General features: G+C 39.8%; 58 protein-coding genes (1 of these 58 running past the window's edge). 32 read left to right on the forward strand and 26 right to left on the reverse strand.

From position 1 onward, the window contains the following. Positions 1-221: 221 nt before the first annotated feature. Complete coding sequence (locus K3T81_RS13935; RefSeq protein ID WP_238020584.1) at positions 222-671, reverse strand: Lrp/AsnC family transcriptional regulator; 450 nt, start codon at positions 669-671, stop codon at positions 222-224. A gap of 156 nt (positions 672-827) precedes the next feature. On the opposite strand from K3T81_RS13935, the gene ggt reads away from it, so the two are divergent. The 3 genes from ggt (at position 828) to K3T81_RS13950 (ending at position 3626) form a co-directional block, all read left to right on the forward strand. Then, on the forward strand, positions 828-2441 hold the full coding sequence (gene ggt, locus K3T81_RS13940; RefSeq protein WP_238020585.1) for a gamma-glutamyltransferase: 1614 nt from the start codon (positions 828-830) through the stop codon (positions 2439-2441). A gap of 85 nt (positions 2442-2526) precedes the next feature. Beyond that, positions 2527-3102, forward strand: coding sequence for a chromate transporter (locus tag K3T81_RS13945; RefSeq protein ID WP_238020586.1), 576 nt, complete (start codon positions 2527-2529; stop codon positions 3100-3102). Continuing rightward, positions 3099-3626, forward strand: a complete 528-nt coding sequence (locus K3T81_RS13950) for a chromate transporter (protein ID WP_036575376.1) — start codon at positions 3099-3101, stop codon at positions 3624-3626. Before K3T81_RS13945 ends, K3T81_RS13950 begins: the two co-directional genes overlap by 4 nt. 46 nt (positions 3627-3672) lie before the next feature. Here the strand turns inward: K3T81_RS13950 and K3T81_RS13955 are convergent, their stop codons facing one another. Then, complete coding sequence (locus tag K3T81_RS13955) at positions 3673-4458, reverse strand: HAD family hydrolase (RefSeq protein WP_238020587.1); 786 nt, start codon at positions 4456-4458, stop codon at positions 3673-3675. Positions 4459-4841: 383 nt separating this feature from the next. Here K3T81_RS13955 and K3T81_RS13960 point away from each other — a divergent pair, with 383 nt between their 5' ends. Next, positions 4842-5300 carry a hypothetical protein gene (locus K3T81_RS13960; protein ID WP_238020588.1) on the forward strand — a complete coding sequence of 153 codons (459 nt, stop codon included), beginning with the start codon at positions 4842-4844 and terminating at the stop codon, positions 5298-5300. 304 nt (positions 5301-5604) lie between these two features. Here the strand turns inward: K3T81_RS13960 and K3T81_RS13965 are convergent, their stop codons facing one another. Next, positions 5605-6372, reverse strand: coding sequence for an HAD-IIB family hydrolase (locus K3T81_RS13965; RefSeq protein ID WP_238020589.1), 768 nt, complete (start codon positions 6370-6372; stop codon positions 5605-5607). 89 nt (positions 6373-6461) lie between these two features. Between K3T81_RS13965 and K3T81_RS13970 the strand changes: the two genes are divergently transcribed. Next, a complete protein-coding gene (locus tag K3T81_RS13970; RefSeq protein WP_238020590.1) occupies positions 6462-7160 on the forward strand; it encodes a Crp/Fnr family transcriptional regulator in 699 nt (232 codons plus the stop codon). A gap of 159 nt (positions 7161-7319) precedes the next feature. After that, positions 7320-7817 (forward strand): DUF2798 domain-containing protein, encoded by a 498-nt coding sequence (locus K3T81_RS13975; protein ID WP_238020591.1) that lies wholly within the window; start codon positions 7320-7322, stop codon positions 7815-7817. A 127-nt stretch (positions 7818-7944) separates the two neighbouring features. Here the strand turns inward: K3T81_RS13975 and K3T81_RS13980 are convergent, their stop codons facing one another. Next, positions 7945-9642 (reverse strand): M3 family oligoendopeptidase, encoded by a 1698-nt coding sequence (locus K3T81_RS13980; RefSeq protein WP_238020592.1) that lies wholly within the window; start codon positions 9640-9642, stop codon positions 7945-7947. Between the two features lie 108 nt (positions 9643-9750). Between K3T81_RS13980 and K3T81_RS13985 the strand changes: the two genes are divergently transcribed. Beyond that, entirely contained in the window at positions 9751-9945 is a 195-nt protein-coding gene (locus tag K3T81_RS13985; RefSeq protein WP_182858811.1) for a YwbE family protein, read from the forward strand. A 100-nt stretch (positions 9946-10045) separates the two neighbouring features. Then, positions 10046-10330, forward strand: coding sequence for a hypothetical protein (locus tag K3T81_RS13990; RefSeq protein WP_106897455.1), 285 nt, complete (start codon positions 10046-10048; stop codon positions 10328-10330). 346 nt (positions 10331-10676) lie between these two features. On the opposite strand, the gene K3T81_RS13995 is transcribed toward K3T81_RS13990, so the two are convergent. Continuing rightward, entirely contained in the window at positions 10677-11531 is an 855-nt protein-coding gene (locus K3T81_RS13995) for a CvfB family protein (protein WP_119577441.1), read from the reverse strand. A gap of 579 nt (positions 11532-12110) precedes the next feature. On the opposite strand from K3T81_RS13995, the gene K3T81_RS14000 reads away from it, so the two are divergent. Then, complete coding sequence (locus K3T81_RS14000) at positions 12111-13553, forward strand: serine hydrolase domain-containing protein (protein ID WP_238020593.1); 1443 nt, start codon at positions 12111-12113, stop codon at positions 13551-13553. Between the two features lie 114 nt (positions 13554-13667). Here the strand turns inward: K3T81_RS14000 and K3T81_RS14005 are convergent, their stop codons facing one another. Genes K3T81_RS14005 through K3T81_RS14020 form a run of 4 tightly spaced genes read right to left on the reverse strand, consistent with a single transcriptional unit; the run spans position 13668 to position 16218 of the window. Further along, complete coding sequence (locus K3T81_RS14005; protein WP_238020594.1) at positions 13668-14333, reverse strand: ABC-2 transporter permease; 666 nt, start codon at positions 14331-14333, stop codon at positions 13668-13670. Positions 14334-14346: 13 nt separating this feature from the next. Next, a complete protein-coding gene (locus K3T81_RS14010; protein WP_238020595.1) occupies positions 14347-14988 on the reverse strand; it encodes an ABC-2 transporter permease in 642 nt (213 codons plus the stop codon). Beyond that, entirely contained in the window at positions 14985-15839 is an 855-nt protein-coding gene (locus tag K3T81_RS14015; RefSeq protein ID WP_238020596.1) for an ABC transporter ATP-binding protein, read from the reverse strand. The genes K3T81_RS14010 and K3T81_RS14015 overlap by 4 nt, the downstream gene beginning before the upstream one ends. A 4-nt stretch (positions 15840-15843) precedes the next feature. Continuing rightward, on the reverse strand, positions 15844-16218 hold the full coding sequence (locus K3T81_RS14020) for a GntR family transcriptional regulator (RefSeq protein ID WP_238020597.1): 375 nt from the start codon (positions 16216-16218) through the stop codon (positions 15844-15846). 404 nt (positions 16219-16622) lie between these two features. Between K3T81_RS14020 and K3T81_RS14025 the strand changes: the two genes are divergently transcribed. Further along, a complete protein-coding gene (locus K3T81_RS14025; protein ID WP_238020598.1) occupies positions 16623-17519 on the forward strand; it encodes an AEC family transporter in 897 nt (298 codons plus the stop codon). A gap of 240 nt (positions 17520-17759) precedes the next feature. Here the strand turns inward: K3T81_RS14025 and ytaF are convergent, their stop codons facing one another. Further along, the gene (ytaF, locus tag K3T81_RS14030) at positions 17760-18362 is read right to left on the reverse strand and encodes a sporulation membrane protein YtaF (RefSeq protein ID WP_238020599.1); all 603 of its coding nucleotides are present in this window, start codon (positions 18360-18362) and stop codon (positions 17760-17762) included. Between the two features lie 149 nt (positions 18363-18511). Between ytaF and K3T81_RS14035 the strand changes: the two genes are divergently transcribed. Further along, positions 18512-20683, forward strand: a complete 2172-nt coding sequence (locus tag K3T81_RS14035; RefSeq protein ID WP_238020600.1) for a DNA topoisomerase III — start codon at positions 18512-18514, stop codon at positions 20681-20683. A gap of 148 nt (positions 20684-20831) precedes the next feature. Here the strand turns inward: K3T81_RS14035 and K3T81_RS14040 are convergent, their stop codons facing one another. Both K3T81_RS14040 and K3T81_RS14045 read right to left on the reverse strand, forming a co-directional pair. Next, the gene (locus K3T81_RS14040; protein ID WP_238020601.1) at positions 20832-21341 is read right to left on the reverse strand and encodes a hypothetical protein; all 510 of its coding nucleotides are present in this window, start codon (positions 21339-21341) and stop codon (positions 20832-20834) included. 64 nt (positions 21342-21405) lie between these two features. Further along, entirely contained in the window at positions 21406-21603 is a 198-nt protein-coding gene (locus tag K3T81_RS14045) for a DUF2188 domain-containing protein (protein ID WP_036575325.1), read from the reverse strand. Positions 21604-21684: 81 nt separating this feature from the next. Between K3T81_RS14045 and K3T81_RS14050 the strand changes: the two genes are divergently transcribed. After that, positions 21685-22011 carry a CHY zinc finger protein gene (locus K3T81_RS14050; RefSeq protein WP_106897445.1) on the forward strand — a complete coding sequence of 109 codons (327 nt, stop codon included), beginning with the start codon at positions 21685-21687 and terminating at the stop codon, positions 22009-22011. 99 nt (positions 22012-22110) lie between these two features. After that, positions 22111-22350 (forward strand): indolepyruvate ferredoxin oxidoreductase subunit alpha, encoded by a 240-nt coding sequence (locus K3T81_RS14055; RefSeq protein WP_036575320.1) that lies wholly within the window; start codon positions 22111-22113, stop codon positions 22348-22350. Positions 22351-22623: 273 nt separating this feature from the next. Here K3T81_RS14055 and K3T81_RS14060 read toward each other — a convergent pair whose 3' ends face one another. Beyond that, entirely contained in the window at positions 22624-24684 is a 2061-nt protein-coding gene (locus tag K3T81_RS14060; protein WP_238020602.1) for a thioredoxin domain-containing protein, read from the reverse strand. A 155-nt stretch (positions 24685-24839) separates the two neighbouring features. Here K3T81_RS14060 and K3T81_RS14065 point away from each other — a divergent pair, with 155 nt between their 5' ends. The 3 genes from K3T81_RS14065 to K3T81_RS14075 are packed head-to-tail and all read left to right on the forward strand — an operon-like array spanning position 24840 to position 28431. Next, complete coding sequence (locus tag K3T81_RS14065; RefSeq protein ID WP_238020603.1) at positions 24840-25247, forward strand: MerR family transcriptional regulator; 408 nt, start codon at positions 24840-24842, stop codon at positions 25245-25247. Then, positions 25234-26748: a class I adenylate-forming enzyme family protein gene (locus tag K3T81_RS14070; protein WP_238020604.1), complete on the forward strand. Its 1515-nt coding sequence runs from the start codon at positions 25234-25236 to the stop codon at positions 26746-26748. The genes K3T81_RS14065 and K3T81_RS14070 overlap by 14 nt, the downstream gene beginning before the upstream one ends. Before the next feature lie 18 nt (positions 26749-26766). Beyond that, positions 26767-28431: an acyl-CoA dehydrogenase family protein gene (locus tag K3T81_RS14075; protein WP_238020605.1), complete on the forward strand. Its 1665-nt coding sequence runs from the start codon at positions 26767-26769 to the stop codon at positions 28429-28431. A gap of 79 nt (positions 28432-28510) precedes the next feature. On the opposite strand, the gene K3T81_RS14080 is transcribed toward K3T81_RS14075, so the two are convergent. From K3T81_RS14080 to K3T81_RS14090, 5 genes are all read right to left on the reverse strand, one after another. After that, positions 28511-28864 (reverse strand): hypothetical protein, encoded by a 354-nt coding sequence (locus K3T81_RS14080; RefSeq protein ID WP_058949059.1) that lies wholly within the window; start codon positions 28862-28864, stop codon positions 28511-28513. A gap of 109 nt (positions 28865-28973) precedes the next feature. Next, complete coding sequence (locus K3T81_RS19520) at positions 28974-29105, reverse strand: hypothetical protein (protein WP_274520957.1); 132 nt, start codon at positions 29103-29105, stop codon at positions 28974-28976. Positions 29106-29224: 119 nt separating this feature from the next. Further along, the gene (locus K3T81_RS19525) at positions 29225-29608 is read right to left on the reverse strand and encodes an EAL domain-containing protein (RefSeq protein ID WP_275949840.1); all 384 of its coding nucleotides are present in this window, start codon (positions 29606-29608) and stop codon (positions 29225-29227) included. Between the two features lie 4 nt (positions 29609-29612). Further along, positions 29613-30170, reverse strand: coding sequence for an EAL domain-containing protein (locus K3T81_RS19530; protein WP_275949841.1), 558 nt, complete (start codon positions 30168-30170; stop codon positions 29613-29615). Then, a complete protein-coding gene (locus K3T81_RS14090; RefSeq protein WP_238020606.1) occupies positions 30134-30307 on the reverse strand; it encodes a hypothetical protein in 174 nt (57 codons plus the stop codon). The genes K3T81_RS19530 and K3T81_RS14090 overlap by 37 nt, the downstream gene beginning before the upstream one ends. Positions 30308-30590: 283 nt before the next feature. Between K3T81_RS14090 and K3T81_RS14095 the strand changes: the two genes are divergently transcribed. Further along, on the forward strand, positions 30591-30944 hold the full coding sequence (locus K3T81_RS14095; RefSeq protein ID WP_238020609.1) for a VOC family protein: 354 nt from the start codon (positions 30591-30593) through the stop codon (positions 30942-30944). Positions 30945-31311: 367 nt separating this feature from the next. Here the strand turns inward: K3T81_RS14095 and K3T81_RS14100 are convergent, their stop codons facing one another. Together K3T81_RS14100 and K3T81_RS14105 are read right to left on the reverse strand one after the other, a co-directional pair. Further along, positions 31312-31752, reverse strand: a complete 441-nt coding sequence (locus K3T81_RS14100; RefSeq protein WP_238020612.1) for a cell wall hydrolase — start codon at positions 31750-31752, stop codon at positions 31312-31314. 108 nt (positions 31753-31860) lie between these two features. After that, entirely contained in the window at positions 31861-33474 is a 1614-nt protein-coding gene (locus K3T81_RS14105) for an amidohydrolase (RefSeq protein WP_238020614.1), read from the reverse strand. Positions 33475-33609: 135 nt separating this feature from the next. Between K3T81_RS14105 and K3T81_RS14110 the strand changes: the two genes are divergently transcribed. Further along, positions 33610-34110 (forward strand): DinB family protein, encoded by a 501-nt coding sequence (locus K3T81_RS14110; protein ID WP_238020622.1) that lies wholly within the window; start codon positions 33610-33612, stop codon positions 34108-34110. 195 nt (positions 34111-34305) lie between these two features. Here K3T81_RS14110 and K3T81_RS14115 read toward each other — a convergent pair whose 3' ends face one another. The 5 genes from K3T81_RS14115 to K3T81_RS14135 all read right to left on the reverse strand — a co-directional run bounded on the left by K3T81_RS14115 (position 34306) and on the right by K3T81_RS14135 (position 40511). Next, complete coding sequence (locus K3T81_RS14115) at positions 34306-35040, reverse strand: glucose 1-dehydrogenase (RefSeq protein ID WP_238020624.1); 735 nt, start codon at positions 35038-35040, stop codon at positions 34306-34308. Between the two features lie 59 nt (positions 35041-35099). Then, complete coding sequence (locus tag K3T81_RS14120; RefSeq protein ID WP_238020626.1) at positions 35100-35531, reverse strand: MarR family winged helix-turn-helix transcriptional regulator; 432 nt, start codon at positions 35529-35531, stop codon at positions 35100-35102. A gap of 15 nt (positions 35532-35546) precedes the next feature. Next, positions 35547-36299 carry an SDR family NAD(P)-dependent oxidoreductase gene (locus tag K3T81_RS14125; protein WP_249226164.1) on the reverse strand — a complete coding sequence of 251 codons (753 nt, stop codon included), beginning with the start codon at positions 36297-36299 and terminating at the stop codon, positions 35547-35549. Between the two features lie 287 nt (positions 36300-36586). Next, the gene (locus tag K3T81_RS14130) at positions 36587-38350 is read right to left on the reverse strand and encodes a glycoside hydrolase family 13 protein (RefSeq protein ID WP_106897432.1); all 1764 of its coding nucleotides are present in this window, start codon (positions 38348-38350) and stop codon (positions 36587-36589) included. A gap of 49 nt (positions 38351-38399) precedes the next feature. Beyond that, the gene (locus K3T81_RS14135) at positions 38400-40511 is read right to left on the reverse strand and encodes an alpha-amylase family glycosyl hydrolase (protein ID WP_058949069.1); all 2112 of its coding nucleotides are present in this window, start codon (positions 40509-40511) and stop codon (positions 38400-38402) included. A 345-nt stretch (positions 40512-40856) separates the two neighbouring features. Here K3T81_RS14135 and K3T81_RS14140 point away from each other — a divergent pair, with 345 nt between their 5' ends. The 13 genes from K3T81_RS14140 to K3T81_RS14200 all read left to right on the forward strand — a co-directional run bounded on the left by K3T81_RS14140 (position 40857) and on the right by K3T81_RS14200 (position 56458). Further along, positions 40857-42134 (forward strand): sugar ABC transporter substrate-binding protein, encoded by a 1278-nt coding sequence (locus K3T81_RS14140; RefSeq protein WP_058949070.1) that lies wholly within the window; start codon positions 40857-40859, stop codon positions 42132-42134. Positions 42135-42223: 89 nt separating this feature from the next. Next, positions 42224-43552, forward strand: coding sequence for a carbohydrate ABC transporter permease (locus tag K3T81_RS14145; protein WP_275949842.1), 1329 nt, complete (start codon positions 42224-42226; stop codon positions 43550-43552). After that, the gene (locus tag K3T81_RS14150; protein WP_238020627.1) at positions 43552-44391 is read left to right on the forward strand and encodes a sugar ABC transporter permease; all 840 of its coding nucleotides are present in this window, start codon (positions 43552-43554) and stop codon (positions 44389-44391) included. The genes K3T81_RS14145 and K3T81_RS14150 overlap by 1 nt, the downstream gene beginning before the upstream one ends. A gap of 41 nt (positions 44392-44432) precedes the next feature. Next, complete coding sequence (locus K3T81_RS14155) at positions 44433-46787, forward strand: glycoside hydrolase family 31 protein (protein ID WP_238020628.1); 2355 nt, start codon at positions 44433-44435, stop codon at positions 46785-46787. 310 nt (positions 46788-47097) lie between these two features. Beyond that, complete coding sequence (locus K3T81_RS14160; RefSeq protein ID WP_106897429.1) at positions 47098-48120, forward strand: LacI family DNA-binding transcriptional regulator; 1023 nt, start codon at positions 47098-47100, stop codon at positions 48118-48120. Between the two features lie 209 nt (positions 48121-48329). Continuing rightward, on the forward strand, positions 48330-49289 hold the full coding sequence (locus tag K3T81_RS14165; protein WP_238020630.1) for an N-acetylglucosamine kinase: 960 nt from the start codon (positions 48330-48332) through the stop codon (positions 49287-49289). A 12-nt stretch (positions 49290-49301) separates the two neighbouring features. Continuing rightward, a complete protein-coding gene (locus K3T81_RS14170; RefSeq protein ID WP_238020631.1) occupies positions 49302-50156 on the forward strand; it encodes a MurR/RpiR family transcriptional regulator in 855 nt (284 codons plus the stop codon). Between the two features lie 354 nt (positions 50157-50510). Further along, the gene (gene murQ, locus K3T81_RS14175; RefSeq protein WP_238020635.1) at positions 50511-51425 is read left to right on the forward strand and encodes an N-acetylmuramic acid 6-phosphate etherase; all 915 of its coding nucleotides are present in this window, start codon (positions 50511-50513) and stop codon (positions 51423-51425) included. Positions 51426-51490: 65 nt separating this feature from the next. Then, positions 51491-52846, forward strand: coding sequence for an ABC transporter substrate-binding protein (locus K3T81_RS14180; protein ID WP_238020639.1), 1356 nt, complete (start codon positions 51491-51493; stop codon positions 52844-52846). Between the two features lie 81 nt (positions 52847-52927). Then, entirely contained in the window at positions 52928-53821 is an 894-nt protein-coding gene (locus K3T81_RS14185; protein ID WP_036575266.1) for a carbohydrate ABC transporter permease, read from the forward strand. Between the two features lie 36 nt (positions 53822-53857). Continuing rightward, positions 53858-54700, forward strand: coding sequence for a carbohydrate ABC transporter permease (locus K3T81_RS14190; protein WP_036575263.1), 843 nt, complete (start codon positions 53858-53860; stop codon positions 54698-54700). A 401-nt stretch (positions 54701-55101) separates the two neighbouring features. After that, a complete protein-coding gene (locus K3T81_RS14195) occupies positions 55102-55464 on the forward strand; it encodes a PadR family transcriptional regulator (protein WP_238020640.1) in 363 nt (120 codons plus the stop codon). Continuing rightward, positions 55451-56458 carry an HAAS signaling domain-containing protein gene (locus K3T81_RS14200; protein ID WP_238020642.1) on the forward strand — a complete coding sequence of 336 codons (1008 nt, stop codon included), beginning with the start codon at positions 55451-55453 and terminating at the stop codon, positions 56456-56458. Before K3T81_RS14195 ends, K3T81_RS14200 begins: the two co-directional genes overlap by 14 nt. Before the next feature lie 95 nt (positions 56459-56553). On the opposite strand, the gene K3T81_RS14205 is transcribed toward K3T81_RS14200, so the two are convergent. After that, entirely contained in the window at positions 56554-56766 is a 213-nt protein-coding gene (locus K3T81_RS14205) for a hypothetical protein (RefSeq protein ID WP_238020644.1), read from the reverse strand. Positions 56767-57226: 460 nt separating this feature from the next. Between K3T81_RS14205 and K3T81_RS14210 the strand changes: the two genes are divergently transcribed. Further along, positions 57227-57671: the start of a glycoside hydrolase family 3 protein gene (locus K3T81_RS14210; protein ID WP_249226165.1), read on the forward strand. It continues 1604 nt past the right edge of the window; 445 of the gene's 2049 nt are visible here — the first part of the coding sequence; it begins with the start codon at positions 57227-57229; its stop codon lies off the right edge, out of view.

Raw genomic sequence — 57671 nt, forward strand, 5'->3', positions numbered from 1 at the left:
GTGAGAGCGAAGCCAAGTCGCGCACCAGTACAAGAAAGTCGCGCGTCAGCCATGAAAAGTCGCGCGCCAGCCAGGGAAGTCGCGCGAGAGGCATGAAAAGTCGCGCGCCAGCAAGGAAAGTCGCGCGAGAGGCATGAAAAGTTGCGCGCCAGCAAGGAAAGTCGCGCGCTAGCCAGAGAAAGTCGCGCCCGCACCATTCTCGAGCATCAACTCCACCAACTCTAAAGCTTAAACCCAGTTCGGCTCTTAAATCGCTTCAAGATAACAGAGCTCTCAACCCGGGTAATGCCTGTAACGGCGTATAGCTCTTCATTAATAAACACTTCTAACTTTTGAAAGTCTTCCACTAGGACGTGCATGTGTAAGGTGCTAGGCCCAGTCATTTGGTAAATGCTTGCAACGTGTGGATTATCCGCTAGATTTTGTGCGACTTGCTGCAGCTGTTTGGGCTCCACATCTACTTCAAAGAAGGCAGAAACGTTCTTACCAAATTTTTCTGAGTTTATGACGACAGTAAATTTTTCAATGACGCCTTTGTCTTTCAAATTTTGAATACGGTCCTTAACAGCTACACGGGAGAGGCCGACCTTTTCTGCCAGTTCGACATAGGATAACCTGCCGTCTTCAGTTAGTTCCTCCAAAAGCTTTCTATCAATATCATCATGTTTCATCATTGAACCTCCATTGCATCACATTATGAAAGTATATGTCAAAATCATAAATCTAAATGTAAGTATAACCATATTATCACCTTCTTATTGTGTTGACAAATCGCTGTACATTACGTATGATGTTTTTATAATTCAGACAACGAAGGAGCGAAAAAAATGGATTCATTCACAAACCCATCCTACCCGTATCCTGTTACAAGGCATGCGACATATGCAAAGAACGGAATGGTGGCAACATCACAGCCTCTTGCTTCACAGGCTGGATTAGAAATATTAAAAAAAGGCGGTAATGCCATTGATGCAGCAATTGCCACTGCAGCATGTCTCACTGTTGTAGAACCTACTTCAAACGGAATAGGCGGAGATGCATTTGCCCTTGTTTGGACAAAAGGGAAGCTACACGGACTGAATGCCAGTGGGCGTTCGCCACAAAATATTTCAATTGATGCAGTAAAAGAGAAGGGGCATGAAACAGTCCCTACACATGGTTGGATTCCTGTTACAGTACCTGGTGCTCCAGGCGCATGGGCAGAGCTATCAGAGCGATTTGGTAAGCTACCTTTAACCGAGGTTCTAGAACCAGCCATCACGTACGCTGAAGAAGGCTTTCCAATATCGCCAACTTTAGGAAAGTTTTGGGCCCGTGGATATGAAGTTTTTAAAGAAAGATTAACGGATGAAGTATTTGAGAACTGGTTCAAAACTTTTGCGCCTAAAGGCCGTGCTCCAAAAATAGGAGAGATCTGGTCTTCACCTGATCACGCCCAAACGCTTCGTGCGATTGCAGAAACTAAAGGTGCATCTTTTTACAAGGGAGAGCTTGCCGAGAAAATTGCAGCTTTTTCTGAGGAAAATGGAGGCTTTTTAACAGCAGACGACCTAGCTGCATATAAACCAGATTGGGTAGATCCAATTCGAGTGAATTATCGAGGCTATGATGTATGGGAAATCCCACCAAATGGCCAGGGAATTATTGCCCTGCAAGCACTAAATATACTTAAAGGTTTTACCTTTAACGAAAAAGAATCTGTAGATACATATCACAAACAAATTGAAGCAATCAAATTGGCTTTTACTGATGGTCAAAAACATGTGACAGAAGAGGATGCTATGCAACATACTACAGCAGACATTCTAAGTGAAGCTTATGCGGAAACACGCAGGAAGCTCATTACAGATAAAGCACTGTTACCTGAAGCGGGGGAGCCGAACAGTAGCGGTACTGTTTACTTAGCAACAGCAGATGCGGAAGGAAATATGGTTTCCTTTATACAAAGTAATTATATGGGCTTTGGTTCCGGCCTTGTGGTACCAGGAACGGGAATAGCACTGCAAAATCGCGGGCATAATTTTTCCATGGACCCTGACCATGTAAATGCATTGGCAGGTGGAAAACGCACGTACCACACAATTATTCCAGGCTTCCTAACGAAGGATGATTCGCCTGTTGGACCATTCGGTGTTATGGGTGGATTTATGCAGCCACAGGGCCATGTGCAAGTGATGATGAATACCATTGACTTTAATTTGAACCCACAGGCAGCCTTGGACGCACCTCGTTGGCAGTGGTTAAAGGAAAAGCAAGTGGAGGTCGAAAATCGCTTCCCGCACCATCTCGCACAAGGGCTGGCAGATAAGGGACACAGAATACACATACAGCTTGAGCCAAATAGCTTTGGAAGAGGGCAAATCATTTGGCGTGATCCGGAGACCGGTATTTTAATCGGCGGTACAGAATCACGTACAGACGGCAGTGTTTCCGCCTGGTAAGCATAAAATGCGAAAGGGACTGGGAGTAAACCAGGCCTGACAAAAGAGAAACGTAACTTTATTATGTTGAAAAGGTTCGTGACGTATGAAAACACATTGGAATTTATTTATAGCTTTCTTTCGAGTGGGGATTCTTGGGTATGGTGGCGGACCTGCTTCCATTCCCTTAATCCAAAAGGAAGTAATTGAGAAATATAAGTGGATGGATAATGAAGAGTTTGGTGATCTGCTTGCATTGGGAAATACACTACCTGGACCAATTGCTACAAAATTGGCAGGCTATATTGGCTACCGGGTATCAGGAGTTTGGGGCATGCTAAATGCAGTGGTGGCGACTATAGTGCCGACGATTATTCTCATGATCATATTACTTGGCTCGCTTTCCTCCATTAAAGGCTATGATTGGGTGCAGGGAATGACAGCAGCGGTCATCCCTGTTGTAGGTATGATGCTAGCAGTTCTCACCTGGCAGTTTATTGCGAAATCAGGCAGTGGGCTGGGTTGGGTGAAAACGGCGATCATGGTAGTTATCCTATTTGTACTTATTCAGGTCGTTGGCTTGCACCCTGGTATTATCATTGCCTGCCTGCTTGCAATTGCCTTGCTTATAAAAGATAAACCGAAACAAAACAGTGGTGCGAAGGAGCGTGATCCTTCATGATCTACTGGGAAATTTTTATTGCCTTTTTCATACCAGGTATCCTAGGGTATGGTGGCGGACCTGCATCTATTCCACTCGTTGAAAATGAAGTGGTCGGTCGTTTTGCATGGATGAGTGTTCAGGAATTCAGTGAAATGCTCGCCCTTGCGAATGCATTACCAGGGCCGATTGCTACGAAACTTGCCGGCTATATTGGCTATGATGTAGGGGGGATACTAGGTGCCGTAGTGGGCGTTTTTGCAGCTGTTGCACCATCACTAATTTTAATGATCCTACTATTGCGCATCCTTTTTAAATACAAGGATTCCCCAAAGGTAAAAAGGCTTACCTTATTTGTGAGACCAGTTATCGCGATTTTACTAGGGGTCATGGCTTGGCGTTTTTTCTTCGAATCGTATGAAGGAGTCGGCATTTGGCAGACTGTATTTTTGACTGGAGCTAGCTATATCCTGATCGAACGACTTAAAGTTCATCCGGCATTTGTTATTGCTGGGGCACTGATATATGGTGGTTTTCTGCTATAGAAAAGTAAAACGGGGCGAGTGTCAATGATGACACAGCCCCGTTTTGTTATTTCAGCAATCCAAGTTGTTTTAGTCCGTTTGCAATTCCTGATTCCGTTACCGTGGTAGTTTGATGTTTCGAATAGGGTAGAAGTTCTGGCGCACAATTTCCCATTGCGAAACCTTCACCAACCGCTTGGAGCATTTCTTTATCGTTCATCCCATCCCCAAATGCAATGGTCTGTTCTTTTTTTATATTTAAGCGGTCCATAATACGTTGTACTGCAACACCTTTGTTAACACTTTTTCGAATAATATCATAGCCATGCTTAACTTCTTCCACATTAACTTGGGACAAGTGGATATCTGCTTCTTCCTCATATAATGCTACATCTTCAGGTTTCAAATTCATGACCGTAGCACCAAGGATGCCACTTACTACGTCTTCTGTTAGAGCTTCATTCCATTTCAAATTAAAAATATCGATGAATTGCTGCACCTTTGGATGGGTTAAAGATGTAAAGTAATTTTTCTCGGACGTATAGCAAACAAGCTCATGATTATGCTCTTTTGCTAGTCTAATGAATTCCTTTATTGTACTTTCTTTTAAAGGTTCATTGATGATAATTTCATCTTGGTATATTCCAAAAGCACCGTTATACCCAACAAAAGATTGTACGTCTAATTCTTCTGCAAGCTCTCTTACTTCATGGAGTGGTCTTCCTGTTGCCAGAAATACTTCCACCCCTTGTTTTTTTACTTCTGCAATTGCTTCTTTAGTAGATGCACTGTATGTGTGATCTGGTTTTAAAATGGTTCCATCGATATCGAGGAATAATAGTTTATATGTCATCTGGCTCTCCTTCTTCTATACATGTTTATCTCGGTGCAACCGTCCGTAAAACTCCTAGGTAAAACAGAGATGTTTTAAGTGTGAATAAACGGACGCTAACAACCCGATTCGTTCAACTAACAATCATTGGGGGAAGAATGAAAATCCCCACTGATTAAAGTTTTACTTTATATAGGAAATTCTACCATAGTTTTTCATATAGGTGAGGAAATTAAACATCTCCAATTCCAACATAACGATTATACTGGAGAGGTAGAGAAACTAAATCACATTTTTACTTATTCTTTTAACTAATGTTCAATAGAGTGAAACTTTCTCCTGTTTTCGTTCGTATATAAAGCAATAAAACTATTTTGTATATTAAGAAAAATGGGGCGATCATGATGAAAAAGCGATTCATTTTAATATCACTCTTTCTTGTACTTTTACTTTCAGCTTGTAACGGTAACGACGAATTAGCTGGAAAAACCTTTAAACTTGGTTATCCATCGCTGGATCCAAACATGTCAACAGAGGGGGATGCTGATGATCCTGATAAATATGCGTCTCTTTTGACAGTAGAATTTTTAGATGGAAATACGTTCACGAGCTCTATTCAAAACGGAGAGGGAACATATGAACTAAATGACAATGTACTTTTGCTTCATTTTAAAAATGACAATGAAATATTAAAACTAAGCTTTAAAGTTAAAGAAAGTGAGAAAGAGTTCAGTACGTACGCAGCAGAAATTAGTGATGCTGATTTTGAAATGACGAATACGGATGCAGTAAGTCATTTTAAAAATCTATTTTCTGCATTAAATAACGATACTTATGTTGAATTTATTGAAGTAAAAGAGTGATAAAGTATTGTTGTAATTAAAAGTGGAACGAATTATAAAAAGCTTAGAGGAAAAACTTCTCTAAGCTTTTTCTAGTGTGATTTTAAATGTGAATTACGGTGATAATCCCCAAAGAATAAAAGAAAGTAACTTTATTTACATGAATTGGTTATATGTTTATCCCGGAGCAACCGTCCGTAAGACTCCCACTTCAAAACATGAAGTGAAACAGTTAGTTTTAAGTGGGAGTAACGGACGCTAACACCCCGATTCGTTCAACTAACAATCAGTGGGGGAAGAATAAAAACCCCCACTGATTGAAGTTTCACTTTATCGATGTCTGCTTCTCACTTAATTCTTGTAGTTTTTTCGGCAACAGGCTTTCGATCTCTGGCACCAACAGGCTTTCCGATGCAAACGGGGCTAGTTGCGTATTTTCGCCAACCATTACGGTATGTAAAGCATGTTGGAACATCGTAATGTCATTCACATCATTCCCAAATGCAATGTACTCCCCGTCCTCTAGTCCCAGCTGTTGCAATCCACGCCACTTATTAACACCACTAGGACTAATATCTAAAATTCCTTCATTTCCATGTTTGTTAACCACCACATCTAACAAGTTCAACTTTTCTTCCATAGTCTCTATATCTGCAGACGCGAACAATAAAATCTTTACAATAGATAGTAGCTGATTTAAAGGAACGTTTTCTGCACGGTTTTGTGTATCTAAATTTTTTAAGATGGAATGGTTAGCAGGTCCTGTATAAGCGTAATCCCACTCTCCATCTATTAAGTAACTAACCTGGTTAATGTTAATAATGGCTAGAATTTCAGCAAGTGTTTCTTCGCTAAACGACACGGCTGAAAGGATTTCTCCGTTTCTGGCAACGAGCGAACCATTACCACCGACCATAGGGTAGTGATGAAAACGTACAGGTAAGACGGGGAGAATATCTCGAATTGGTCTTGCGGAAGCAAAAATCACCTCATGCCCTTGTTCTACTAATTTCTCCAATGCAACCAAAAGGGTCTCTGAAACAGGCTGTCCCTTAAAGCAAATGGTTCCATCCAAATCAAATACATATTTCATAAAATTTTCCCCCATAATCATGTTAATGTTTCCATCATATCAGGTTGTATTATAATGGAAAGGACATATGTCCTGAAAAGGGGTTTACAATGAAAAATATTCAAGACGAAAAGCTACTGCAAACAGCCTTACAAAAATATGAGCTAGACAAAATAGTGGACCTGGAAAAAAAACCACCGTTTTCTCTCCAATATTATGACGCTAATGAAGTCATTTTGCATGAAGGTACAGAACTGGAATCACTACTATTTTTAGTGGATGGAAAAGTGAAAGTAACCTCGAGTGTCGCTACAGGAAAATCACTGCTTTTGCGATTTGTTCAGCCATTTTCTGTTATTGGCGACATTGAACTCATTCGAAACGTATCTGTTCAATCACAGATCAAGGCAGTGGAGAAAAGCCTGCTAATTGGCTTACCACGGGACTATATAAAAAAGTATGAACAGGACAACCCGAAGCTTCTGCACTTATTATTAGATCATGTAGCTTACAAGCTACAAACCTGTACGACAGCTTCGCGTGTGAATTTATTAGCATCTGTGGAAAATAGATTTGCGAGTTATCTTTTGTCCACCCTAGCTGCTGATGCAGATCATCCCTTTGGTTTAGAATTGAAGACTACAAATCTGCAAGAAATAGCCGGGTTACTTGGTACAACCTATCGCCATCTTAACCGAGTAGTTCATTCTCTTATTGAAAGGGAGATTATCACAAAAGACAGGCATTTTATTCAAATACAAGATTGGTCACTTCTAGAGAAATTGTCCAATGATATACGTTATGAATGAGACAGGCAAACATCACTTCTCTTGGTAATATAAAACTGTCACAAAATGTTCACTTATGAAGAAATTTTAAAACCTATATAATAACGAAGTGTTCTTGGCAAAGCGTAGCGTTTCTGGAGCGTGAACCTAGACATTTTATAGAGAAAGGATGAGGAAAGAATGCCGACAACAAAAAAAGAAAGCTTCTATTTTGGTTTAATGATGTGTTCTGGGATGGTTATTGTGATGACCTTTTATAATTTATTTTTACAGGAATTGTTTGGCGTCATACCCGTGACTGGAATTATTATAAATCTTCTATTAGGATTTATTGTTGCATTTAGTTCAGATTTATTTATTGTGGGGCCTGTTGCGCGGAAAATCGCATTTTCACTACCTATCAAACAAGACAAACCCATTTATAAAATCTTAACGATGACTATCTTGATGGTGCTTGGAATGGTGTTATGCATGTCGCTTTACGGGTTAATAACGGCGGCGGTCATGGACAGCTTAGGTGAAACATCCTTATGGGAAAGCTATGCTTCGATCGCTTTAAAGAATTTGATCATGGCGTTACCGTTACAGCTTATCATTATGGGACCGATCGTACGTTATGTATTCACGAAATTTGTTAAGCAAAATCCAGCTGTAAATATGACAGGAACGGTGAATTAATAAATATGGAAGGGGAAGCTTTTTACGTGCTGTCTGTACGTTAATAGGTTTTTCAAAAATAACTAGAGCCGGATGGATAGAAAATAACCATTCGGCTCTTGCTTAACTATTTTATAATGTTCGTGTCTTATAACGCTTTATCGTCCACACTTTCAAGCCATTCCTCGATAACCGCCACCGTATCTTCCACTGTACCTTGCTCAAATGGTGATCTTAGGTTGGCAGCTTCGACGAGACCAAGGAAAGATTTAGATCCACCAAGTTTACAAAGATGTAGGTAATCTCCCCATGCCTTCTCTTGGTCTTCTCTAGATTTTTTCCAGAACTGGAATGCACAAATTTGTGCCAATGTGTAATCAATATAATAGAATGGAACATCATAGATATGGCCTTGACGTTGCCAATAGCTACCAGCTTCCAAATAAGCATTTCCATCATAGTCAATGTGTGGAAGGTATGTTTCCTCTAGCTTTTTCCAAGCCTGCTTGCGCTCATCTGGTGTCCACTCTGGGTTCTCATAAACAAGGTGCTGGAATTCATCTACAGCAACACCATATGGAATAAAGTGTAGTCCACTTGCCAGGTGTGCATATTTATATTTTTCCGTATCCTCTTTGAAAAATAACTCCATCCATGGCCATGTAAAGAATTCCATGCTCATGGAGTGGATTTCCGCTGATTCATATGTTGGGAACAAATACTCTGGCACTCCGATATTTCTGCTGGAATACGCTTGGAATGCATGGCCTGCTTCATGTGTCAGGACATCGATATCACCAGATGTGCCATTAAAATTAGCAAAGATAAATGGTGCTTGGTAGTCCTCGATTAAGGTACAATATCCACCAGCTTCTTTTCCTTTTTTCGCCTCTAGATCCATCAAATTACGATCAAGCATGAATTGGAAAAACTCATTGGTTTCATCAGATAATTCCTTGTACATTTGTTTCCCGTTTTCGATGATCCATTCAGGAGACCCTTTTGGTGTGGCATTCCCTGTCTTAAAGTCAAAATTAACATCGTAGAATTTCAGCTTATCTACTCCGATTCGCTCGGCCTGCTTTTTATAAAGCTTAGAAGCAAGTGGTACGATGACATCTCGAACTTGTTTACGGAAGACGTCTACCATTTCTGCATTATAATCAATGCGCTGCATCCGTACATAGCCAAGTTCAACAAAGTTCTTATAACCTAATTTTACCGCGATTTCGTGACGTACTTTTACTAATTTGTCATAAATCTCATCAAATTTATCGGCGTGTTCTGAAAAGAAACCAGCACTCGCATTCATTGCTTCTTTACGTACAGCGCGATCTTTATGCTCTGCAAAAGGACCCAGCTGTGCTAAGGTATACGTTCCACCTTGGAATTCTACTTCCGCAGATGCGACAAGCTTGGAATAGCTGGATGATAGTTTGTTTTCCTCCTGCAATAGATTCATAACTTCAGGTGAGAAGGATTTAATTTGGTAGTCGGCAATTTGGAATAGCTGAGAACCCCATTGGTTTTCCAACTCTTCTCGGTAAGGGGAGGAGACCAATTCTTTATAGAAAGCTGTTGCCATTTCAGATATCTCTGGACTTACCTCGTCAAAAAAGTCCCGCTCTTTTTGATAGTAAGCATCATTTGTATCAATCGAAGCACGTATGTAGACAAGATTGAACATGGTAGCTAATGTATTTCTTCTCTTATTAATTGCTTCGATCGCTTCTGTAGCTTCCTTATAGGAAGAAGCTTCTTTGAATTTGTTTAATAACGCGTTGAATTTCTCTTTTTCTGCTGGCATATCTGGTCGCTCATAAGTGTAATTTTCAAAAGTTTGCATGATGACCCTCCTTTATCCTATTAATATTCGACATAAAAGGGGAGAATCCTTTTTCTCTAAATAAAATTATTATATAATGGAGCGAAGTCAGTAGGAGGAGCTATTAAAATGCAAATAGATGGAAGACATCGTAAAAATATATACCCAGGACTTGAAGTTGAGGTCATTTTAAAGAAGGATCAAAGATCAGGAAATCGAACCGCAGGGATTGTAAAAGATTTATTAACAAAATCCTCGTTTCATCCACATGGCATAAAGGTTCGCTTAGAAGATGGACAGGTAGGAAGAGTAGTGTATGATTAAGAAAGATAGTTAACTAGACTATCTTTCCGGCAATTGACTTTCCAACTGTTCACTTGTAGACTGTAAGTAGTTTACTATACATAAATCATGGGGTGAAAAGATGATAGAAACTGTTCTAACTATTGGAGGCGTCACGGCTGCAATCCTTGTCGCGATTAGTTTGTTTATTTCTAAAGCGGTATCAAAAGATAAATATATTGGATATTTCCCAAGTTTTATTGTTGCACTTGCTGGTGGGGTATTTATCGTGCTAGCCGCACTTGCTGGTAAAGCAGACATTATGGGACTAGGCTATGGTGGATGGGGAATCGCATTCTTATTTGCAGCAGCAGCTGGCATCCTTATCACAACTATACTAGATTCGTCTGCAAACGCAGAGGCATAGAAAATGATCGCACCAAGGAACCTGTAGAGGAGCAATGCTTTTCTACGGTTTTTTTTATAGAAGAAAACCAGTTTGATATCCCGATACTAAATGGAAGAGGGGCTATAGGGATGAAGAAAATTGCCTTCTAGCTATTCTTAAAGCATTACATCGGATTCGTGTTGATCTTACTGTTAATTACTTTCCTCCTCGGGTCTTCTAATGCCACATCAGTACCTTTCCTCGTAACAGTAGCACTGCCGATAACCGCAGTGATGCTTTTTACTGGATGGGATGAAAAGTTAAAGAAATACTTGCCTTAGAATAATAAAATCCACCTGCAATAGAGCTAGGTGGATTTTCTACATTATTTTAAATACGTACTACCGTCACGCTGTTCAACTTTTCCTTCTTTCATAAGCTTTCCAAGCGCCCGCTTAAATGCTGCTTTACTTATTTGGAAGGTTCCACGAATATCTTCTGGATCACTTTTATCACCAAATGGAATGACGCCACCACTTAGCTCAAGACGCTCCATAATTGCATCCGCATCTTCGCCCATGCTATCTTGCTTTAACGGGCGAAGCGAAACATTTAATGTGCCATCAGGTCTTACTTCAATAACACGACCGGTTACAAACTCACCTAGGCGCGGCTCTGTTTTTCGTTCTGTGTAATGGATAAATCCACGGTAATCTTCAGTTGTTAGGAAAGCTGCTCCTTCTCTGCTTGTATGATACACCGTTCCCGAAACCTGTTGGTTTAACAATTCGTCGGGAGCAAGCTCCACTTCACGAGCAATCACACCTTCTGTTGCAGGGATGGCAAGTAATCTGTCTCTTTGGTCTTTGCCAAGTGTAACAAAAAGCTTGTCTCCTTTTTCGGGCCAGACGGATTCAAACAGGGGGAGATCATCTTTGGAAACAAGTATTTCCTTTGTTGTACCAATGTTAACGAAAGCTCCAAGATTAGCAAGCACTTCTACCACTTCAGCCCAGCCATACTCATCCATTTGAATAGAAGGGAGTTTTGTTGTAGCTATCGTGTTTCCTTTTTTATCCTGGTAAAGGAAGACCTCTACTTCTTGGTCAACTTCAAGCTCTGTTTCCGTTTCATTGTGGTGCAGCAATGCTTCTTCTAGATCTTTTTGCAGGACATAACCCGTATCAATTTTTCGAAGTACTACCATTGTTTGGATAGTACCTATAGGTAAATCACTCATTAGCAAACCTTCTTTCATTTTATGTAAGATTGGAAAAGGGGTACTCACTAGTAAGAGTACCCCTTTGATTTACAAAGTAACACATAAGATTTAAATTTTTATTAACCCCGAATAGATCGGGTGGGAAATTCTTTTTATAACCTCGGAAAACATACGATTTCCAGGCGTATTTAGGCTACAAGCCATATATTCTTCCTTTATAATTCGAAAACCTTTATGAGGTTTTTTAGAATTTCACTTAACCGCGGTACGTGTTCCACTGGGTGTTCTCTAACTTAAGCAACATAAGCCCTACCTGCTCTTATGTCCTTGCGACCCCTTAGTCGCGCCAGTGTGAATAAGCATCTTCGATAAACATTGTAGAATGCCAGATCACTTATCTGTTACTTCTTTACTACCAACGTTTATAATCTCATATATGTTGTGCATTGTCAAGAATAATTTCGAATGTAATACAACAAATGGAAATATCGGTCTGAGGTCGTAGATCATTCCAAACTTTCGGCGGGCGCATAAACGACAAAATACAATTAGAGTGTAACTACAGGCAATAAAAAAATAGAGAGCAGGGATTACTTTATGAAACAAACTACAGAGATCCGCGAATTTGAACGATATACTGATGACATTTTGAAAAGATACAACGTACCTGGGTTTGCAATGGGAATAGCCGAATATGGTGAATTGGGTTATAAGAAAGAGTTTGGATTCCGGGACAGTGAAGCGAAGCTACCGTTATCTTTGGATACTGTCTTTGGGGTAGGCTCTATAACGAAAGCCATTACAGCAATTGCTATTCTTCAGTTACAGGAGAAAGGGAAGCTTAACGTACATGACCCTGTCAGCAACTATTTACCTGAATTTAAACTCTCTAATGAAGAACAATCTAATAAAATAATGATTCACCACTTTTTGACACACTCATCAGGCCTTCCACCATTAGCCACGTTAATGGGCGCAGTAAAGAAAAGTATGGAAAGTGATCCAACTTTTAAAGTAGATCCAGAGCAAGGGAATCCATTGGATGCGATTCAAACTATAGATACACATGGGGATTTACTGGATGCTATTACTAAAACTGAATTCACATTACTAGGGGAACCAGGAACAGAATTCAGTTATTCCAATGACGGATATGCTCATTTAGGTGCAATTATAGAAACGGTTAGTGGTATGTCGTACGAACAATATGTGCAAGAAAATATTTTCAACCCTGCTGGTATGCACCATAGTGTTTTTCAATATGAGGACTTGAAGGGATATGAAGATATAGCCGTCTTATATGCCTTGGAAACTAATGAGGATGAAAAAATGATAGCGAGGTCCAATCATCCATGGGATGCGCCAGCAATGCGTGCGGCAGGTTTTATAAAGTCGACAGTGAATGATATGCTCAAATTTATGGAAATCATACGGAATGAAGGAAAAGTTGGAAGTGCAAGAATCCTATCCGCTGAAAGTGTGAAGGTTATGACGACGCCGTACATGCAATGCTCACATGACACTTATTACGGATATGGTGTCATGATTATTCCAGATTTCTTTGGATATAAGCTCATTCACCATGGGGGTGATATAAAAGGGGTAACAGCTCAAATGGGTATTCTTCCAGAACGCGGATTAACCGGAATATCGCTTGCAAATCTTGCAGAAGCCCCGTCTTCCAAACTTTTATTTAGTGGATTTGCTAGTTACTTAGGAAAGCCTGCTGATGCTTCACACTTAGATGTCGAGATTGTCGACATACCACGTGAAAACTTAAAAGAGTTTGAAGGAACTTTCATGGCAAACGATGGCATGACAAGCACGTTTTATTTAGAAAATGGTGAGTTGTATGTGGCAATTCCTGGCTTTGTTACTAAAGTACTTAAACCAATTGGGAATGACCAGTTTTTAACATCCATGAGGGACCAGGATACCACCATTCGTTTTAGAAGAAATGAGAATAGAAATATTCATCGGGTTGAAGTTGCATTCCGACAAATTTCAAAGGTAGAGGAAGGTAATGAATCGATGAATTAGACTCCTACTTTTTGAAAAACAGAAACAGCCGAGGAACCAGTAATTACAAGGTTCTAGGCTGTTTTTAATTCTATTTATAAAATTAACACATAATCTCTCGAGAACAAATTGCTTTCAAGAAACCTTAGCTTTTTTTACAAACAACAGTTCGGAAAGCTTTAAAGAAAGATAAAAAAGGATAGCTGTTACCAAGCTAAGTGATATATATGGCTGGAAAGGAATGTACTTTTCCACGAGCAACACAAACCCCGGGTCAAGGTCATTAAAGATGATTTCACGCTCCATTCCTAAAACATTTGTTAAAGGTGGGAGGGAGAAAATAATGGAGAAAAAATATAAAAATGCAAGCCCTCCAGTAGCCATTAGGAAGGAAGTAAGACCATAATATATTGGGATAGCCACTGCTTCTATCAATGCAGCCATACATAAAAGTACCAGCATATCCTTCCAGCTATAAATATAGTAGTTATTCTCAAATAAGAGACTAAGGACCTTTCCCCATAGTCCTTGATAAAAGATAAAGAATATACTTACCAATAAAATAGAAACGTATCTACCTTGCACAATGGATGCTCTCTTAACAGGTAAACTAGACATATAGAGCCTACTTTTTGAACGCTGGTCTGTAAAAAACAAGCCGATCAGAATGGTCATAACATATACATTGAAAACAAAGAATGACGGAAGCATAACAGCATAGAACAGCGGTATGGTTAGGAGAACAGTAAGCAATGTTCCCCAAGTGGGCATAATCAGGTCGTATTTCACAAAGTGTAGCATGATAATCCTCCTCTCAAACTTTCGCTTTTTTTGTGTATATCCAGGCAGATAAAAGATAGGACAAGTATAAGAATACAAGGGAAATTGCCACAAGGATAATGATTGGTTGGATTTCAATTAAATTGGAAAACCACGATAAAATCGGTTCGTGAAAAGTAATGAGATCATTTCCAAGCGTGACTGAGAAAGCAAAGGTACTAAAAACTAGTAACCCCATCTGAATTACAAATGCTTTATTAAAGGATGTTACGAGATAGTAAATTGGCATAGATAACGATACAACTATGCAAATCGTAGTAAACAATAACGTTATACTTAAGGCATCAATAGGTTGGGAAGTCAGATAAGGCAACCCCTTAGAAGCAATGCTATCAACAAGCCAGACGTATAGAAGAAAGCCGATTAGAAATAAAAGCAAATACAGATGCCTGCTTAATACAACATGATGAAGCTTTACAGGAAGGCTACTGATAAATCGATTTACATGATTACGATGATCAAAATAGAATAGATTAAAAAGGAAATGAATCATGATCACAAAGAAAAAATAACTTTCTGTAAATCCCATCACATAAAATAATGGGATTAATAGCGCATTAAATCCGTAATAGAAACTATTAATATAGAAATCTTTTTTCATCAAGTGCAAAATCATTCAGGTCCCTCCCTTGTCAGGAAGTACATAATATCTTCCAGACTAGCTTTTTCCATTACTAAATCATCACTATAAGCATTAAAAACAGTGGGGTCACCTTCAAAGAGTGCTGAAAATCCATGCTGGCTCATTTTTATCCCCGAGAAGAGGGTTTCTGTATCTGCATCAATCATTTCCCGCTTCCCTTTCACAATATGGAACTGTTCCTGTATTTCGAGCATGCTTTTTTGAAAAATAATTTCGCCTTTATATATGAAGACAATATAATCAGCTATTCGCTCAAGGTCTGTGGTGATGTGCGTGGACAGGAAAATCGTCTGATTATCACGTAGCATTAGTTCCTGTAACTGATCAAGCAGCTCCCTACGGAAAATAGGATCTAGGCCTGAGGTTGGTTCATCCATAATAATAAATTCAGGCTCATGGGCTAGCGCGAAAAGTAGCGAGCACTTCATTTTCATACCTTTGGAAAAATGCTTTAGTTTCTTCTTTAATGGTAAATCAAACTTTTTCACATATTGTTGGAACAGCTCCTCATTCCAATTTTCATAAAGTGGTGCAATAAAGGACTTCATTTTCTTAATGTTAAACTCCTCATACATATAGAGTTCATCATAGACAAATCCAATTCGCTGCTTCATTCGATGGTTTTTATGGCTTTCATTAAATAGTGTAATGTCACCACTGTCAGGAGGAAGGAGGTCCATCAGCATTTGGATGGTCGTAGTTTTGCCACTGCCATTTGGGCCAATAAAGCCAGTAACATAGCCTTGAGGAATCGATAAATTAATCGTGTCCAGTGTAAAATCTTTTCTCTTCTTCGTCACGTCATGAAACTCTACAGCATTCATGCATCTACTCTCCTTCATAGTAAATCTCCAACAGTTCGATTAAGTCAGCTTTAGAAAGTCCAAGCCGTTTTCCTTCCGTTGTGAGTTTTTCCAGCTCATTCTCTAGCTCGCGAACCTGCCATTCTTTCAATACATGGGGCTGTTGTCCCGCAACAAAGGTTCCTTTGCCAACAGAGGATATAAGGTAGCCCTCATTTTCCAGATCCTCATAGGCCCTTTTGGTGGTAATCACACTTACCTTCAAGTCCTTGGCAAGCGCACGCATGGAGGGAAGCGCATCGCCTTCCTTTAGCTCGCCTGAATAAATATGCTGTTTAATCTGTTCCTTGATTTGCTGGAACAATGGCTCTTTACTCATACTGGCAATTAGAATATTCATTTACAAAACCTCATTTTGTTATTGTGTATATACATTATATACAATATATACACATTTGGTTCCTTTGTCAACTACTGTGGGAGAGAAGACGCCGGAATAAGTTAAACAGACGCAAAGGGAGGAGTGATTGACGCAGGAATAGGAAAAAGTGACGCGATGGAAGGGAGAAGAGAAGCAGCAAAAGAAAAAGTGGCGCAAGAGGAGCTAAAAGTGAAGCGTCAGCCCTAGGAAGTGAAGCGTGAGCGGCATGAAGTGAAACCACACCGGCATGAAGTGAAACGTCAGCTATGGGAACTGAAACGTCAACCGCCCAAACTGAAACCACCACCATCCAAATCGCCCGTCCTAAACGAAACAAATATGGTAAACTAGGAAAATACAAAAATTATAGTGGGGATGTCATCATGAGTTTATTTTTAAATGTTATTTTGCCAATTATGGCTGTTTTTGCAGCAGGGTATTTATTACAACGAATTCGATTACTTGATGTGAAATCCGTTTCAGCTGTGTCGCTTTATATCCTGTCACCGGCACTTGTTTTCGTTTCATTGTACGATGCGTCGTTTGATCGTGATTTTTTAATTATATTCATTTATATCTTTGTCCTATTTTTTATAATGGTTCTTCTAAATAAAATAGTGGCACGTGTATTTAAATGGTCACCATCAGTGGAGAGTGCATCTATTCTAGCTACAGGATTTATGAACTCTGGTAACTATGGTTTGCCTGTTGTGCTCTTCAGTGTGGGACAGGAAGCAGTACCGTTTGCGATTTTTATTATGGTAGTACAGGCGCTGCAAAATAACTTCTTCGGTGTTTATTATGCTTCTCGGAGTACGAGCGGAATGAAGCGAGCGGTGTTGAATGTATTGAAAATGCCGACCACCTATGCTGCTATACTGGCCTTTGTCTTTCAGCAATTTAGCTTACCGGTTCCTGAAGCTGCCCACTCTACTCTTTCGATGGTAGGAGACGCAGCCATTCCCGTCATGATGGTGATGCTAGGAATGCAGCTTGCGTCCATAACAGGTCTAAAGCTTAATTGGCAGGTGCTGATTTCCGCCGTCACCTTAAAAATGATTGTCGCACCACTGATTGCCTTCGGGTTTGTAGCGATTGTGGATATGGATCCGATCATTGCATCTGTTCTTATCATCATCTCGGCAATGCCAACAGCGGCTACCACTACGATGTACGCTATTGAGTTTGATACAGAGCCAGAACTTGTTTCCAGCATCACCTTTGCAGCAACGCTCGTCAGTATTGTTACCATTACATTACTCCTTAACATTGTTTCGTAATGTTTCTTACCGTCTAATACAGGGTAACCTATAGACAGGAGACAAAAAGAAACTAAGCGTTACACTGAAAGGATGAAATGTATGTTACGTACCATTTTAATGATTATCGGAGCAATCGTTGTTATAGGCTGGATCATCTCCATGCTGTAAAAAAAAACAAAAATCCCGGACGCCTCTAAAGCGTTCGGGATTTTTTAGTTGGCCATCATTGCAGTAACCGCCACCAAATGAAGTTTCGCTTTATAGAAAAATATTACATACACCAATGGTAATTAAAAGAAGGGATGGGAGGAGTGACATTTGCTGCATTTGTTTATTTTTGGCCAAGTAAAGACCTAGTTTTATTCCGCTAAAGAGAAATACTCCACTCATACAGGCAACAAGAATGGCTGTGAAAACAGATGGATAGCCGAGCATTGATGCACCAATTCCTGCACCAAAGGCGTCCAAAGCCAGCGCTGCACCTAGTAATAAGGCTTCTGTAGAGGAGATATTCCCAGATTTGTCTAAGTCAGCCTTATTTGGGTCAGTCAAAACCGTTGTAATCGCGTTGTGGTTTTGTTGCTGTGTCTTTCCAGAGCGGACGTTATTATAAAAGGTAAGCGAACCAATCACAATCAATATCCCGCCACCGATGAACCTCGTTATATCTGGTGATAGGAGGGAGGTAATCCCAGTTCCGATCGTCATGGCCAGTAACACGATCCCGCCTGAACAAAGCATAATAATACATAGAGCAACAGCAGGTACATGTATTTTTCGCATTCCATACGTAATCCCAACCCCAAAACCGTCAAGACTTACTGCAACAACTAAAAGTAATAATCCTGTATAGAAAAGCATACGACCAATTCCTTTACACGTTCGTTGTATCCATAGCTTATGGAGAGGTAGCTTACTCTGTTCCTGTCCAACAAAGTGGCTCTGCAAGAACAATTGATTCTGTGGTAAAGTAGAAGGAGCGCTTTAACAAAAAGAGAGGATTTTTGTGTATGAGTAAAACGGTTGTATTAGCTGAAAAACCTTCTGTTGGCAGAGACATTGCCCGTGTACTGAATTGCAATAAAAAAGGCAATGGCTATATGGAAGGCTCAAAATATATTGTGACATGGGCACTTGGGCATTTGGTAACACTTGCCGACCCTGAAGTTTATGATGATAAATATAAAACATGGAAGCTTGATGACCTGCCGATGCTGCCAAAGCAGCTAAAGCTTGTAGTAATGAAGAAAACCGGAAAACAGTTCAATGCGGTAAAATCTGTTCTAAACAGAAATGATGTTTCATCTGTTGTCATTGCAACAGATGCTGGAAGAGAAGGGGAGCTAGTAGCACGCTGGATCCTGGAAAAAGCACGGAACACCAAACCCGTGAAGCGTCTGTGGATTTCTTCTGTAACCGATAAAGCAATTCGGGATGGATTTAATCAATTGAAGCCCGGTGGAAAATTTGAAAATCTTTATCATGCAGCGGTCGCTCGTTCTGAAGCAGACTGGTACGTTGGGCTTAATGCTACACGTGCTTTGACAACAAAGTTCAATGCACAGCTGTCCAGTGGGCGAGTTCAAACACCGACACTTGCAATGATTGCAGCTAGGGAAAAGGAAATTAAAGACTTCAAGCCACGCATGTTTTATGGAATTGTAGCAAAGACTGGCAAAGGATTTAAGCTTACGTGGCAAGATGATAAAAATAACACTCGCATCTTTTCAGAAGAAAAAGCAGATGGCTTGTATAAGCAATTAAAAAACAAGCCGGCTAAAATTGTGGAAGTAGATAAAGCCTACAAGAAAAAACATGCACCTCAGCTATATGATTTAACGGAGCTACAGCGTGATGCCAACCGAATTTTTGGCTTTTCCGGTAAGCAAACACTATCCCTGATGCAACGTCTTTACGAGCGCCACAAAGTTCTAACTTATCCTCGTACAGATTCAAGAGTACTCACGACAGACATCGTGCCAACATTAAAGGATCGCTTAAAGGCATGTGGGGTAGATGAGTATGCGAAGATTGCTGGAAAGCTGCAAAACAAGCAATTTAAGCTATCAAAATCTGTAGTTAATAATGAAAAAGTCTCCGATCACCATGCTATCATTCCAACCGAACAGCATGTAATTTTGGCTGATCTGGATGATAAAGAACGCAAGATTTATGATCTTGTTGTAAAACGCTTTTTGGCCGTTTTATCCGATCCATTTGAATACGAGCAGGTAACATTAGTTGCCACGATCAATGGGGAACGTTTTTCTGCAAGAGGAAAAACAGTGAAAAAACAAGGTTGGAAAGAAGTGTACAACAATCGTTTTGATGATGGGGACAAAGAGGACGAAGAGAAGTTGCCGGCAGTGGAAAAAGGCGATACCTTCGCCAATCTGCAGATATTCCGTACACAGGGGGAAACGAAGCCGCCAGAGCGTTTCACGGAAGGTGCGCTCCTACAAGCAATGGAAAACCCTGTTCGCTATATGCAGCCAGATGAGAAGCATCTTGCTGGAACCATTAATCAAACAGGTGGCCTAGGTACTGTTGCAACACGCGCTGATATCATTGAAAAACTATTCAACGGTATGTACATGGAGATGAAGGGAAAGCATATTTTCATCACATCAAAAGGGCGCCAATTGCTGGATCTTGTTCCGAATGACCTGCAATCCCCTGCACTCACAGCAGAGTGGGAGCAAAAGCTTGGTCTAATAGCAGAAGGAAAACTTAATAAAAATAAATTCATCGCTGAAATGAAGGATTATGCCAAAGATGTCGTACAGCAGATTAAAAACACGCAGGAAACGTTCAAGCATGACAATATGACAGGGACCAAGTGTCCTGACTGCGGAAAATTAATGTTGGAAATCAAGAATAAAAACGGCAAAATGCTCGTCTGTCAGGATCGTTCCTGTGGGCATAAGAAAAACATTGCCAAACAAACAAATGCCCGCTGTCCAAAATGTCATAAACGCTTAGAACTGCGCGGACAAGGAGAAGGCCAAATGTTTACCTGTAAATGTGGCCACAGAGAAAAACTGTCTACCTTTAATGAGCGGAAACAAAAAGAGAAAAAGCATAAAGTCTCCAAAAAAGATGTTAACAAGTATCTGAAAAAGCAGGATGAAGGTTTTACCAATAATGCCCTGGCAGAGCAGTTGGCTAAGTTGAAGAAGTAAGAAATTTAAATTCGAAACACTCGTTATGTAAAAGTCTCGTTTCTTTCTAGTAAAGAGAGAAACGAGGCTTTTTTAGAATAGGGAAATAGGGGCACAAGTAGCTGGGAAAACATGCCACAAAAAAAGAAGCGCCCTTAGCGCTTCTTTTCTACATTTTATTTACTGGTTCATCTAATACATGATGATCCGTTTCGTTAGAATTGCTGGATTTTGATGAAGTATTAGTAGCTTTTGCTTCCTTCTTCACCTTTTTACCAGCATCCATTGCAGTGTTTCTTGCATCGTCAATATCAGACTTGGCATCCTTCACGCCTTCTTTTACATCTTTCGCTTGGTCACCAAGCTCTTTTGTTTCATCCACAATGTTTTTAGCTGTTTCTTTTATTTCCTGGCCTTCGTTAGCCCAAACGTTTTGTACTTTCTCAAGTGCTTGCTGTGCGCTTGATAGTGTTTGTTTGGCATTTTCAACAAGAGATTGTTTTGTGCCATTTGGATCTTCTTTAATTTTTTGAGTGTACGTTACAACAGAATCTTTCGCATTCATGGATGAATCTTTTACTTTTGTTCTTGTTTTTGGATTCAGAAGGATGAAGGAAATACCTGCTAAAGCTCCAGCACCTACTAGTAATCCAACTTTGTTATTCTTTGTTTTTTCCATTGTTCATCTCTCCTGCCTTTTATTGTTTAGTATACTAGTACCCTCGCTATAGAAATGTAAACTACTAGAATCGTTTTTCTTCTATGACGTTATGATTCTTGTCCATGATTTCCACCATGCTTGGTGTGTTTTCTTTTGCCATTTGCTCTGCGGCGGCGATGGCATCATCTTTTGCCTCGTATACATCTTCTGGGGCCACATTCTCTAGTTTAACAAACCAGCCTGACACATCTACATTCGGTACGACGCTATATGTTTTCATTTTGACAAACTCCTTTATAATGATGATATGTAAGCTTTTCCCACTGTAAGGGTAAGTAAAACATGATAAGGGGGGAATTTCTTGAATATACATGAATTTACGATAAAAGGTTCACTGGATAAAGAAACACGTTGCACGCACTACCATGGTCCCACAGACCGGATTGCAATTAAATTTTATTGCTGTCAGGAATATTATCCTTGTTATAAATGCCATGAGGAGTATGGTTGTGGCAAAGAAGAAGTATGGCCAAAGGAGAAATTTGATCATAAAGCCATTCTCTGCGGCTCCTGTGGTAAAGAACTAAGTATTGGTGACTATTTAAAATCAGGCTATGCTTGCCATTCCTGTCAAGCAGCTTTTAACCCAGGATGTGCACTACATTACGAGCTTTACTTCGAAAAATAGCGGGAATTTGCTCTAAGCTGTTTACTTGCAATTGCCCTCTCATGTATCATAATAGAAGAGATACTAGCTATCTTTTACGTAATAAGGGAGGTAACTTAAATGGCATTCGTTATATTGGATCCATGCGGACCGGAGAAAGCAGCCGAATGTGTCAGTGTGTGTCCAGTTGATTGTATAGAGGAAGGTCCAGACCAGTTTTACATAGATCCAGATATTTGTATCGATTGTGGAGCATGTAAAGCAGTCTGCCCAGTAGATGCAATAGAAGAAGAATACGATATAACACCAGAACAAGAAGTATTCCTAGAAAAAGCAGAGAAATTCTTTGCGAATAAATAGATAAAAAAAGCCGCGCCATCTATTGATGGCACGGTTTTTTTTGTGCCTGTTGTAGTTCTTGAAAAGTCGCGTGGGAGCTACGTGAAGTCGCGTGTCGATCCTAAAAAGTCGCGCACCACCACCTGAAAGAGACGCACCCCCCATCCCAGGAGACGCGCCACCACCCGAAGGAGACGCAGCCTCCATCCCAAGAGGCGCACCATCACCCGAAAGAGACGCAACCTGCCTCCCAAGAGATGCGTCACTACCCGAAAGAGGCGCACCAATCCAAAATTACTTCACTATCTCTTCTAGCGCAGCCTCTATATCTGTTGTCGGCTGCTGGCAGGCGAAGTTTTCACAAATATAGACAGTCGTTTTACTGCCCATTTGCTTATAATCTGCTGCAAATGGGGCTACCTGTGCCAAACGTTCCGCATCTTCAGCAACCAATAATGTGATATGAGGGAGGAAATGCTGGTTCAGCTGTAGGATTAAACGCTGTCTGTCAAGATCGTTTTCCGCACCGATAATTACAACTTCCTTCGTTGGATTTTCGGTTAACTGCAGTGCTTGCAGGAAGAACGGAGCTGCAGAGGCTTGCCGAGTAATATCGGTGTAAAAGCTTTGGTACATTTCCTCTACCTTATCAAGATAACGATTTTCTCCTGATAAATATCCAATCCTTGCAAGCATTACAGCTGCAACACTATTTCCAGAAGGAAGTGCACCATCGTAAATATCTTTATCTACAGCGATGAGTTCTTCACTATCATTCCCACTGAAAAAGAAGCCACCATTTTCCTCATCCCAGAATAATGCCAACATGTTATCCACTAGAGCTCTCGCTTTTTCCAAGTATTCTAATGAATACGTTGCATCATATAATTCAAGGTAAGCCCAGGAAAGATAAGCATAGTCGTCAATATAAGCCTTATACTTCGTTTCGCCATCACGATACCGAGCCATCAAGCGGTCATCAACCATAAGTTTTTCTTCAATAAAGGCAACTGCTCTCTTGGCATAACCTAAATAATCATCCTGATCAAAAACTTTGGAGGCTTTCGCTAGAGCGGCAATAGCCATGGCATTCCATGAGGTTAAGACCTTATCATCGACATGTGGGTAGACACGTTTTTCCCTTACCTCTAACAGTTTCTGTCGTGATTCCTCTATCTGCTTGCTTAACAGCACAGGCTTGATGCCTCGTTTTGCTGCTTCTATCCCTAAGTCTTTGCCAATGAGGTTCGGAATATTTTCCCCTTCAAAATTACCTTGAGGGGAAATGGAGTAGACATCTGCAAATAAAGAGCCTGCTTCATCCCCGAGTATAGAAAGAATTTCGTCATAGCCCCAAACATAGTACTTTCCTTCCACACCTTCAGAATCGGCATCAATTGCCGAATAATAGGCTCCATCTAATCCCTTCATTTCCCGCTGTAAAAAGGTGTTGATTTCAGTAGCTATTTTTTTAAAATGTTCATCCTTTGTAAGTGAAAATCCTTCTGTATATGCAATTAACAGTAAAGCATTATCATACAGCATTTTTTCAAAGTGGGGGATAAGCCACTTTTCATCTGTAGCATATCTCGCAAAACCAAATCCAATATGATCATAAATGCCACCATCAGCCATAGAGTAAAGGGTTTTCTTCGCCATATCGAGTGCAGTATTGTTCCCATTTGTTTGAAAGTGTCTGTGTAAAAAGGTAAGCACATGTGGCATAGGAAACTTTGGAGCATCCCCAAAGCCCCCATACGTAAGATCAAACTGGCCGGAAAGTTGGTCGAATGCCTCCTGACAGCTTTTCTCCGTAAGTCTCGATTCACTTTTGGCCATGACGGTTCGCTTCAGTGCAGCACGCACACTTTCCGTAACCTCTGAAATATGGGCAGGATCGTTTTCATATTTTCTGTGCAGCTGTGTCAGCATTTCTATTACACCGGGCTTTCCGTATTTACTTTCTTTTGGAAAGTATGTACCTGCATAAAAGGGGATTTGATCTGGCGTCATGATAATGGTTAATGGCCAGCCACCATGCCCCGTCATCATTTGACATACCTTCATATAAATCGAATCAACATCAGGACGTTCTTCTCTGTCCACTTTTATCGAGACATAATGCTTATTTAGCAGCTCAGCAACCTGTTTATCTTCAAAAGATTCATGTGCCATTACATGACACCAATGACACGTACTATACCCAATAGACAAGAAGATAGGCTTCCCTTCTCGCTTTGCTTTATCAAACGCCTTTTCTCCCCATGGAAGCCAATCAACAGGATTGTATGCATGCTGGAGTAGGTATGGAGATTTTTCATTTATTAATCCGTTCGGTTTTTGGCTTGATGTCATAGGGTGATCACCTTCTTTTCGTAAAATGTTATATGTTACTTTACCACAAAACACCAATTCCATACCAAATAGGAATGCATCATTTCCCCTTGAACTTGACGTTAACGTTAATGGTAAACTAAAATTATTGGAAAATTGAAAGAAAGAGTGATCACATGTCTCAAACGGAAATGTACTCCATTTCGGAACTCGCCAGGCATTTTGAGATTACAACACGAACGATTCGTTACTATGAAGAGATAGGTTTACTCACTCCACATCGATCGGAAGGTGGCCAACGATTATTTTCCAAAAAAGAGAAAGCGCGTCTTCAACTCGTTTTTCGTGGAAAGAAATATGGTTTTTCCTTAGATGAGATAAGAGACATGATCCAGCTTTTTGATCAGGATCCAAGTGGACGTCAGCAGCTTGAACGCACGATACAATACGGAAAAGAAAAAATAGAGGAGGTGAGCAGCAGAATAGAAGATTTAATTCAGATTCGTTCAGAGATGGAGCAGTATATCGTAGATTTTCAGAAAAAATTATCCGAGTTGGAGCGTGACAAAGATGAATATGCCTGACTTATTAGCCCATCAGTCAAGAAAATATCCAACCAAAGAAGCTATCATAACACCGACAGAAAGCGTCACCTATGAAACATGGAATAAAAAGGTGAATCAATTAGCGCATGCCCTCCTAACACTAGGTATTGAGCGGGGCGATAAAGTAATCCTCCATATGCCAAATACAAAAGAATTCCTCTATACTTATTTTGCGGTCCAACGGCTTGGCGGAATTATTGTTCCTGTTAATGCCAAGCTAGTTGCAAACGAATTAACCTACATTTTATCCCATAGTGAGGCAAAAGCGTTTATTACACATGATCTCATTTTTCAGCAAGTGGAGCAGTTAGCAAATGATAATGGCTTGTTGTTTATCAAAACAGGGAAATCTACTTCAACATGGTACAGCCTTGAGCAAATAATGGATAACGCTTCGGAGGAAGAGATCTTATCTGATCTAAACGAAGATGATGAAGCTAGTATTCTATACACCTCTGGTACAACAGGAGAACCAAAAGGTGTCTTGTTTACGTATCGGAATATCTTGACTGTTGCCCGCATGATTTGTATGGAGATGACAATGAAACCTGAAAGCAGGGTGCTCCATATCATGCCTCTCAGCCATTCAGCTCCATTGCACTTGTTTATGGCAGCAGCTTTAAATGTGGGTGCTACGCATGTCGTCGTGCCAACCTTCACACCAGAATTATTACTATCAACAGTTGAAAAAGAGAAAATTACGCATTTCTTTGGTGCTCCTATTGCTTACCTAGCCAGCACCAAACATCCTAAACTACAAGATTATGATCTAAGTTCCATGGAATATTGGGTTTATGGAGGTGCGCCACTCTCCCAGCAGGAGGTCTCGTATATCAAGAAACAGTTTTCAACAGACAAATTAACCTGTGTATACGGATTAACGGAAGCTGGCCCAAGTGGAACACTGCTTCGCTCAGAGGAACATGACAGCAAGGCAGGAAGTATTGGAAGCCGTGCCGCTTTACATTGTGAACTACGGCTTGTAGATGAGAATGGAAATGATGTGAAACAGGGAGAGATTGGGGAAATTATCCTTCACGGGGAAGGAAATATGAAAGGCTATTACAAAAACCCAGAAGAAACAGCAAACGTTTTAAAAGGAGAATGGTTGTACACGGGGGACATGGCAAAGGAGGATAAGGACGGTTATTTCTGGGTAGTAGATCGAAAGAAAGATATCATTATTTCTGGTGGAGTAAATATCTTCCCACAGGAAATAGAGAAATTAATCATCACACATCCAGCCATACAAGAAGTTGCTGTAGTGGGAGTTCCAAACCCAAATTGGGGAGAGACAGTAAAGGCATTTATCGTTGCAGACAAGCCAATAAACGAGCCATTGAAGGAGCTCACAAGTTTTCTAGAAGGAAAACTCGCAGACTATAAAATTCCAAAACTATGCGAACAATTGGAAGCGCTTCCTAGGAACGTAACTGGGAAACTGCAAAAAAGCCAATTGAGGGAGCGCATACAACAGTAAGGAAGAGGAGGTACCAAATTGAAGAATTATTATCATGGCGATCCTAACTTAAAGCAGATTTTACAGGATCAGCTTCCCCAGCCATTTTGGGAATGGGCGGACAAGGAGCTTGGAATATTTGGCGAACTTTGCGCTGGTCCGGTAGATGAACGTGCTGTGCATACAGACCGAGAGGGGCAACCAACGTTAATTCGCTATAACAAAATGGGTGAGGAAATATCCGAAGTTTGGTTAAATGAAGGATATCGTCAAACAGTAGAAGAAACCTATAATAAGGGGATTGTCGCTTATGTGCATAAAGAAATTCCAGCATTAAAACAAAAGGGAAATTATGTGTATGCTTTTGCTCAAGCCTATCTATTATCACATGCGGAAGCTGGGTTTTATTGTCCAGTCACCCTGTCCCAAGCAACTGCTTACCTGATAGACCACTATGCTTCAGAAGATTTGCAGCAAACATACTTGCCACATGTACTTTCAACCGGAGAAGTAGAACTTTATGAAGGGGCAACCTTTCTAACAGAGCGACAGGGAGGGTCAGACGTTGGCGCAAATGAGGTAAAAGCTGTGCCGAATGGAAAGAGCTTCCGCATTAGTGGTGAAAAATATTTTGCGAGTAATGCCGGTGCCTGTGGTCTGGCAATGGTACTTGCTAGAATGGATGGAGCACCAGAGGGGACGAAGGGACTTAGTCTGTTCTTAGTTCCGTGGGAAGAGAACCGCAAAGAAGGACTCCTACGTATTCGCAGGCTGAAAGATAAGCTCGGTGTGCGGGCCGTTCCGTCGGCTGAAGTGGAATTTTCTGGTGCGAAAGGTTTCCTTGTAGGTGAGCCAAACAAGGGGCTCGGATACATGATGGAGGCGCTTAATTTGTCACGTGTAGCGAATGCTGTCGCCTCACTAGGGATTATGAAGCGTGCTTATCTTGAGGCAAGAAACTATGCAAGAAATCGTCCAGCATTTGGCAATCCCTTAACCCATTATCCAATGGTTCAGGACACATTAAGTAAAATGGCTGCAAAGCAAGAAGTGGAACTGAATACGCTGTTTCACGTGATTCAGCTGATGGATAAGGTGATGGGGAAGCAGGCAAAGCATGAAGCTACCGAAGAAGAGCAAATCCTCTTTCGACTTTATGTGGCCATCGTAAAAAAGGAAACTGCTGAACAGGCAATCCATTTTGCACATGAAGCCATCGAAATGCATGGGGGAAATGGCTATATTGAAGATTTTGTTACCCCTAGGCTATTGCGGGACGCCCAAGTCCTTACCGTTTGGGAAGGAACAGCTAATATTCTTGGATTAGAGGTTGTTCGTCTCATTGAAAAATATCACGTGGACACTATTTTTATAGAGGAAATGAAAAAAAGGCTTGCCAACATAAATGAAAAATCAGTTTTGTCTGAGTGGGTTACGCATCTTGAAGAAGAGTTGTCTTCGTTAATCCAGCAGATTACCCTAATAAGGTCTTCGAAAAAGCAGGAGCTTCAAACATATTACAGCAAGGATATCGCGCATAAATTTGCTATTCTTCTCGAAAGTGTCATTGCGATGGAGACAGCTGTTAAGAGAGGAAGTAGAGAAGAGGCTGTCGCAGAAGTTTACTTGCAGCACACCTGGAATAAGGATGAGATAGAAGCAGACCCCGTTACCTTAGAATATTTTCAAATTATTTGTAGGTAAACAAAACCCGTTACAGGCTGGGAGCTTGTAACGGGTTAAAATGAGGCGCTATTGTAGATTGTCTTTTTGTTGTGGGACATTATAAGTGGAATTGATTTTTAAATCTGGCAAACTCTCGTTCATTACGTGCTGCTTTTTCCCAAATATGTTCTTGGTCTGCCTCGATGGATTTTAACTTGTCCATTACTTCAGTATGTTGCGCCTTGCTTTCTTCTTTCATTGCAGTGATCTCTTTCCACATGGTAGCTTGATCTGACTTCATCGTAGCCTGTTCGGCTTTCATAGCAGCTTGCATGTCTTTTAGTGTGGTTAACTCCTCTTTCATAGTAGCCTGATCAGTTTTCATAGCAGTTTGTTCTTCCATAACATTACCTAGCATTGTAATAATTTGAGATAGAGTATTCTCCATCCGATCAAATCGTTCCTCACTCAACCTAATCACCTCCTTGTCCTACTCATTATAACGTATCATCTATAAGGTTTCTACAGGGGAAATTTATCCCACTTTGGAGTGTGTTTGTCTTAATCAAAAGGGGTCCGCTTTATTCCTCTACCGCTACCGCAATTTTACTGGCGACCCAACGTTTTGCAGTTGCTTCATCAATTTCATATATTTTCCCCGCACGGAGCAAATCCCCATGGTATGCAGTTTGTACATTCATTTTCACCTTCATTTTTGTTCTCCTCCAATTCATTGCATAACCCAAGTATACAGGAAATAGTTCTATAAAAAAATAAGTGGCTCCTGAAAGGGAGTCACTTTAGTAGAATTATATCAGGGCATAGTAGATTATTATACTCTGCTGTTATCATGTAGGTGTTCAGGCCTTCCGTCTTTTTCTAAGTTGAGTGTTTCCAAGGGTGTAGGACTCGGCTTGGCAAAATAATAACCTTGGAATAATTCATATCCCATTTTAGTAAGATAGTGATAATCTGCTTCTGTTTCGACACCTTCTGCAAGTGCTTTTGCACCCATCTCACGTGAGAGTTTTACTACGGACGCAGCAACTTCCTGTTTGGCTTTGTCTTCACTCACGCCATTAGGAAATTCCATGGTAAGCTTCACAATATCTGGTCTTAAATCTGCTAATTTTTGCAGATCATTAAAGCCTGTTCCAACGTCATCTAAGGCATATTTAAAACCGTGATCGCGATAATAATTTAGGATGGATTTCAAATGCTCAATATTTTACTACTTCATCTGTTTCCATTACTTCAAACACAACCTGCTCTGGCTTTATATTAAGCTTCTTAATTAAAGCGAAGGTAGTGGCAAGGCAATGCTCCGGAACATAAATAGCGGTTGGAATAAAATTAATAAAGATTAATTTATCAGTAGGTAAAGTAGCAGCGTTCCGAACTGCCTGTAGCCTACAGGCGCGATCAAGAGCGAACGTACGATTTCTCACCCTTGCTGCATCAAATAGTTTGAAAGGAGGGATGATGTTCCCATCTTGATCTACGCCTCTTGAAAGAAGCTCGTACCCTACAATTTCAGAACCTCCATTTATTCTTTCTATAATAGGTTGGAAATGGGTGCGAAGTTGGCTTCGCTCGATAACCTCATCGATCCAGCTTGACTCTCGTTCTATTTGAAACTCATGAATTTGTTTCATTTTATATAACGTTTTAAGTGGATCTTCTCTGTTTGACTCGACAGCATAAAAGCTTTTAGGGTCCAAATGGGCTTCTACATAATCGATCATATCGAATAGAATAGAATAGCTTCCATAACCCAAAACGTTCTCTCATTTACTGCACTCCACGTATTCTCTGGTTTTCCTTCTATGTAATGTATAAGTGGTTGTGCATCTTGATCATCAGCAAAATAAACAGTATAACCTTTTGGTTTTGGCTGACAAATATCACAAAACATGTGTAATACACCTCTCTTAAACTATTTCTTCCTAGTCTATTTATACTAGATAAGAAGGCCCGTTACTATTAAAGAAAGAGGATTTTTCAGGAAACTTTTATGGTTAAGAAGATGCTGGATAAAGATCTACTTGTAGGTACATCTAGCCAAAAATCAGGCAAGAAGTCCAGCATTTATTTTGGTTTGCTAAATTATGTGAATATGCTATATTTTAAGTTAATTAAAGAGTTGTCTATATACAAACTATGTTGATGGTAGAAATTTAAATATAGGAGGTGTTTTCATGACTCATCCCATTCAAAACCAAATTGGAACTGTATTCATTCCGGTAAGCAATATAGAGAAAGCAAGAGATTGGTATAGTAATATTTTAGGTTTAAAAACTGTGGGAGAAATACAGTTTGGTCATCTTTATGTGTTACCAATGGAGGGTACAGGGATTGTGCTAGACAGCAAGATTTATTCAGAGGGCCATGTATATAAAACTCCAGCATTTCACCTGAATACGAAAGATATTAAAGAAGCATTTCAATTTATGAAAAAGAAGGGTGTTAACGTAACGACGGAGATTGAACATGATCACTATTTTAATTTTCAAGACCCAGATGGAAATATGTTAATGATTTGCAAATGTTGATGTTAGTTAAACGAGGGATATACAAAAGTATCCCTGGTAGATGATAACCCAAACTATAATGCAAAGCCTTGAATAAAGATTTGCTTAGTTCGGTTTTTGTGTGAATTTAATCTAATTTAGTTTAGGCAGAACATGGAGCTCCCTAAAATATAATAAACAATTTTCTTTGTGCGAAGTGAAGCTATCGAAGCTTTCCTTGTTCTATGGGAACAGCAGCTAGAGCCGTTCCCATTTTTCCCAAAGCGGTACTATAAAGTATTATTTGTATTTAAACACTGTCAATTTAGTTATGTTCTTTGGAGAAAAGAATTTTTAACAACCTTCTTCTCTTTTTAATAGTAAAGTAGAAATGTAGGGTGGGGTTCCCTTAGTATCGATAGGCACCTTCGCATGTATCTGCTACTGGCTCATAATAGCAGTGCTGTTTGTACTGTCCTGTAAACGGTTGACCATACCAAGTGGGTGGACATTCACCATATGGGTTGAAATACCAAAGCGCATACTTGGAAGGGTGCTGTCGCCAATAATCTAAAGTTTGTCTGGCTAATCTTTTTTCAACGTTTCTTGCTCTGTTGTAAAAAACGTTTCCCTTTTGTACTGCTTCAAAGGAGTAATTTCCACCTTGGATTTGAAAAATAACGTCGTTAATGGATCTTAAATCTTCGAAATCTAAACAGTCGGCCTTTAATCGGTTAACGATAACGTTCCCAACCATCAGCATTCCCAGTTTACCTTCACCTTCTGCTTCTGCTCGCATCATCCTTGCCACTAAGTCAACATCATTATCCGTATATTTCACTCTAGCCATATTTATCACCTCTAAAAGCAGTGTATTAAAAAAAGCCTACTAAAATGTAGGCTTTTTACAATTTTTACGAATGGACAGGTAGAAAATTTTAAAAGGCCTGTATTATATTTATTTTTGCTCCGACCTATCATAGACCTTTTCGCCATTTATCCATGTTTCTGACACCTGAAGTTTATATAGTTCACTTGATTTTATGTCTTTGGGGTGGCTATCCAGTAAAATAAAATCAGCCTTATGGCCAGTTTCAATTTTTCCTTTTTCGTCTTCGCGATGTTCCAGTTCGGCTGCTCGGACCGTATAAGCAAAGAAGCAATCATCGACACTTAACTTTTCTTCAGGGATCCAGCCACCTTCTGGTTTCCCATCTAAATCCATACGGTTAACTCCCGCGTATATTTCCTGTATAGGGGAGAGGGGACCAATTGGTGTATCAGAGCTGCATGTGAAAGGGATACCTTTATCTAGTACGGTTTTCCACGGATTACAATAGCGTTCTCTTTCTGTCCCTACCCAGTTTAACGTTTGATCATGTTCATCCATCATGAAGCCGGGCTGGGTCTCAAGGTATGGTTTTATTTCTTCTAGCTTTTGTAGTAAATCTGGTGCTAAAACCTGTGCATGGATAATGCGATGCCTGCGTTTCTTGGTATCGACGTTACTTAGAGCGCCAAGTGCTTGCTCTACCGCGCGATCTCCAATAGCATGCATCGCAACTTGCATATTGTTTTCGTCAGCTAATTGCACGATGTCACGAAGCTCCTCTTGCGAATAAATTAACGTACCTCGTGTATGTGGTCTATCTGAATAAGGCTCTCTTAACGCAGAAGTATGCAAGCGTTGTGTACCATCAAGGAAAATTTTTACTGCCCCAATTTTCACTTGGTCACTACCGTCACCTGTCCGGAGTTTCCACTTAATTAAATAGTCAGCTAGATCGTTTTTATTAAAAATGTAATGATGAAGCCAGACATCGATTAGGAGTTTTCCCTCATTTTCCAAGGTTCTATATGTGTTCCAAAGCTTCTCAAAATCTCCAGCAAAGTTAAGATCATCCGTATGGACAGAGGAGATACCATTTTCTAGTAGGGGAGGGATTGCCATTTCTAATGCTTTATAAATTTCTTCCTGTTCTTTCTTTCGGAAATGAAATTTAATGAAGTGGACGGCAGTATCCTTAAATCGGCCTGTCCATTGGCCATCTTTATCTTTTTCAATGAATTGTTCATGATTTCTGAGAAGATCTGGTTCTTCTTTAACAATGTTTAGCGCTTCTTTATTTAGTACACATTCGTGTCCATCATCGTGGAGGAAATAAGCTGGTTTACTATATTCCAATTCATCTAGATCCTCTGCTGTTAGAGGTTTGTCTTTATCCTTTAATTGGCTGTCAATTAGTCCTCGTCCAACCACCCAATCATGTTCTTCCATTTTCTCTTCTTCATAGGTGTTATGGACAATTTTTTTCATTTCACTGAAAGAGGTGACCTTCCTTAAGTCTATCTCTTTTTTCATAAAGCCGAACCGAAGTAAATGCATATGAGAATCATTAAAAGCAGCGGTAAGGACTTTTCCTTTTCCATCTACTATATTGGAGCCCTGCTCTTGCGATAATCCCTTTTTAATAAAGGAAATTTTTCCGTTTTCCACACCAATGTGGTAAATATCCTCTGTGTTTTCCTTATCATACGGTCTATATAGGCGAACATTATTGATTATTTTCATATTCCATTACACTCCTTCTAATTGCCGTATACCCATAAGAAGGAAGGACCTAACATGGTACATAGATATAATTATTTAGAAAGAAGGATTGTCTCTCCCTTTATAGAATAGTTAAAAAGAAAGGGAGGGACATGTATGTATACAATAAACGAACTTTACCAGGATATGGAGCAATTCAATGAATGGGCGGAAACCTTATATAAGGTTGAGGAGAATCTTTTCTTCACCCCAATTGCTGAGGGCAAATGGGCAATGGCGGAGACTATGACACATATTGCTTATTGGGATACATATATTCTTACTGCTATGCTACCCAAAATGGAGCAAGATGCGGACATTCAAAGCATCGATATTGAAAAACTTAACAAGGAAGCGGCTACCCACGCGAAATCAGGAATTAGCCAGAAACAAATATTGCAGGAACAGCAGCAAGCAAGGAATGCTTTACTTACAGCGTTGAAAGCGAAAGATGAATCATTTTTCACGACAACTTTTAAATTAAATGGCGAAACGCTTGACGAGCACTCTGGCTATCCGCACAACGCGTTTAATTACTTTAGCGGCTTTGTTTGGCATGACAACCATCACAGGAAGCAAATAGAAAACTTCTTAGATGAGCAGAACCAATCCGTTTAATGAATGATTAAATGGGAGACTTCATTAGGAAGACCCCGTTGTATCGCAATACAAAGACATTGCAGAAAAGAAATGGGAGAAAAGATTATACTATAAGGGTAGCACTGAAAATTACTTTCGGTGCTACCCTTGGCATTTTATATTGAATAACCATAATGTAATTTAAATTATGGGGTTATCTTCTAATAAAATAAATTACTGTGCAGTTAATCCACCATCGATTACAAATTCCGAACCAGTTGAATAGCTCGATTCATCTGAAGCTAGGAATAGTACCATGTTTGATACCTCTTCTGGTTGCGCTACACGTTTTAATGGAATCTGTGCAGAAAATGTTTCTACAGCAGCTTTAGTATCTTCTTGTACTACCATTGGGGTAGCAATCACCCCAGGATGTACAGAGTTCACCCGAATACCCATAGCCGCTAAATTCATGGCTGCTGCTTTTGTCATACCACGTACCGCAAATTTCGTATCTGTATAACCTACAGCGCCTGCAACTAAACCATTCATTGATGAGATATTTATGATGGACCCACCGCCCGATCTAGCCATTAACGGTGCAACAGTTTTCATGCCAATAAATACGGAAGTCTGGTTAATATCCACAATCCGACGATATTCTTCAAGCGAAATGTCTAGAATACTTTTGGCCATCGTAATTCCTGCATTATTAACTAATACATTCACTTGACCGAACTTCTCTTCCGTAATTGCAAGTACATTATTCCAGTCTTCTTCACTTGTAACGTTTTGTTTTACAAAGATCACATTATCACCTAATTCAGCAGCTAATGCTTGGCCTTTTTCTTCGTTTAAATCTGTTAGTACCACTTTTGCACCTTGTTCTACAAATAATCTTACATGGGCAGCACCCATGCCTTGAGCTCCACCAGTAATGATTGCAACTTTATTCTCTAAACGATTCATTTATATTTGCCTCCGTGTCTTAGATTAGCTAAAAACTATGCAGAACGGAATGATAATAGTTATTTTGAACCCTTCAACTTATTCAGTAACTTTTTTTGAATCTCAATATACTGAAGTAACTCTTCATCAGTGAGTACACTATATATATTTTCATAGTATTGCTGACCAAGATATTCGGCTTCGCGTAACATATCATTGCCTGCGCTTGTTAAGCTTAAATAAATTTTTCTCCGGTCATGTGGATCAAATGTGTTTTCAATATAGCCAGCATCTAATAATTTTTTAGTAATGATAGAAATACTGCTTTTTGAATATCCGAGTTTATTGGATAATTCTATGGGTTGGCATTGTTCAAGTTTGCGAATTTCGCTTAATACAATAAGCGAAGAAATGCCAATTGGTTTAGTCAATCCTTCTGTAAATTGGATAATATTTGCGTTGTTCACCTGTTCGACCATATTAATTAATTCATAAAATGTAGGTTTATTCATTGGCTTCTCCTTTGATTAGCGCAATTGAATCGAACCACCGTCTACCATTATCGTTTGACCTGTAATATAGCGAGCATCCTCAGAGGCTAAGAACACAGCGACACGCCCGACATCTTCTTCAGGCTCGCCCCAGCGACCTAATGGGATTGAGGAAAGACTTGCCTCATACATTTCAGGAAAGTCCTCAGCCCATTTTTCTACAGCTTGGCTTTTTGCAATAGGACTGATTAGATTAACATTGATATTATATTTGCCCCATTCATTAGCTGCAACGCGGGAAATAGCACGGATTGCTTCTTTTGCTGCTGCATAAGAGGTTTGCGTTGGTTGGCCCGATAAGCCAGCACCAGATGCAAAGTTAATCACCGTGCCTTCTGTCTCTTTTAAATGAGGAAATGCTGCTTTCATCAAGTAGAAAGTAGGGTAAAAGCCTGTACCAAATGAGAAATCCAAATCTTCTTGGGTTGTTTCTTCGAACGGCTTTTGTTTCGACGCATGCGCATTATTAACTAGTACGTCTAATTTACCATACTTTGCAACAACCGTTTCGATAATAGTAGGTAAGTTTTCAACATCAAAAAGATCTCCTTTTATAAACATTGATTTAGGAGAAATCTCTCTAATTTTTGCTTCCACAACTTTTCCGGCTTCAGCATTAATATCAACTAATACTATAATGGCACCTTCTTTAGCCATTGCAGTGGCCATACCAGTAGCAATACCACCAGCGCCGCCAGTGATAATCACAATCTTATTCTCTAAACGCATGATTATTACTTCCTTTCCTAAGATTTAATGCCATTATAAACAATAAAGGTTCGTCATTAAACTGTATAGATTATTATGAAAATTAAATACATAAAACTACTAGATAAAATCAATAAAATTTATTGGTGATAGAAGCGATTGAAAATAAAAAGAAGAAAAGAGGGAGGAAGTGTTTAAGTAAAAAAGAAATCCGAACTCGGATTGTTTTTCATTCAATCTAGTTCGAATTTCTTTTGTATTTCCGAAGCGTTAATTAGAGAACTTATATCACGACAGTTTTTTACTCATTAATCTTTCACTTCAAAAATTCGCCATCCTAAAGGTGGGACTTCAAACTCCGAAGCACTGTCTTGATTTTCGATTTTTTGCGTAGGTAGGGAAATCTCATTGTTTAGCTCTCTACCAAAAATAGTCTTCGAAACATGCGATACAGATTCACTGTTATTTAACATGACGACTAACTGTTGGTTACCCAATCTCTTTTCATAGACAAGCACATTCTTTTCATCATCTGCATGGAGGAAGCTAAAGGTTGCTTTATTTCCAAATAACGCATTCTGCTTACGTAAAGCGATGAGTTCTTGGACAAATTGGAACAGCTCTTGATCTTGCCTGCTCGAATCCCACTCCATACATGCACGACAACCAGGGTCTTGCCCACCGCTCATTCCAATTTCATCTCCATAATAGATGCAAGGAGTTCCCGTAAAGGTTAACTGAAATAAATAAAGCAGTTTCACTCTTGCTGCACTTTCTTTTGCCAAACTTAGAATGCGCGGTGTATCATGGCTATCCAAAAGATTAAAGGCTGCCTCATTGATGTTTTGCGGATACATATGCATGACCCTGTTAAGAGAATTAGAGAACGCGGTTGGTTGCATGTTGTTTTCGGCAAAAAAGGTAATGGCCCCGTTGGTGAATGGGTAGTTCATGACCGCGTCAAACTGATCCCCTTGTAACCACGGCATGGAATCATGCCAAATTTCTCCGAGAATGTATGCTTCCGGCTTTACTTCTTTTACGACTCGGCGAAAGTCACGCCAAAACGCATGATCCACCTCATTGGCAACATCAAGTCGCCAGCCATCAATGTCAAATTCCTCTACCCAATAACGGGCCACTTCGAGTAAATAGTCACGGACTTCTTTGTTTTCCGTGTTTAGTTTTGGCATCGACGAAACGAAAGCGAATGTATCATAGTTTGGTGCAGGATCTGTAACAACGGGGTAATCCCATAAGTGAAACCATTCCTTGTATTGAGAGTTCTCTTGGTTTTCAAGAACATCCTGAAATGGAGGGAAATAGTATCCACTATGATTAAACACGGCATCGAGCATCACACGAATACCACGTTTATGACATTCCTTAATCAACGTACGGAAGGTTTCCTTATCACCAAATTGCGGATCAATTTCCATATAATCAATGGTGTCGTATTTATGGTTAGAGTATGCCTTGAATATAGGGGTAAAGTAAATCCCGTTAATGCCAAGTTTCTCTAAGTAATCAAGATTATTTATAACCCCTTGAAAATCACCGCCAAAGTAATTTGAAGGTGTTGGGTCCTCAGATCCCCATGGAAGTGCGCCCTCAGGGTTAATAGAAGCATCCCCATTAGCAAATCGCTCTGGGAAAATTTGATACCAAACAGTGTCTTTCACCCAATTTGGAGCCTGAAAGACATCAGCCTTATTTAAATATGGAAAACAGAAGAAATGGCTAATTTCAGTTGGAAGAGTAGAAAAGATACCATCTTCCGCAACATAGCATTCTTCTTTACCATCTGAGCAATAAAAGCCATATCGCATTCTACGGAACGTCGGTTTAACTGCTATAAACCAATAGTCATACAAATCTGTAGAACCGGAACAAGTCATAGAATCTGTTTCAGTTTGCCATTTTTCATCCTTCCAATCATAGGGATCCCCGTAGATCAGCTGAACATCCTGCATGTCACCTTTTTTCGTCTGCAAAACAATGTGAAGCGTGTCCGCATCATATGCATAGGCAAAATTATTTTTGGGGCGGTGGTAGATTGCTTCTTTTATCATTGGTTGTAACCTCCTTAGTTGTATAAACAGCGACCTTTCTTGTTATAGTTTAATTCCAATCGACTATAATTGTATCTGTACCTTTTTCAGGAAGAGTGTATGTGTGATTAGAACCACTTTCCCACTCTATGACACCATTTTCTTTCTTCTTAAAGAATTTAAATTGGATTTCTTCCCCTGCAGGGACACTCACATCATAATACCATGTTGGATATTGATAAATGACCTGATTGAACATTGGGCCTATTGCTTTATCAACATCCCAATTACCTAATTCACCTACATCTCCAGTTAGGTATAGATCTTCACCAAAATCAGTGAGGGCATTATTTACTACAAACCGAACACTCACTTGTTTTCCTGTTAGCACTTCAAAATCTTCATATACATTACTGGATAAACCATCAGCAGTGTTTAATGAAACATCATAATTACCACTCGCGATGTCAGGAACTTTGAATTTTATCTCTTCATTAGACCACGATTCTATTGGAACATTTGCTGTACCTATTTTTAGATTGCCAGTTTCGGCACCAAATCCTTCACCGTTTACTGTTATCAGGTTACCAGGGCTACCTTCAATTGGACCAACATGCCCAATTAGTGGCTCGGTTTCTTTTGTAGAATACTCCCATACTGCAACACTCTCAGCTGAGATGGTGAATGAATCAACAGCCCCGTTACTATTAGCTGATATACTGTTGCCGTCTAGGACGTTATTCATTACATCCTGGTATTGACCTGCAGGAAGTGAAGTATATAAATTTGAAATTGGGTAATCTGTAGTTCCCTTATTGATTGCAGTAACGACAACACTATCACCAAATTTTCTTTCATAAATGTAGACATCTGAATTAATCCATCTTTCTGTTGTATCTCCGTATCCAACAGCCAAATTAGATTTCCTTAATTCTGTTAATTCGCTAATGATTTTATAGGATGTCGTACTGGTATCAAAATCTCGCATTGGTTTTCGATTTTCTGGATCAGTATTTCCACTGAGATATTGTTCAGTTCCATAATAGATTGTAGGGACACCTCGGGAAGTCAAGAGAACTGCCAATGCCATATCTGTATGTTTATTATTGGATTCGTCAGTAGAGAATCTTGACATATCGTGGTTATCTATAAAGGTTACTTGATCATTTACTTGGTTATAATCAGAGTCAGTTTGTTGAATCATTTCATCAAACCCGTGCCAATCATCAGTATCGTCTTTCAGTACTTCACGGATTTTTTGACCATATCTAAAGTCTAGAAGGCTCATTCCACTTTCATTTGCAAAGTAATGGTTTTTTTCATCAACTTCTCCTTGCCCTAAAAACCACTCTCCAAATGTGAAAACTGGCTTATGTGTATATATTTCACTCATTAATGATTTCTGCCATCCTTGAGGCATGTGTTTTACCGCATCAACTCTTATACCGTCAATCCCTTTATCCAACCATAGTTTAATAGATTCTTTTAAATATTGATCAACCTGAGAATTGTTCAAGTTAAAGTCGGCGAGATCATAAAGATTTCTATAGATACTATCCTCATAAGTTGAAAAATCAGTACCACCGTTATGGTGAAAAATAGATAGTTGGTCATTGGAATAATTAGCTAACAAATTACCATCATCATAAATAGCACCGTTTTCAGCATAGTTAGGATTTGTTTCCAAAGCAGGTGAAGAATGATTAGGTGTAAAGTCCATAATGACCTTAATTCCGTTAGAATGTGCAGTTTCTATAAGTGAATCGAAATCACCAAAATCACCGTAATAAGGGTTTGTTCTTTTGTAATCTCTGGCCCAATAACCATGATAAGAAGTATAACCACTTGGGTGTAGTGCATGGACATTCTCAACCGGTTGTGAAATCCACAGAGCTGTAATTCCCATGTTTGTTAAATAGCCATCATTAATCTTATCAATTATCCCTTTCCAGTCACCTCCACAATACTTATGAAGATCACTACAATCTGAACTAAAAATTTCCCCTGTGGGATTGTTGCTGGGATCTCCATCGTAAAAACGATCTGTAACAACTTGGTAGATGACATCTTGGGAGTAATCAACGGTATTAATGTTATTATCATTTGATTGTGCAAACACATAGGTGCTACTACATATTAATAACAATAAGACTAGCGCAATCGTTTTCATAAATTTGTACATATTTATCCCTCCTAAGTTAATAGTTAAACCGTTTGATTTGCACCTCCTTTAAATAAAAACAACCCCGAGCTTTTTTGACGAAAAAGCCGGGGTTGTTTACTAGAAAGCATTGCCCTCAAATTGTATGTTTTTGTTGTTATTACATGATGATAACCTAATTATTAACCAATTATATGTTAGAAGTCAACAGAAATTCATAAGGTTTTGTAACCCTTTTCTAAAAACAAAGAAAGTCTAAAAGGAATTTTTTGAAAACGCTTGCCAAAAATTATATGAATGTGTAATATTAGATTCAGTTACAAGGCAAACGTTTGCACAAAAATAAAATAGAGAAGGGGAATTACTATGAATAAAAGACTTTCATTATTTTCTTTATTAACTCTAGTTTTTACAATTCTATTATTAGCTGCATGTGCTCCAGAAAGAGAAGAATCTGAACAAGCGAGCACTGACACAGATTCCACTACTGAAAAGCCAGAAGAGCTAACAATTTGGGCTAATGACGAAGAACAACAATTGAAGGCAATTGAAAAGATTGCAGCAGATTATGAAGAACAAGAAGGTATTAAAGTTAACGTTGTTGCAAAATCAATGTTAGAGCAGCTTCAAGAATTATCTCTTGCAGGTCCTGAAGGAAAAGGTCCAGATTTATTTTTCCAACCACATGATCAAATAGGTAATATTGTGGCCCAAGGATTAGCGGAACCACTTGATGTTACAGATGAAGAACTTAGTGGATACAGTGACGCAGCTGTTGAAGCTGTAACGTATAATTTTGAAGAAGAAACCGATCGTTATGGTGTACCGGCTGTAATTGAAACTTATGGTATTTTCTATAACCAAGATATTGTATCAGAGGCTCCTAAAACAATTGAAGACTTAAAAAGCATAGTAGAAGAGAATACAAATGCGTCAGAAGACCAATATGGATTTTTAATGAAACCAAATGATTTATATTTTGCTTACCCATTCTTTAAAAATTATGGGGGATACATTTTCGGTGGTGATGTTGGCGAATATGATACAACAGATGTAGGCATGGCAAATGAAGGTGCTATAGAAGGTGGAGAATTATTTCAATCATTCTTTGGAAGTGGGATGATCCCTGCCTCTACTACAGTAGATGTAATTGATGGTCTGTTTACAGAAGGGAAAGTCGGTGCAGTAATTAATGGTCCTTGGAGTATCACTGGATATAAAGAAGCATTAGGCGACAGCGTATCATTTGCACCATTTCCTCAAATAAATGGAGAACCAAGTTCCACCTTAGTAGGAGTTAAATCATGGATGGTCTCCTACTACTCAGAGGAAAAAGACTGGGCACAAGATTTGGCTTTATTTTTAACAAACGAAGAAAACCTTGGGTATTACTTTGAAGTAGCTGGGGAGCTGCCAGCGAATACAAAGGCATTAGAATCAATTGATGATCCAATCTATTCAGCATTTGCTGAGCAAGTAGAATACGGCGTGCCAATGCCTAGTACTCCGCAAATGTCTCAAGTATGGGAACCAATGAATAATGCTCTGCAGTTCTTAGCTGAAGGAGAAGATCCGAAATCTGTATTAGAAGAAGCAGTTCAGCAGATAGAAGATAATATTCAAGCAAGCGGTTCTGGTCAATAGAAAGAGAGGATGGGAGGATTTATAATCTTCCCATTTGCTTTTATAAATAATAAGGTGAAATTTGCGTTTTGCTATAGAGGGGGTTTACCATGTCACATCTACCAGCAGAAGAAAAGAAACATGTAGAAAAAAGACATGTTGAAAAGAAACAGCATAATCCAACTGTTGCTATGGTGCTATCTATAATCTTTGCGGGCTTAGGGCAACTATATAATCGTCGCTTCATCAAGGGGACAGTATTTATTGTAATAGAAGTAGCTTTCCTCGTTACAATGCTAGAATCTATCAATTTTGGTCTGTGGGGTCTCCGTACCTTAGGAACTATTCCAGGGACAGACCATTCTATAAGACTATTAGTATTTGGAGTACTTGCTTTAATTGGTGTTTTCTTTGCCATTACATTATACGTATTTAATGTTCTGGATGCTCGAAAACAGGCAAAACGAATAAGAGATGGCTGGAAGCCTATGAAATTTGGAGAGGCAATGAGGCAGTTTTATGATAGTGCATTCCCGTATTTAATGACGTTTCCTGGATTGGTACTTATGATATTCGTCGTTATTTTCCCATTATTATTTTCTATCCTGCTTGCATTTACAAACTATAATTTATATAACTCACCTCCTAGGAATCTAGTAGATTGGGTCGGCTTTGATAATTTTTCAAGTTTGGTTACAGTACCTATTTGGCAGGATACATTTCTTAGCGTGTTTAGTTGGACTATCGTCTGGACATTAGTAGCTACTACTTTACAAATAGGTCTAGGACTTTTCCTAGCCTTAATTGTTAATGACTCAAGAATTAGATTCAAAAAATTAATTCGAACTATACTGATCTTACCTTGGGCAGTCCCAGCGTTTGTAACGATTCTCATCTTTTCCGCTATGTTTAATGATGACTTCGGTTCAATTAATCGAGATATCATTATCCCATTATTTGGAGGAGAAGGATTACCATGGCTAAGTGATCCGTTGTACGCCCGGATAGCTATTATTATGATACAAACATGGCTCGGCTTTCCGTTTATCTTTGCACTGTTCTCAGGTGTGCTGCAGAGTATTTCAAAGGATTGGTATGAAGCGGCTGATGTTGATGGGGGTACACGATTTAAGAAATTCAGGTTTATTACACTTCCGCATGTTATGTTTGCGACAGCACCACTTTTAATTATGCAATATGCTCAGAATTTCAATAACTTTAATGTTATATATCTATTTAACGAGGGTGGGCCACCAGTCAGGGGACAGAATGCTGGCGGCACTGATATTTTAATTTCATGGGTTTATAAGCTAACTTTTGATACTAACAATTACAGTATGGCTGCTGTAATCTCGATCATTATGGGTGTCATTGTTTCTGGCTTTGCCTTCTACCAATTTAGGAAAACGAGATCATTTAAAGAAGAAGGTGAAATTTAATGAACCAAAAGAAGAAATCAAGAATTGAGGTAGCTGCAATTTATATAATTATAGCCATATTTGCTGTAATTATATTTTACCCACTTGTTTGGACGGTTGGTATGTCCTTTAATCAAGGAAGCAGTTTATACTCTTCCTCAATCATCCCCGAAAACTTTTCGCTTGAACATTATAAATGGCTGTTTAGTGAAGAAAGTGATTACTTAATGTGGTATAAAAACTCTATGATCGTGTCTGCAGCTACTGCACTAGGTAGTGTGATTATCACTTCTCTCATAGCATATGCGTTTTCTAGATACCAATTTGTAGGCAAAAAAAACGGACTTTATGTGTTCCTGTTACTACAGATGTTTCCTGTGATGATGGCAATGGTTGCATTATATATCTTCTTGAATATGATTGGTTTGCTAGATACGTTAACCGGTTTAATTTTAATCTATTTAGGCGGGCAAATACCATTCAATGCGTGGTTGGTGAAAGGCTACTTTGACACCATTCCAAGAGAGCTAGACCAAGCTGCAAGAATTGATGGGGCAGGACATTTGCGCGTGTTTTGGAGCATTATGCTTCCACTAGCTAAACCAATTTTAGCAGTTGTCGCTTTATTTAACTTTATGATGCCATTGTTCGATTTCTTATTACCTAGCATCGTCCTTTCAAGTGCTGATAATTATACATTGGCTGTTGGACTGTACAATTTTATAAATGATCAGTTTGCAAATAACTTTACTAGATTCGCTGCTGGGTCGATCCTTGTGGCTTTACCAATTGCTGCTATCTATCTGTATTTACAGCGTTATTTAATATCCGGATTAACTGCTGGAGGATCGAAAGGTTAAGCAAGCATATATGAATCAAAAAGAAAACAGGAGGAACCCATATGCTTGAAGATACAAGCTTTGCCATACTACCAGAGAATAAACAAGATACGACTGGAAAACATTATCTCGATATAGGGAATGTTCTTTCCATTGAAAAACAACAGAATATGTATCAACTAACATGTACGAATGGGTTTGTGACACTTTGTTTTTATACGGATGCCATTCTCAGAGTTGTGATGAACCCTACATCACAGCCTGTGCTGGATCTTTCCAAATCAATACATGTAACACCATTAGATGTTTCCGTTTCAGAAGAGGATTCTGAAGCGGTGTTGCTTCTTAAAACAAAGAAACTTGAAGTGAAGATAGAGAAAAACCCATTGCGGATCACCGTCAAAGATGAAAACTCTCGAATTCTTGTAAAAGAACAAGAGCGGGGAATGGCATACGACCAAAATGGGGAAATACGTGTATGGAAACAAATGGAGGAATCAGACCATTTCTATGGATTTGGAGAGAAGAGTGGTTTTCTTGACAAACGTGGTGAAAAATATGAAATGTGGAACACGGATGTATATGCACCACATAATCCCGAAACAGATCCATTATACGAGTCTATTCCCTATTTTATGACATTACGGAATGGGAAAGCTCACGGTATCTTTTTTGATAACACATTCCGTACCTTTTTTGATATGAAGTCAGAGATTGATAGATACTCCTTTTCAGCAGAAGGGGGACAGCTTGATTATTATGTCCTAGCAGGTCCGGATCCGAAAAAGGTACTTGAACAGTATACGTACTTAACAGGAAGAATGCCGATTCCGCCGAAATGGGCGATCGGTTATCACCAATCACGTTATAGTTACGAAACAGAAGCGGAAGTAAGAGAGCTCGCAGCCAATTTCTTAGAACGTGATATTCCAGTCGACGTGATCCATCTTGATATCCACTATATGAATGGATACCGGGTATTCACCTTTGACAGAGATCGTTTTCCAAATCCGGAAAAGCTAATCGCAGATCTGCGCGAAATGGGCATACGGGTTGTTCCAATTGTGGACCCAGGGGTAAAGCAGGATGCAGAATACCCGATTTATCAAGAAGGCGTACAAGGGGATAATTTTTGTAAATATATTGAAGGTGACATTTATTTTGGTGATGTTTGGCCAGGGAAAAGTGCGTTTCCAGATTTCACGGATGAGAAAGTTCGGAAGTGGTGGGGCGAAAAGCATGCGTTCTATACAGATATGGGCATTGATGGAATTTGGAATGATATGAACGAGCCTGCAGTATTTAACGAAACGAAAACGATGGATACATCGGTCATGCACCGAAATGATGGCCGTCCAACTACACACAAAGAACTACATAATGTGTATGGGCTATTAATGGGGAAAGCAACCTATGAGGGGATGAAGGATCAGCTTCAAGGAAAACGCCCTTTCTTACTTACACGGGCAGGTTATTCAGGAGTGCAGCGCTACGCAGCTGTCTGGACAGGAGATAACCGAAGCTTCTGGGAGCATTTACAAATGTCCTTACCAATGGTCATGAACCTTGGTTTGTCTGGTGTAGCATTTACAGGACCTGATGTTGGTGGATTTGCTCATGATACCAACCCTGAACTGCTTGTACGCTGGACACAGGTTGGCGCATTTACACCGTATTTCCGAAATCACTCTGCACTGAATACAAAATATCAAGAGCCATGGCAATTTGGTGAAAAATACGAAACGATCATGAAAAATTATATGCAGATGCGGTATGAATGGCTTCCACAGCTTTACAGTTTATTCTTTAAGGCTAGCCAAACAGGACTTCCTGTCATGCGCCCGCTATTTATGGAATACCCGGATGATGAAAGAACGTACAATCTGAATGATGTGGTCATGATTGGCGATAACGTTCTATTGGCGCCAATTCTTTCGCCAGGGGTAACAGACCGTGCTGTGTACTTGCCTGAAGGGGAATGGATACTATGGGCGACAGGTGAAACTTTTGAAGGAAATCGTGCCCATTTAGTTCACGCTGAGCTTGCCGATCTTCCGCTTTTCATTAAAAAGGGAACGGCTGTTATGCAAACGAAGTGGGTTTCAAATCAAGAGAAAGAAACAAAACAACGCAGCATGCATGTAGTGGCAGGTAACCCAGGTGATGTCTACTCCTTCACGTACTATGATGATGATGGCGAGACGTTTGCTTACGAAAAAGGCGATTACTTAAAATGGAATATTGAGATCAAATCAGAAGAAGATGCGATCCATGTTACCATTTTAGATAAAGAAGGAAATTATTTGCCTCCATACAAGGAAGTAGACGTTAATCTAGCCGAGTTAAAACCGAATCAAAATGTTATACTAAATGGAAAAACATACGAAGACAAACAACAATTTAAGATAATTTTATAAGTGCGTGTTCAAAAAGGAGGATAAAAAGGACCAAGAAGTTCGAGGCGGCGTAGCTTTGAGTACCGGACTTTCACAGGATGTGGTGACTTCTGTGTTGTCCACAGGACGTGGACGATTTTAACAGAAGTTCATTAAACTCCTTTAATACGTGAGGAACGGAAAAGCAAGCCATCGAGCTTCCACAGGATGTGGTGACTTCGACGTTCGACACAGGACGTGTTGGAATTTAGTCGAAGGTCATCAGTACTGATGTGTCATTTTTACCGGATTTTTTGAGCAACCTCTATAATGAAAAGTAGTGGGTGAGTATATGGTAACAATTAAAGATGTAGCAAAGGCAACAGGGGTTTCACCTTCTACTGTGTCACGAGTGATTGCCGATAATCCAAGAATAAGTCCAGATACGAAAAAGAAGGTTCGCAAAGCAATGAAGGACCTGGGATACCACCCAAACGTAAACGCCCGAAATCTTGTCGTGAAATCAACAAAAGCAATTGGCGTAATTCTGCCATCTTCTGCTGATAAATCTTTACAAAATCCCTTTTTCCCAGAAGTACTAAGGGGAATTGGTTCCATCACACATAAAATGCAGTATTCCATGACATTATCGAGTGGAGATACAGAGGAAGAGATTTTTAATGAAGTGGAACGTATGGTGTATGGTAGTTATGTTGACGGGGTTATTCTCCTATATTCCCGTGTAAACGATCGGATTACGGATTTCTTAATCGAAACAAACTTCCCTTTTGTTATTGTCGGGAAGCCGTATGACAATGTAAGCAATATTACACATGTGGACAATGATAATTTTAAAGCAGGTAAAGACATTACTTCCTATCTAATTGAGCAAGGGCATGAACGAATTGCTTTCATAGGTGGTGCGAAGGATTTATTTGTGACAGTTGACCGGGAAGCTGGATATGAAGCTGCAATGCGAGAGGCGGGCATTCCAGAAAATCCGGCGTATAAATTGCACACCGAGTTTTTAAAATCTGGTGGTAGGGAAGCAGTGGAAAAACTCCTGTCACTTGATGTGAAGCCAACAGGTATTGTCGTAACAGATGACCTGATGAGTTTAGGTGTGCTCAGTACGTTGGAGGAGTTAGGATTCCATGTTCCACTTGATATGTCGTTGGTAAGTTTTAATAATGTTTATTTATCGGAAATAACCAGGCCTGCTTTAACGACGGTGGATGTACAAATCCATCAGCTTGGAGCACAGTCAGCAAAAGCGCTGATTGAATTGACACTGAATAAGGACGAACCGGCTAAGCGAATTATCATCCCACATCAAATTGTCTACAGGGATTCAGTAAGTAAAATAGAAAAATAGTGGAAGATAGCTCTGTTCTCAGGAATGGAGCTATTTTTTTGTAGATAGGGAGGTCAGTTCTGCATCGAAAACTTTCCTGATATTTTCAACTTGTTTGCTATAAAAGTAAATGAAATTTTATGTTATAATAATATTTCAATAATTACTAATGTATTTAAAATAAAATTTTGTTAAGAAAGTAAAGTATGCAATCAAGGGGAGGGAGATAGATGGCGTATTATATGGGAATAGATGGCGGAGGTACGAAAACCCAAGCCGTATTGGCTGATGAGAACGGGAACATTTTATCGCGGGCTATTAGTGGGGCAAGTAATCCAAATGCTGTCGGCGAACAACAGCTGATCCACGTGTTTCAAACTCTTTTTCTAGAACTGGATAACGAGGAAAAAACACGGCTAAAGAATGTGAAATTGGTATATGCCGGCATCGCAGGGTCAGCCAATCCAGCAAACCATACCCTATTAGAAAGCATCCTCTCCCAGCTCCTTCCACATGCAACTGTTTTTGTTGAGCCGGATGCTGTTTGCGCCTTATATTCTGGGACGTATGGGGGAGCGGGGATCGTTCAGATTGCTGGCACAGGTTCCATTACATACGGGATGAATGAAGCTGGTGAACAAGGAAGAGTTGGCGGATGGGGCTATTTATTTGGTGATGAGGGCAGTGGTTATGCGATAGGCAGAGCAGGCGTAACGGAGGCGTTGAAATCGGTTGATGGGAGAGGGGAGCCTACCATTCTGCTTGAAATGCTTTACGAGCATTTTCAAGTACTGCAACCGCAGGAGCTTATAAAAAAAGTCTATAATGCCAAACAGCCGAAAATGATTATTGCGCCATTATCCCGCATTGTATTTCAAGCATATGCCCAAGAAGATGTGGTGGCACAAGCTATCTTACAACAGGCTGCCAAAGACATTGCTTCCCAAATTATGGCACTATATCGTACACTATTTACTAGTGAAGAGAAAACAAAGGTCGTGCTTTGTGGTGGTGTTTTTCAAGAGAAAGCAGTCATGCCAGTACTTTTAAAAGACTATTTGAAAAATATTCCATTTACCCTCGTGCAACCAGAATTTCCACCAGTGGCTGGTTCGCTAATCGGGGCATACAAACAAGCAACTATTCAAGTAAGCCGAAATATGTTAGAGCAGATGAAAAATACACAATAAGAAGGTGAAGTCATGGCGCATGTTAAAGGCGGACTCGTGATTTTGAAAGAAATGGTGAACAGTCTGTCACCATCAGAGCGTAAGGTTGCAACATATATTATTGACCATCCACAGGAAGCGATCCATCTCACGGCACTCGGTCTAGGGGAAAAAAGTAATACAAGCAGTGCAGCAGTGATCCGGTTGTGTAAATCACTTGGCGTTAAAGGATTTCAGGAATTAAAAATACGGGTAGCCGGGGATCTCCAGACAGATGACGCAACTGTTTACCGGGATATTGAGCCGAATGAAACCTATAAAAGTATTATAGACAAAGTGACAGCGAATACAGTGCAAACATTGAAGGAAACAGTGGATATTATTGATGAAAATCAATTGAAAGTAGCGGTAGAAGCATTAGCGAATGCAAATTCTATCGTACTCGCAGGGGTGGGTGCGTCTTATATTGCCGCCAAGGATGGAGAGCAAAAGTTTCAGCGAATCGATAAAAATGCCTATTCCTTTTCAGACATTCATTTAGCAGCAACACTGATTGCAAACAAAGGAAAGGGAGATGTCGTGATCGGGATATCTTTTTCTGGGGACACACAGGAAGTTGCCAAATTACTTCAGTTAGCAAAACAACGTGACATTACAACGATAGGGATAACGAAATATGGAAATTCCCTTGTTAGCCAATATGCTGATATATTATTACATACGTCTGCAGCAAAGGAAGCAACCTTTCGCAGTGGGGCAACCTCGTCTCGGATTGCCCAGCTACATGTCGTTGATATGTTATTGATGTGTCTTGCATCCAACCATTATGAAGAAACAATCCAACACCTTGATGCATCAAGAGAAGCGGTCATGTTTTTACGTGATTAAACAAGAGAATCCAGCAGCGTCCAACGACTCCAACTTAAGCTAGGTAGAGATAAGTTTTACTGAAGAAGTTTAAGAAACAGGACGCTTTATATGCTGAGTGAAATTTTATTTCTTATTTTCAAAATTAAATTGACAAAAAATATCATTCACCCTATAATATAAACAACTTAACAAAGAGCTGCACAGACACCTATGACAAAATGGAGTACGCTGGCAGATGAAAGAAGTCGTAGAATAAAAGAGTTTTTTACGGGCTTTCTTATAGAAAACGCATGAAAGCGCTTTAATTCTATTTAGTGCAGCACCAATTAAAATTTTATTTCAGCTTTTAGCAGATAAGGAGATTATATACATATGAACCTATCTAATCTTGCCGGATTGGTTACGGAGCAAAGAAATCCTAATTCTATGAATCTGGATGGAATGCCAACTCGCGACATCCTACGGCTTATAAATGATGAAGATAAACAGGTCGCCATAGCGGTGGAAAAAGTCCTGCCACAAACCGAGACAGTCGTCAGGCACGTATACAATGCATTAAAAAATGGTGGAAGGTTATTCTATGTCGGTGCTGGTACGAGTGGACGACTTGGTGTTATGGATGCATCCGAGTGCCCACCAACCTTTATGACTCCACCGGAATTAGTCCAGACGGTCATGGCTGGTGGAAACGGTGCCTTTTTCGAAGCGGTTGAGGGAGCAGAGGATCAAGAAGAACAAGGAGCTCTCGATATTACAGAACGCAATGTGACAGCGGCAGATGTTGTGATTGGGATTACTGCTAGTGGAAGAACACCATATCCAATTGGTGCTGTAAAATATGCCAAGAAAATTGGTGCATTTACAGCTTCGCTTACTAGTAATAAAGACTCTGAGATTAGCAGTTTTGTTGACTGTCCAATGGAAGTGATCGTAGGACCGGAAATTTTAACTGGTTCTACCCGAATGAAAGCTGCAACCTCACATAAAATGGTATTAAACATGATTAGTACAGCCGTTATGGTGAAACTTGGAAAAGTTTATGAGAATCTCATGGTCGATGTCCATGCAAGCAACTATAAGCTGAAGGAAAGGGCAAAGAGAAATGTGATTGCCATTACGGAGGCAAGTTATGAATCAGCTGAGGAAGCATTGGAAAAAACCGATTATAAAGTAAAACCAGCCATTATTATGTTGAAGACAGGAAAGAGCCTCCAAGAAATAGACGTTGCCTTAATTGCAACAGATGGTAATGTACGAGCAGCAATCAAGTCCTTAATAGGGGAATAACATGAACGGCATTTTTAGCCTTCGTGTGTTTCATATAATAGTAATTAAACAAGGGGGATTTTAGGATGAAGGGAATAAAGAAAAGCCGCATCTTGTTTCTGTTTGTTGCCATGCTGCTAATCGCATTCACTGTCGCCTGCTCGAACGATGAAGATGCAGGTGGAGAGGCAGATTCAGATGGTAATGATTCAGGTAGTAGCGAGGGTGGTATTTCAGGAGATTTAGAGCTTCAGTATTTTGTAGGTGGATATGGGGATTCTTGGTGGAAAGAAGTAATTGCAGGTTTTAAAGAAGAGTACCCAGACGTAAATGTTATCGAGCATGCCGGACCGAATATTAACGAAGAAATGCGGTCGCGTTGGGTATCCAATGATCCACCTGATGTCGTGTATATCGACGGAGCAGGATCTAGTGAAGCACAAATGGTAGAAGATGGGCAGCTTATGAATCTATCAGATTGGCTTCAAGATATTGAGTTAGAAAACGGAGACAAACTTGTTGACAGTTTCATTGTAGAGCCAGCGAATTATGATGGCGATGTCTACACGCTTCCACTTGTATTTGATACATGGGGAACATGGTATGACAGAGCAAAATTTGAGGATAAAGGCTATGAAGTTCCGACAGATTTTGAAAGCCTAATGAGTTCGATGGAAGAAATTAAGGATAGTGAAGGAATCGATCCATTTGTAACAAGTGGGCAGCATCCATATTACTTCCTTCGTGGAGCGCTTTATCCTGCATTTGGAGCAGCCGGGGGAGAAGAGTTGCTAACAGATGTTATCCAAGGTGCTGAAGGAGCTTGGACAAGTGAACCAGTTCTGGAAATAATGAAACGAGTAGAAAGAATGGCAGACGAAGGAATGTTTGATTCTGGTCTTGGTGCTTTAAACCATACCCAATCACAAATGAATTTCCTTTTAGGTGACAATGCCTTTATTCCAGTAGGATTCTGGTTACCAAATGAAATGAAAAATGATATTCCAGATGACTTTGAGTTTGGGTTTATCCCATCCCCAATGCAAGCACCTGATGAAACATATGCTATCGTACCAGATTTACGTCCACTTGCTATTGCAGAAAACGCGGAAAATCCAGAAGCTGCAAAAGCATTTGTAGAGTTTGCTTTCACACGTGAATATGCAATGTCATTCTCAGAGCATACAGGCGCGATCATGAACCTTACAGAGGTTGACCTAACGCAAAGCGACAAGGTGCCAGCATATTTAACAGAAGCAAATGCAATGATCAATGATCCAGAACAAGTACAAATTTACAACAAGCCACATCCAATGAGTGCTGATTTAGAAACACCGGTTGGAAATGCGCTTATGTCACTAATGCTAGGTAATTCAACAGCAGAGGAATTTGTAGAAGAAGCAGAAAAGGCAGCTGCCGAGTATCGCAGCAGTAACGAATAGGAAAACAGGTATCAGCAGGAGTCTCATCCCTCCTGCTGATCCATTTTTTCATCAAATTAAAGAAAGAGAAAGAGGGATAAAATGGTACAGTCAAAAAAGCAAAAATACCTATTTCTGGCTTTTTGTTTAATCCCAACCTTTATCTTGTTTGCCATATTTACGCTTTATCCGCTGTTTAGTGGTCTGTACTATTCATTTTTTGATTGGTCAGGCTCCTCGCAAAACAAGGACTTTGTTGGCTTGGCGAACTACATAAAGCTTGTGAAAGATGCAATCATACCAAATACGATTATCCATGACTATTTCCTTGTTGCTACAAAAGTAATTGGCATTATGGTTATGGCATTGTTTTTTGCTGTAGCCTTAACCCAACTTAAAATAAAGGAAGCGCCATTTTATCGTATTGTTTTCTTTTTCCCAAATATAATGAGTGTCGTCGTCATTGGGATTCTTTGGACATTTATTTACAATCCTAATCTTGGTCTAGTTAACTCAGGGCTTGAATTTATTGGGTTAGAAAGCTTAGCGAAACCATGGCTAGGAGACGAGGATTGGGCATTGCCAAGTCTTGTGCTGCCATCGGTTTGGGCAGGTATTGGTTTATTTATGCTCTTACTAATGGGCGGAATATCCAATGTTTCAAAAAGCTATTATGAAGCAGCAGAATTGGACGGAGCATCAGAATGGCAGCAATTTTGGAAGGTAACACTCCCACTTATCTGGCCTCAGGTGAAAATCTCCATACTATATATCGTGATTACCACATTAAATGGCTCCTTTATTATTGTACAAGTCATGACAGGTGGTGGGCCAAATAACGCTACACATGTAATGGGCTCTTATCTATACCAGCAGGCCTTTGTACAATATAACTTCGGCTATGGTGCCACAATCGGTGTAATGATTTTGATCATCTCCTTACTGACTGTCTTAATTCTTCAGTTCATTATGCGCCGAGATAAAGTAGAGTACTAACTAGCACGGATTACCGATAAAGAGGAGGAATTTATTGTGAAACGAAGCGTCGGCCAGATCCTTGGTAGAACAGGGATACGGATTCCGTTGATCCTTTGGTCATTAGCAGTATTGTATCCGATTTTCTGGATGTTTCTAGGAGCCTTTAAATCCAATGCAGAAATTTATCGAAACCCTTGGGGATTCCCCGAATCCTTTAGTTTTGACAACTTCGTTACTGCTTGGACAAACTATAATATTGATGTTAGTGTCTTCAACAGTTTAATTGTAACCGTAGTGGGTGCTGTTTTAACGCTTGTATTAGCAATCCCCACTGCTTATGCCATTGAGAGAATTAACTTCCGTGGTAGTAAAATATTGTTTACCGTTTACGTGTCCGCAATGATGATTCCTATGGTGCTTGGCTGGATCCCGCTCTTTTTCCTACTATCAGATTTAGGATTATTAGACAATATTTACGGACTGGCGATTGTGTATGCCGTAAGTCAGTTGCCATTTTCCATCTTTGTTCTAACAAGCTTTATTGGTACCATTCCTAGATCTTTAGAGGAATCGGCAGCAATGGATGGCATGTCACCTTATAAAGTATTGTGGAAAATCATTACACCACTCAGTATGTCAGGAATCATCACCGTTACCATTATGAACGCCATTCAATTTTGGAACGAGTATTTCATGGCACTCATATTCCTGAATTCCAGTGAAAACTATACGCTTGCATTAGCGATTGACTTTATTAGTAGTGAAGCACAATATACGAATGCATGGGGTACCCTATTCGCCGGCCTTGTCATCGCCATCGTACCAGTCATTATCCTATACGCCATCTTCCAAAGACGTATTTCTAAAGGCATGACAGAAGGAGCAATCAAAGGTTAATAGAAAACACCAATCCAAATGAGATTGGTGTTTTTTTTGATGGCTGGATTGTGGGGCGTGTGAGGAGCATGTGAAGTCGCATGGGAGAGTGTAGAACTCGCTTGGGTATCCGGAAATGCCACCGGGTGAAGATGCCGAACTCGCGTGAGGACTATGGAAATGCACGTGCCAGCCCAAAAAAGTCGCGTACCAATATTAAATCACCGAATGTCGCATATAAACAGTACATTTAATCGGTCAAAACTTTTCTCCCTCTGCCAACCCCTAATAGGATAAAACGTACACATAAAATATAAATCATTATTTCTAATAGTTATCAACACAATAGTTTACAATAAACTTTATTATGTACTTTACAATAGTGTGCATCATACACTATAATGAATACAGGAGTTGATCATATGAAAGATGCACATGAGCATTTAGATAAACTAATGCAGGAACTGAGACGGGGAACCATTACGATTGGGGTACTAAGTCAGCTTTCTGAACCGCAGTATGGGTACTCACTCGTGACGATGCTCGGCGAAAATGGGCTCCATGTAGAACCTGGCACATTATACCCACTTTTAAGGAGGTTAGAGAAACAAGGCCTATTGGAAAGTAAGTGGGACACCAACGAAGCAAGGCCTAGAAAATATTATTTACTCAGCAAGACAGGGAAAGAGGTATATGATCTGCTCGTTGTTGAATGGAAAAGTATTGTGACAAGTTTAAATCATGTGATCGAGGATAAGGGAGATGATGTCGATGGAGATGGTTGAACGTTATATCTTTGCAGTTATGCAAAAGCTGCCACAATCACAGAGGAAAGATATTGCTATTGAACTTCGCGGTTTAATTGAAGACATGCTGGAAGATCGGTCCGGAAAAAATCACTACACGGAAAGTGATATAGAAGAAGTACTGCTGGAATTGGGCAGGCCGAAAGAATTAGCCGATAAGTATCGCAACACCAAAAAATACCTGATAGGACCAGAACTTTTTGACTCGTACCTATATATATTGAAGGTTATATTGGCAGTAGTAGGAATTTCTATAGGCGTTGGATTCGCCATTCAGGTCGTTATCAATCCAGTAAATATTTTAGATCACTTCGTTGATATGATTGTTTCAGCTGTTACTGCATTGCCAATGGCTTTCGGGTGGACGACATTTGGATTTGCTATGGGAGAGTTAATGGGTAATGTGAAAAAGGAAGATTTACAATGGGAAAAAGAAGAGTGGAAACCAACTAACTTGCCACCGATTCCAGTTGAGCATAGTCGAGTTAAACGCGGTGAAGCCGTAACAAGTATTATTTTCTATGCATTTTTTATCGTCCTGTTTTCTTTTTCAAGTGATTATTTAGGTGTTTGGGTTTTTCATGATGGATTTAATGGGGTTGTCCCCTTTTTGAATGAACAGAATTATGGGACCTACCTCGTATTCATTATTTTAATCTTAGGGATTGGAATATTAAACGAATGTTTAAAACTAGCTTTTGGAAAATGGAGCTATAAGTTAGTTTTATATACAACCGTTTCAAATACACTTTCTATGGCTATCATTCTATTCATGGTAACGGCTACGGATTTTTGGAATCCAACGTTCATGAGTGACTTGGTAGAGGTAAACGTCCTTACTGCGGGCAGTGAAGGCTATGATACCGTCAATTGGATTTGGAGTCGGGTAACATTCTGGACTATTGTCATACTTATCCTCAGCCTAGTCTGGAACGGGATCGATGGATTTTTAAAAGCTAGAAAAAATAAGTGATAACGCTGTAGGCCTATTGCTACCTGTTCAAGCAGGTAGCAATAGGCTTTTTTAAAAAAATGTGAAATCATGTATTAAAAGTGAATCGTCACCGCCTAAAGGTGAAACCACAGCGCCCCAAAGTGAATCATCAATGCCCCAAAGTGAAACCACAACGCAACAAAGTGAATCGTCAACGCCCCAAAGTGAAACCACAACGCAACAAAGTGAATCGTCAGCACCCAAAGTGAAACCACAGCACCACAAAGTGAATCGTCAATGCCTAAAAGTGAAACCACAGCACCACAAAGTGAAACCACAGCCTCCAAACTGAAACCAACCCCCCACCCAAACCCACCACAAAAAAACTTCTCTTTTAACCAAATGCCACACTTCATCAAAAACACGCTAATTTTGTCGAATCCCCGCGTGGAATAATATGTAAATCCAAAGTGAAAATCTTACACAAAGACATCAATCTGCAAAAAGTGTGTAGGAATACCTAGTGAGATAGTATGGACAAACTTTCCTGGTAAGAATAGATGCGCCCTCTCTACTAGCACCTCGGGTAATAACTAGTCCCAATATATCAATTTTGAAAACATAGAAAATTTAGACATAATTAAACAACATTTTTTAACAGCTTTTGCTATTGTCTAGATAACCCTATTAAGGACAAGGGGGATCCTACCTTTGACAAATTTTGAAGGGCGGTGTTTTCATGACTTGGAAATGTTGAGCCAGGAAATGAACCTCGAAATCAAATAAATGAATGAAGGAGGGATTTACTTGAAGCTGAAGCTACGAAAGGTAATCGCGTTTTTGTCAGCAGCTTTACTACTTCTGACACTTCCCATACCAGGGGGAGTGAAAAATGTGTCAGCTGCTGAAAAGCAGGATGTAAACGAGGATGAGATTAACGCCATCATAGATGACATGACATTAGAAGAGAAAATTGGGCAGCTGTTTATTGTTCATGTATATGGCCAAACCCCAACTGACCCAAGATACGAGAACACCAATTTAAATAACAACCGCGGTGGGAAAAACTTTCAAGAGGTTATTGAAAACTACCATATCGGTGGGCTAATTTATTTTAATTGGTCCTACAACATTGGCACACCTTTGGATCCAGAACAGGTGCAGTTCCTGTCTAACGGTGTACAGGAAATTGCGGTCGAGCAGGATTCCGGCATTCCCTTATTTATTTCGACAGACCAGGAGGGCGGGATTG

This window comes from Oceanobacillus jordanicus (assembly GCF_022095695.1).
GTDB lineage: Bacteria > Bacillota > Bacilli > Bacillales > Amphibacillaceae > Oceanobacillus_B > Oceanobacillus_B jordanicus.

Coding starts and splice junctions, on each gene's coding strand:
- K3T81_RS14150 (WP_238020627.1), top strand. CDS start 43,552: ATGAACCAAAAGAAGAAATCAAGAATTGAGGTAGCTGCAATTTATATA.
- K3T81_RS14055 (WP_036575320.1), top strand. CDS start 22,111: ATGGCATTCGTTATATTGGATCCATGCGGACCGGAGAAAGCAGCCGAA.
- K3T81_RS14200 (WP_238020642.1), top strand. CDS start 55,451: ATGGAGATGGTTGAACGTTATATCTTTGCAGTTATGCAAAAGCTGCCA.
- K3T81_RS14090 (WP_238020606.1), bottom strand. CDS start 30,307: ATGTTTTGTGATATTTGTCAGCCAAAACCAAAAGGTTATACTGTTTAT.
- K3T81_RS13960 (WP_238020588.1), top strand. CDS start 4,842: ATGAAAAAGCGATTCATTTTAATATCACTCTTTCTTGTACTTTTACTT.
- K3T81_RS14110 (WP_238020622.1), top strand. CDS start 33,610: ATGTATACAATAAACGAACTTTACCAGGATATGGAGCAATTCAATGAA.
- K3T81_RS14140 (WP_058949070.1), top strand. CDS start 40,857: ATGAATAAAAGACTTTCATTATTTTCTTTATTAACTCTAGTTTTTACA.
- K3T81_RS14005 (WP_238020594.1), bottom strand. CDS start 14,333: ATGCTACACTTTGTGAAATACGACCTGATTATGCCCACTTGGGGAACA.
- K3T81_RS14045 (WP_036575325.1), bottom strand. CDS start 21,603: ATGAAAACATATAGCGTCGTACCGAATGTAGATGTGTCAGGCTGGTTT.
- K3T81_RS14155 (WP_238020628.1), top strand. CDS start 44,433: ATGCTTGAAGATACAAGCTTTGCCATACTACCAGAGAATAAACAAGAT.
- K3T81_RS14125 (WP_249226164.1), bottom strand. CDS start 36,299: ATGCGTTTAGAGAATAAGATTGTGATTATCACTGGCGGCGCTGGTGGT.
- K3T81_RS14095 (WP_238020609.1), top strand. CDS start 30,591: ATGACTCATCCCATTCAAAACCAAATTGGAACTGTATTCATTCCGGTA.
- K3T81_RS13995 (WP_119577441.1), bottom strand. CDS start 11,531: ATGAGTGATTTACCTATAGGTACTATCCAAACAATGGTAGTACTTCGA.
- K3T81_RS14170 (WP_238020631.1), top strand. CDS start 49,302: ATGGCGCATGTTAAAGGCGGACTCGTGATTTTGAAAGAAATGGTGAAC.
- K3T81_RS13985 (WP_182858811.1), top strand. CDS start 9,751: ATGCAAATAGATGGAAGACATCGTAAAAATATATACCCAGGACTTGAA.
- K3T81_RS14115 (WP_238020624.1), bottom strand. CDS start 35,040: ATGAATCGTTTAGAGAATAAAGTTGCAATCATTACTGGTGGAGCTCAA.
- K3T81_RS14100 (WP_238020612.1), bottom strand. CDS start 31,752: ATGGCTAGAGTGAAATATACGGATAATGATGTTGACTTAGTGGCAAGG.
- K3T81_RS14105 (WP_238020614.1), bottom strand. CDS start 33,474: ATGAAAATAATCAATAATGTTCGCCTATATAGACCGTATGATAAGGAA.
- K3T81_RS14025 (WP_238020598.1), top strand. CDS start 16,623: ATGAGTTTATTTTTAAATGTTATTTTGCCAATTATGGCTGTTTTTGCA.
- K3T81_RS14010 (WP_238020595.1), bottom strand. CDS start 14,988: ATGATTTTGCACTTGATGAAAAAAGATTTCTATATTAATAGTTTCTAT.
- K3T81_RS14185 (WP_036575266.1), top strand. CDS start 52,928: ATGGTACAGTCAAAAAAGCAAAAATACCTATTTCTGGCTTTTTGTTTA.
- K3T81_RS14020 (WP_238020597.1), bottom strand. CDS start 16,218: ATGAATATTCTAATTGCCAGTATGAGTAAAGAGCCATTGTTCCAGCAA.
- K3T81_RS13935 (WP_238020584.1), bottom strand. CDS start 671: ATGAAACATGATGATATTGATAGAAAGCTTTTGGAGGAACTAACTGAA.
- K3T81_RS19520 (WP_274520957.1), bottom strand. CDS start 29,105: ATGAAGGTGAAAATGAATGTACAAACTGCATACCATGGGGATTTGCTC.
- K3T81_RS14145 (WP_275949842.1), top strand. CDS start 42,224: ATGTCACATCTACCAGCAGAAGAAAAGAAACATGTAGAAAAAAGACAT.
- K3T81_RS14015 (WP_238020596.1), bottom strand. CDS start 15,839: ATGAATGCTGTAGAGTTTCATGACGTGACGAAGAAGAGAAAAGATTTT.
- K3T81_RS14165 (WP_238020630.1), top strand. CDS start 48,330: ATGGCGTATTATATGGGAATAGATGGCGGAGGTACGAAAACCCAAGCC.
- murQ (WP_238020635.1), top strand. CDS start 50,511: ATGAACCTATCTAATCTTGCCGGATTGGTTACGGAGCAAAGAAATCCT.
- K3T81_RS14070 (WP_238020604.1), top strand. CDS start 25,234: ATGAATATGCCTGACTTATTAGCCCATCAGTCAAGAAAATATCCAACC.
- K3T81_RS14195 (WP_238020640.1), top strand. CDS start 55,102: ATGAAAGATGCACATGAGCATTTAGATAAACTAATGCAGGAACTGAGA.
- K3T81_RS13980 (WP_238020592.1), bottom strand. CDS start 9,642: ATGCAAACTTTTGAAAATTACACTTATGAGCGACCAGATATGCCAGCA.
- K3T81_RS14135 (WP_058949069.1), bottom strand. CDS start 40,511: ATGTACAAATTTATGAAAACGATTGCGCTAGTCTTATTGTTATTAATA.
- K3T81_RS14130 (WP_106897432.1), bottom strand. CDS start 38,350: ATGATAAAAGAAGCAATCTACCACCGCCCCAAAAATAATTTTGCCTAT.
- K3T81_RS13975 (WP_238020591.1), top strand. CDS start 7,320: ATGCCGACAACAAAAAAAGAAAGCTTCTATTTTGGTTTAATGATGTGT.
- K3T81_RS13945 (WP_238020586.1), top strand. CDS start 2,527: ATGAAAACACATTGGAATTTATTTATAGCTTTCTTTCGAGTGGGGATT.
- K3T81_RS14160 (WP_106897429.1), top strand. CDS start 47,098: ATGGTAACAATTAAAGATGTAGCAAAGGCAACAGGGGTTTCACCTTCT.
- K3T81_RS14180 (WP_238020639.1), top strand. CDS start 51,491: ATGAAGGGAATAAAGAAAAGCCGCATCTTGTTTCTGTTTGTTGCCATG.
- K3T81_RS14000 (WP_238020593.1), top strand. CDS start 12,111: ATGAAACAAACTACAGAGATCCGCGAATTTGAACGATATACTGATGAC.
- K3T81_RS13955 (WP_238020587.1), bottom strand. CDS start 4,458: ATGACATATAAACTATTATTCCTCGATATCGATGGAACCATTTTAAAA.
- K3T81_RS14120 (WP_238020626.1), bottom strand. CDS start 35,531: ATGAATAAACCTACATTTTATGAATTAATTAATATGGTCGAACAGGTG.
- K3T81_RS14060 (WP_238020602.1), bottom strand. CDS start 24,684: ATGACATCAAGCCAAAAACCGAACGGATTAATAAATGAAAAATCTCCA.
- K3T81_RS14035 (WP_238020600.1), top strand. CDS start 18,512: ATGAGTAAAACGGTTGTATTAGCTGAAAAACCTTCTGTTGGCAGAGAC.
- ggt (WP_238020585.1), top strand. CDS start 828: ATGGATTCATTCACAAACCCATCCTACCCGTATCCTGTTACAAGGCAT.
- K3T81_RS13965 (WP_238020589.1), bottom strand. CDS start 6,372: ATGAAATATGTATTTGATTTGGATGGAACCATTTGCTTTAAGGGACAG.
- K3T81_RS13970 (WP_238020590.1), top strand. CDS start 6,462: ATGAAAAATATTCAAGACGAAAAGCTACTGCAAACAGCCTTACAAAAA.
- K3T81_RS14040 (WP_238020601.1), bottom strand. CDS start 21,341: ATGGAAAAAACAAAGAATAACAAAGTTGGATTACTAGTAGGTGCTGGA.
- K3T81_RS14065 (WP_238020603.1), top strand. CDS start 24,840: ATGTCTCAAACGGAAATGTACTCCATTTCGGAACTCGCCAGGCATTTT.
- K3T81_RS13990 (WP_106897455.1), top strand. CDS start 10,046: ATGATAGAAACTGTTCTAACTATTGGAGGCGTCACGGCTGCAATCCTT.
- K3T81_RS13950 (WP_036575376.1), top strand. CDS start 3,099: ATGATCTACTGGGAAATTTTTATTGCCTTTTTCATACCAGGTATCCTA.
- ytaF (WP_238020599.1), bottom strand. CDS start 18,362: ATGCTTTTCTATACAGGATTATTACTTTTAGTTGTTGCAGTAAGTCTT.